Raw genomic sequence first — 46,491 nt, 5'->3', positions numbered from 1 at the left:
ATAGTGTTTCGGTGGTCATAGCGTTAGGGAAACGCCCGGTTACATTCCGAACCCGGAAGCTAAGCCTTTCAGCGCCGATGGTACTGCAGGGGGGACCCTGTGGGAGAGTAGGACACCGCCGAACAATCATTGCAAAAAGGGGCCTCTTCCCGGACCGGTGGTCGGGGAAGAGGCCCCTTTCGCGTTCCCGGAGCCGCCCGGAGTGCCGCCGACCGTGCCCCCTATGCGCTGGGCACGCTCCTGCCCCGGTAAGGTCAAGACACATCGTCGTTACGTTCGTTCACAGGGCCTGCGTCACCCGCATGGTCCAGACGGCGAGCGCCACTTACCGCTACTGACCGGTACCGGACTTACAACAGGAGGCACTGCGGGTGGAGGTCCAGGAGACACGGGTGCAGACTGACCGGGTCCTCACCATCCCCAACATCCTCAGCATGGCGCGTCTCGTCGGTGTGCCGGTCTTCCTGTGGCTGATTCTCTGGCCGACGTTCGGCGGACCGAACTGTGATGGTTGGGCCCTGCTGGTACTGGCACTGAGCGGAGTCAGCGACTACCTGGACGGCAAACTCGCCCGGCGGTGGAACCAGATCAGCAGTCTCGGCCGCATCCTCGACCCTGCGGCCGACCGGCTCTATGTTCTGTCCACCCTTGTCGGCCTCACCTGGCGGGAGATCCTGCCCTGGTGGCTGACCGGTGCCCTGGTCGCCCGCGAGCTGATGCTGGGTGTGGCGGTACTGGTGCTGCGCAGGCACGGATACGGGCCGCCGCAGGTGAACTTTCTGGGGAAAGCGGCAACTTTCAACCTCATGTACGCCTTTCCGCTACTGCTGCTGAGCGAGGGCAACGGGTGGTTGCACACGCTCGCTGCTATTTTCGGATGGGCGTTCGCCGGATGGGGTACAACGCTGTACTGGTGGGCAGGAATCCTCTACGTGGTTCAGGTCCGCCGACTCGTCAGGGCGGACGCCACGGCCGACTGAGCCCGCGCACCCGGCGCACACGAGGCCGGGTGCTCGAGCGCCGGGCCAGTGTTCGAGCGCCGGGTCAACGCTGGAAAGCGCTGGATCCACGTGGATCCGGACGGGTGAAGTCGGCGAGATTGCCGTCTCTTCGAGGAGGACGCTTCCGACATGAAGGCCGTCGTGATGGCCGGTGGCGAGGGTACCCGCCTTCGCCCGATGACCTCCAGCATGCCCAAGCCACTCCTGCCGGTGGTGAACCGGCCGATCATGGAGCATGTGCTGCGGCTGCTCAAGCGGCACGGTCTGAACGAGACCGTGGTTACGGTGCAATTCCTGGCGTCGCTGGTCAAGAACTACTTCGGTGACGGCGAGGAACTGGGCATGGACCTTACCTACGCCCATGAGGAGAAGCCGCTCGGCACCGCAGGGAGTGTCAAGAACGCGGAGGAAGCACTCAAGGACGACGCGTTCCTGGTCATCTCGGGGGACGCCCTGACCGATTTCGACCTGACCGAACTCATCAACTTTCACCGGGAAAAGGGCGCGCTCGTCACCGTGTGCCTCACCCGGGTGCCGAACCCACTGGAATTCGGCATCACGATTGTGGACGAGGAGGGCAAGGTCGAGCGCTTCCTGGAGAAGCCGACCTGGGGACAGGTCTTCTCCGACACCGTGAACACCGGCATCTACGTGATGGAGCCGGAGGTGTTCGACTACGTCGAGCCGGATGTTCCGGTCGACTGGTCGGGGGATGTCTTCCCGCAGTTGATGAAGGAAGGCAAACCCATTTACGGCTACATCGCCGAGGGCTACTGGGAGGACGTCGGCACCCACGAGAGCTACGTCAAGGCCCAGGCGGACGTCCTGGAAGGCCGGGTGGACGTCGAGATCGAAGGGTTCGAGATCTCCCCCGGAGTATGGGCGGCCGAAGGCGCCGACGTGCATCCCGACTCCGTACTGCGCGGCCCGCTCTACATCGGCGACTACGCGAAGGTGGAAGCGGGCGCGGAAATCCGCGAGCACACGGTGATCGGGTCGAACGTCGTGGTGAAGACCGGTGCCTTCCTGCACAAGGCGGTGGTGCACGACAACGTGTACATCGGCCCGCAGACGAATTTGCGCGGCTGTGTCATCGGCAAGAACACCGATGTGATGCGTGCTGCGCGCATCGATGATGGGGCGGTGATCGGTGACGAGTGCCTGATCGGCGAGGAGTCGATCATCGCGGGCAATGTCCGGGTGTACCCCTTCAAGACCATCGAGGCGGGCGCGTTCGTCAACACGTCGGTCATCTGGGAGTCCCGCGGCCAGGCGCACCTGTTCGGGGCACGCGGCGTCTCCGGGATCCTGAACGTGGAGATCACCCCGGAGTTGGCGGTACGGCTGGCGGGCGCCTACGCCACCACCCTGAAGAAGGGCTCCACGGTCACCACAGCCCGCGACCACTCCCGTGGCGCGCGGGCGCTGAAACGTGCCGTCATCTCCGCGTTGCAGGCCAGCGCCATCGACGTACGCGACCTGGAGAACGTGCCGATGCCGGTGGCCCGGCAGCAGACCGCGCGCGGTAGCGCGGGCGGGGTGATGATCCGTACCACCCCCGGGGTGCCGGACTCGGTCGACATCATGTTCTTCGACGAGCGGGGCGCGGACCTCTCCCAGGCCGGGCAGCGCAAGCTCGACCGGGTGTTCGCGCGCCAGGAGTACCGTCGGGCGTTCCCCGGCGAGATCGGCGATCTGACCTTCCCGTCCAGCGTCTTCGACTCGTACACCGGCGCGCTGCTGAGGGCGGTGGACACCACCGGCGTGCGCGAGGCCGGGCTGAAGGTCGTGGTGGACGCCGCGAACGGCAGCGCCGGGATCGTGCTGCCCAACCTGCTCGGCCGGCTCGGTGTCGACGCACTGACCATCAACCCGGGCCTGGACGAGGCCCGGCCGACCGAGACCGCGGACGAGCGCAGGTCGGGGCTGATCCGCCTGGGCGAGATCGTCGCCTCGGCCAGGGCCGCGTTCGGAGTGCGCTTCGACCCGGTCGGCGAGCGGATCTCCCTGGTGGACGAGCGCGGCAGGATCGTGGAGGACGACCGCGCTCTGCTGGTCATGCTGGACCTCGTCGCGGCGGAGCGGCGCAGCGGGCGGGTGGCGCTGCCGGTGACCACCACTCGGATCGCGGAGCAGGTCGCCGCCTACCACGGCACGCAGGTGGAGTGGACCACCACCTCGCCTGACGACCTGACCCGGGTCTGCCGGATGGAGTCCACGATCTTCGGCGGTGATGGGCGCGGGGGTCTGATCATCCCGGAGTTCAGCAGTGTCTTCGACGGCGCCGCCGCCTTCGTACGGCTGGTCGGCCTGGTCGCCCGCACCCAGCTCACCCTCAGCCAGATCGACGCGCGGATTCCGCGGGCGCATGTGCTCAAGCGGGACCTGGCCACGCCTTGGGCGGTCAAGGGAATGGTCATGCGGCGGGTCGTGGAGGAGGCGGGCGATCGCTTTGTCGACACGACCGACGGTGTGCGGGTGGTGGAGCCGGACGGCCGCTGGGTACTGGTGCTGCCCGACCCGGCGGAGGCGGTGACCCGGCTGTGGGCGGAGGGACCGGATGACGCCTCCGCCCAGGCGCTGCTGGACGAGTGGTCCGCCGTCGTGGAGAGCGCCGGTCACTGATTTCCGGACGTATGCGCGTCGCCGTTCCCTCGGGGCGGCGACGCGTGCCGTACGTGCGGGTCTCATCGCCGCGCGTGTGCGCCACGGGAGCTGACGCGGAGTTGAACGGCGCGTCGTACGGGGGCCGTTCGAGAAGTGTCGGTGCGACGTGCGACGATGTGCGGCATGCCGCAGCAGCCCCCCGTTCGGAGCACCTCGACGCCGCCACCGCGCCGTGACGCCTCCATGTCGCTGCTGACCAACATCATGGAGCACAGCCTGGACGACGGCTACGCGGAGGCCGCCGCCCGCCGTGGCGAGACCGGGCGCTCCCGGCTGCCGAGCACCACCCGCGCCCGGGCCGTTTTCGCCGGCGGGCTGGTGGTCGTCGCCCTGGTGATCACGCTCGGCGCCGCCCAGGCGCAGTACTCCGCGCCCACGCTGGCCAAGGAGCGCCAGGAGCTGATCGACCGCATCAGCGCCGAGACCCGTAGCACCGACCGGTTGCAGAAGGACGTGAACACCCTGCGCGGCCAGGTCGAGTCACAGCAGCGGAACGCGCTGCCCCGGCACGGCAGGGACGACGCGGACCTGATGAGTCTGCTCTCCGGTGCGACGGCGGTCAGCGGACCCGGTGTCCAACTGGTAGTGGACGACGCCAAGGAAGCCTCCGGAGGCACCGGTTCCGGGCCACGGGAGACCAGCGGTTTCTCCGACACCGGCCGGGTGCGCGACCGTGACCTCCAGCGCGTGGTCAACGGACTGTGGCAGTCCGGTGCCGAGGCGGTCTCCATCAACGGGCAGCGGCTGACCGCCTTGTCCGCGATCCGCGCCGCGGGTGAGGCGATACTGGTCGACAACAAGCCGCTGGTGCCCCCGTACACCGTGCTCGCGATCGGCGACGGACCGCGACTGAGCACATCCTTCCAGGGCAGTGCGGACGGCCAGTACCTGCGTGTGTTGCAGCAGAACTATGGCATCCGTACCAGCATTTCGGTGAAGGACGAGGTGCGGCTGCCCGCCGCCCCGAGCGTGGCGGTGCGCATCGCCGCGCCGGTCGCGGGTAGTGGCGGCTCGGGTACCGCGCAGACAGGGAAGGTCAAGAAGTGATCGCCGTATTGGGGCTCGTCGTCGGAGTCGTGGTCGGGCTGGTGCTGCGGCCCGTTGTGCCGTCGGCGGTGGAGCCCTATCTGCCGATCGCCGTGGTCGCGGCGCTGGACGCGGTGTTCGGCGGGGTGCGCGCGATGCTCGACGGGATCTTCGACGACAAGGTCTTCGTGGTGTCGTTCCTGTCGAACGTCGTGGTCGCCGCGCTGATCGTCTTCCTCGGCGACAAGCTCGGCGTCGGCGCCCAGTTGTCGACCGGCGTGGTCGTGGTGCTCGGCATCCGCATCTTCTCCAACGCGGCGGCCATCCGCCGCCATGTGTTCCGGGCGTGAGGCGGCGATGAGCGACAACGAGCGGTCGGAGGGGCAGCCGGAGCGCCAGCCGCTGCCCCCGGAGTCGGCGTCCGAGGGCAAGCCGACGCCCGGTCCGGAAGCGGAACCGGAACCTGAGGTCAGGTCAGAGCCGGACCCGGAGAGGGAGACCGGGACCGCCGGACGTCCCACTGGTATGCAACGGCTGGTCAACGGGCTGTGGCCGCCGCGCTTCACCCGGGCCCAACTCATCTTCGCCCTGCTGCTGTTCGCGCTGGGCCTGGGGTTCGCCATCCAGGTCCGCACCGCCAGTGACAACGGTGTGCTGCGCGGTGCCCGTCAGGAGGACCTGGTGCGGATCCTGTCCGAACTGGACGCCAGGACCCAGCGGCTGGAGGACGAGAAGCGCGGTCTGGACAACCAGCGCACCGAGTTGCAGAGCAGTTCGAACCAGGCCGCCGAGGCACAGAAGCAGACCCAGCAGAAGGCGCAGCAACTCGGCGTGCTGGCGGGCACGGTGGCCGCCCAGGGCCCCGGGATCACGCTGACGATCCGCCCGTCCGGTGGTGCCGTCTCGGCGGACGAACTGCTGGACACGTTGCAGGAACTGCGGGCCGCGGGGGCGGAGGCGGTGCAGATCAACGACGTACGGGCGGTGGCGGGCACGTACTTCACGGACGCCGGGGGCGGCGTGTCGGTCGACGGGCACCAGCTGTCGCCACCGTACGTGTTCAAGGTCATCGGCAACCCGCCTGACCTGCAACCGGCGTTGAACATCCCCGGCGGCGTGGTCCAGACCTTGCAGAAGGAGCAGGCTACGGTATCCGTTGTACCGTCGCAGAAGATCGTCGTGGACGCCTTGCGATCGGTGAAACAGCCTGACTACGCTCGGTCGTCAGGCCAGTGAGGCGGGGGGACATGGAGCGCAGCTGGGGAGGGGTTGACGGCGCGAGGGGGCGGCGTACCGAAGGGGCGGTACGTGGTGGAAACTGTGGAGTGGCCTGGTTCGTTGTCCGGATGACCGGAACGGCCGGTCGGTGTTGCGAGGGTTCGTCCTGCCCCACGGGCGGGTCTGTTTCTTTCAAGGGGAATCGCCCGTGAAGTTGTTTGAGAAGTTGTTCGGCAGGCGCGCACGTCAGGCGGGTGACCCGGCTACGGCGCGTCACCGGGCACCACGGCAGGCGCAGGGTGAGGGGACGGGCCAGGAGCGTCCGCTTTTCCGGGATGAGTCGGTTGCTCCGGGTGGCGACATTTCGGGTGGCCATGGGCCGGTATCTGTTGACCCTGCCGCGTCGGGCCGCATAGGTTTCCAGGAACCATCGACCTCAGGTACGGGTGGAGGGTTTTCCTCCGACCCGTATGCGTCGAACGTTCCCGCGGGCCAGCCGCGGCAGGAGGCTCAGCCCATGGCGTCCTTGCCGGTGTGTGTGAGGTGCGGACACCAGAACGCGGAAGCGAGCCGCTTCTGCTCCAACTGCGGTGCGCCGCTGCGCGGTGGTGCCGCCGCGGAGCGCTCCTCCGAGACCACCTCCACCATCTCGATCTCCGGCCTGGAGGCCTACGAGGCCGAGGTGACCGGTCAGACGGCGCTGCCGTGGCTGACCCCGGAGGCGCAGGCCGCGGTGGAGGCGCTGCCGCTCGGTTCGGCGCTGCTGGTGGTCAAGCGCGGCCCGAACTCCGGCAGCCGGTTCCTGCTGGACAGCGAGGTCACCACGGCCGGACGGCACCCGCAGAGCGACATCTTCCTGGACGATGTGACGGTGTCTCGGCGGCACGTCGAGTTCCGCAGGGGTGCCGACGGCGGGTTCAGCGTGGCCGACGTCGGCAGCCTCAACGGAACGTACGTGAACCGTGAGCCGATCGACTCCGTTGCACTCAACAACGGAGACGAAGTGCAGATCGGCAAGTACCGGCTGGTCTTCTACACGAGCCAGCGGAGCTACTGACCCGCACACCCGCAAGGGGAAGGTTCATGCTGCGTACACCGCCGGGCGGTGCCGGAAACGGCACCGCCGCCACGGACGGGCGGCTGATGAGCATCGGAGCGGTGCTCGCGCTGCTGCGTGACGAGTTTCCCGAGGTCACCATCTCGAAGATCCGCTTCCTGGAAGCGGAGGGCCTGGTGGAGCCGCAGCGCACTCCTTCCGGGTACCGGAAGTTCGGGGTACGCGATGTGGAACGGCTGGCTCAGGTGCTGCGGCTGCAGCGGGACCACTACCTGCCGCTGAAGGTGATCAGGGAGTACCTCGACGCGCTGGACGCGGGCGAGCAGGTCGCCCTGCCGGGCCCGGCCGAGCCGGTGGACCTGCTGGACGCGGGTACGGAGCAGCACAGCGGCGGTGGGTCCCGGATCGCCCGGGAGGAGCTGCTGGCCGCCTCCGGCGTCGGCGAGGAGGAGCTGAACGGCTGGGAGTCGTACGGCCTGATCGAGCCGGACGCGGACGGCGTGTACGACGCCGAGGCGGCAGCTATCGCCAAGCTCATCCGCGACCTCGGTGACTTCGGGTTGGAGCCGCGTCATCTGCGGGCGGTCAAGGCCGCCGCGGACCGCCAGGTCAGCCTGGTGGAGCAGGTGGTCGCGCCGTTGCGCCGGCACCGAAACCCGCAGACCAGGGCGCATGCCGAGGCGACGGCGCGGGAGCTGGCCGCCCTGTCGGTACGGCTGCACGCCGCACTCGTCCAGTCGGCGCTGCGGGTCCGGCAGATCTGAACGGGATCTGGCAGCCGCGGTTGACTCGGCGGTAACCATGTATGTCCTGGTCACTGGCGAAATGTTTCGGCCGGCGGGCGGGCCGGGTGTCCCGAGGGGCGGGACGCCCGACTACCCAAAGTCTTCGGTAACGGCCTAGGGTTGCTGTGTGAATGAGCTCGACGTCGTGGGTGTCCGGGTGGAAATGCCCTCCAACCAACCGATCGTGCTGCTGCGCGAAGTGGGCGGCGACCGGTACCTGCCCATCTGGATCGGACCGGGGGAGGCGACCGCGATCGCCTTCGCCCAGCAGGGCATGACGCCCGCGCGCCCGCTGACCCACGACCTCTTCAAGGACGTTCTCGACGCGGTGGGCCAGCAGCTCACCGAGGTACGGATCACGGACCTGAGGGAGGGCGTGTTCTACGCGGAGCTGGTGTTCGCCAGCGGGGTCGAGGTGAGCGCACGGCCGTCGGACGCCATAGCGCTCGCGCTGCGCACCGGAACGCCGATCTTCGGCAGTGACGGTGTCCTGGACGACGCGGGGATCGCCATCCCCGACGAGCAGGAGGACGAGGTCGAGAAGTTCCGGGAGTTCCTCGACCAGATCTCTCCGGAGGACTTCGGCACCAGCAACCAGTGACCCGGCCGAGGCCGTTCAGCGCATTCGGCTAGCCTTTCCCGCCGAGAGGGCACGCGAAACCACTCTTGGGGTGGAAACCACTCGGCGTGCCGAGTGTGGCGATCGTTGACGCACTCCGAGTGACTCCCTACCGTCGAGTGGGAAAGTCCTGGAGGGTGCAATGCCGTGTCCCCCGCGGATCCGTGGCGGGCAGGGTCGCGTACCTGTGTGCTCCGGGATGTGAAGGGACGGAGGTCGGCGTGAGAAGCACCGGCGACGGGGCGGCCGCGGGCGGTGCGTTTCCGGTCCACGGGGCCGTGTCCCGTACCCCGCACCGCACGGCGGACGAGGGTGTCACGGGGGCGGAGCGCGAGGCCGAGAGCGTCGGCTACCGAGGCCCGACGGCCTGTGCGGCGGCCGGGATCACCTACCGGCAGTTGGACTACTGGGCCCGCACCGGCCTGGTCGAGCCCAGTATCCGGCCCGCGTACGGGTCCGGAACCCAGCGACTTTACAGCTTCCGCGACGTCGTCGTCCTCAAAATCGTCAAGCGGCTGTTGGACACCGGCGTCGCTCTGCAGAACATCCGTACCGCGGTGCGCTATCTGAGCACCTGGGCCGAGGCGGACGCGGTCCGCACCACGCTGATGTGCGACGGGGCCACGGTCTACGAGTGCACCTCGCCGGACGAGGTGGTGAGCCTGCTTCAGGGCGGCCAGGGCGTCTTCGGCATCGCGGTGGGCGTGGTCTGGCGGGACGTGGAGAGCAGCCTCGCCCAGCTGCACGGCGAGCGGGTGGACACCGGAGAGACGCTGGTCGGGCACAACCCCGGGGACGAACTCGCCCGCCGCCGCAACCGCGCGGGCTGACCGCCGCAGCGGCCATCCGGCCTGCCGTACACATGTACGGCGGTTGTCGGTGTCATACGGCAGCATCAGTGGCTGTGAGGAACACACCGACGATCCTGCATCTCGACATGGATGCCTTCTTCGCCGCGGTGGAGCAGGCAGCCAAGCCGAGCCTGCGTGGAAAGCCGGTGGTGGTCGGCGGTCTTGGGCCGCGCGGTGTGGTCTCCACGGCCTCGTACGAGGCGCGGGTCTACGGTGTGCACTCCGCGATGGCGATGGCGCAGGCCAGGCGGCTGTGCCCGAACGCGGCCTATCTGACACCCAGATTCGGGCTGTACCGCCAGGTGAGTGACACGGTCATGGCCCTGCTGCACGAGCTGTCGCCGCTGGTGGAGCCGCTCAGCCTGGACGAGGCGTTCGTCGACCTGGCCGCCGGCGAGTGCGGCGAGCGGCTGCGCGCGCTGCCGGAGTCCGAGCTGCCGACCAGGGTGCGCCAGGTCGCCGAGCGGCTGCGCGCGGACATCACGGCGGCCACCCGGCTGACCGCCTCGGTCGGGCTGGCCAGCTCCAAGCTGCTGGCCAAGATCGGTTCCGACGCCGCCAAGCCCAACGGCCTGGTGGTCATCGAACCGGGCACGGAGCAGGACTTCCTCGGCCCGAAGACGGTTCGCACCCTGTGGGGCGTCGGCCCGGCCACCGCCGAGCACCTGCGGAGGGCGGGGATCACCACGGTCGCCGATGTCGCCGAGGCGGGCGAGGCCGAGCTGGTCCGGCTGCTCGGCAAGGCGCACGGCGCCTCGCTGTACGCCATGGCCACCGGGCAGGACGACCGGCCGGTGGTGGCCGACCGGGACGTGAAGTCGATATCGGTGGAGGACACCTTCGACGTGGACCTCACCGACCGGGCCCGGGTGCGGGCCGAGGTGGGCAGGCTGGCGGACCGCTGTGTCCAACGGCTGCGCTCCGCGGGCCGATCCGGCCGTACCGTCGTCCTCAAGGTGCGCCGCTACGACTTCACCACGCTCACCCGCTCCGAGACGCTGCGCGCGCCCACCGACGATCCGCTGGTGGTCAGGGAGACCGCCGGACGGCTGATCGAGGCGGTGGACACCACCGGAGGGGTCCGGCTGCTCGGCGTCGGAGTGGCGGGCCTCGCGGACTTCACCCAGGAGGACCTCTTCGCCCAGGTCCAGGAGGACGGCCGGGCCGAGCCGGAGTCCGCCGACACCGCCCCGGTGCGTCCGGAGCCGGTCCCCGGGCCGGTCGCGCGCCTCTGGAGACCGGGCCAGGACGTGACGCACGCCGAGCACGGCCCCGGATGGGTGCAGGGCAGCGGGGTGGGCCGGGTCACCGTCCGCTTCGAGGTGCCGGGCGGTGTGCCGGGCCGGGTGCGCACCTTCGCGGTGGACGATCCGCTGCTGGCGCCCGCCGAGCCGCTGCCGCTGGTGCCCGCGCCCGCGGCGGATCCGCCGTAGCCGGTCAGTCCGGGGCGTCCTCGCCCGCGATGCGGCCGAAGTCGGTGTCGGCGGGCGGCTTCGCCTCGGGCCCCGGAGGCGGCACCTCCAGGCCGTAGTGGTGGTAGAGCTGGAGTTCCTGCTCGGGGGAGAGATGCCGGCCGACGCCGAAGTCCGGGGCGTCCTTGACCAGGGCCTTGTCGAACGGCACCAGCAGCGAATCGCCCTCCAGTTCGCTGGGCTCCAACGGGACGAACGCGTCGCGCCCGAACAGCCCGGTGCGCACCGCGGCCCACTCCGGCTCGCCCGTCGCGTCGTCGAGATACACCTCGTCCACCGTGCCGATCTTCACGCCGTTTCGGTCGAACGCCTTGCGGCCGATCAGGCTCCGCGGATCGATATCGGTCTGCACGATCCCTCCATGTGGTCGAAGGGGCCCCTCCCATGCCCGCGAGGCGATGGGCGGGGATACCTCCCACGCCCTCAAGGCGGTGGGGGAAGTCCACCACCTTCACGAAAAGCCACATTCCGGGGCGTGTCGAATCGAGAGGGCGGTCAAGTCCGGTCGAAGGACCATTCGAGGACCATCGGTTTGCGACGACTGCGCTGGTAGGGTTGCAAGTGGCCGCTGACCCTGTGCGGGAGAGTCCTGACGACACCGGAAACCGTCGCCAGGCGCCGAAGGAGCAAACCCTCCCCGGAATCTCTCAGGCATCCGTACCGCGCGGACGAGGTCACTCTGGAAAGCAGGGCGGGCTGACTCGGTGCGTGATCGGGCCGGGGCGGTTCCCGTCCTCACCGACGGTGAAAGCCGCGCCGCCTCGGCGGTCGCGGTGAAGCTCTCAGGTCGATGACAGAGGGGGAGGCCGACAGGGCACCGCGCCGAGGTGCCCCTCGCTAGGTCGCACACCGACCAGGAGGCCTCCCAGAGATGACCGCCCACCGCATCCCCCTCGCCGAGCTGGAGCGCGACACGCCGTTCGAGCGGCGCCACGTCGGGCCGGACGCCGGCGCCCAGGCCAAGATGCTCGCCCAGGTCGGCTACGGCTCGCTGGACGAGCTGACCGCGGCAGCCGTGCCCGACACCATCAAGAGCCTTGAGGCGCTGCGCCTGCCGGACGCCCGTACCGAGGCCGAGGTACTGGCCGAGCTGCGCTCCCTCGCCAACCGCAACCAGGTGCTGGCCCCGATGATCGGCCTGGGCTACTACGGCACCTTCACCCCGCCGGTGATCCTGCGCAACGTGCTGGAGAACCCGGCCTGGTACACCGCGTACACCCCGTACCAGCCGGAGATCTCGCAGGGCCGCCTGGAGGCGCTGCTCAACTTCCAGACCCTCGTCGCCGATCTGACCGGACTGCCCACCTCCGGTGCCTCGCTGCTGGACGAGGGCACCGCCGCCGCCGAGGCGATGGCGCTGGCCCGGCGGGTCGGCAAGGTCAAGGACGGTGTCTTCCTGGTCGACGCCGACTGCTTCCCGCAGACCACCGCGGTGATCCAGACCCGCGCGGAGCCGACCGGGGTCGAGGTCGTCGTCGCCGACCTGTCCGCCGGGATCCCCGACGGGATCGCCGAGCGCGGGGTGTTCGGCGTGCTGCTCCAGTACCCGGGCGCCTCCGGCGCGGTACGCGATCTGCGGCCGGTCATCGAGCGGGCGCACGAGCTCGGCGCGATCGTCACCGTCGCCGCCGATCTGCTGGCGCTCACCCTGCTCACCTCGCCAGGCGAGCTGGGCGCCGACATCGCGGTGGGCACCAGCCAGCGGTTCGGGGTGCCCATGGGCTTCGGCGGACCGCACGCCGGATACATGGCGGTGCGCGAGCAGTACGCCCGCAGCCTGCCCGGCCGCCTGGTCGGCGTCTCGGTGGACGCGGACGGCAACAAGGCGTACCGGCTGGCGCTGCAGACCCGTGAGCAGCACATCCGCCGGGAGAAGGCGACCAGCAACATCTGCACCGCACAGGTGCTGCTCGCCGTGATGGCCGGGATGTACGCGGTCTACCACGGCCCCGAGGGCCTGGCGGCGATCGGCCGCCGGGTGCACCGCCAGGCCGCGGTGCTCGCCGAGGGGCTGCGCGCGGGCGGCGTCGAGGTGCTGCACGGCAGGTTCTTCGACACCGTCACCGCCCGGGTTCCCGGCCGCGCCGCCGATGTGGTGGCCGCCGCCCGCCGGGCCGGGATCAACCTGCGGCAGGTGGACGCCGACCTGGTCGGTGTCGCCTGCGACGAGACCACCGACCGGGCCCAACTGGCCGCCGTCTGGGACGCGTTCGGCGTGGCGGGGAACGACATCGACGCGCTGGACGGGGCCACCCCGGACGCGTTGCCTAACGGCCTGCTGCGCGAGGTCGACTACCTGACCCACCCGGTCTTCCACCAGCACCGCTCCGAGACCGCGATGCTGCGTTACCTGCGCCGCCTCGCCGACCGCGACTACGCGCTGGACCGCGGCATGATCCCGCTGGGCTCCTGCACGATGAAGCTCAACGCGACCACCGAGATGGAGCCGGTCACCTGGCCGGAGTTCGGCGCGCTGCACCCGTTCGCCCCCATCGAGCAGGCGGAAGGCTATGTCACGCTCATCCGCGAGCTGGAGGAGCGGCTGGCCGAGATCACCGGCTACGACAGGGTGAGTATCCAGCCCAACGCCGGTTCGCAGGGCGAACTTGCCGGTCTGCTCGCGGTGCGCGCGTACCACCGCGCCAACGGCGACACCCAGCGCACGGTCTGTCTGATTCCGTCTTCCGCCCACGGCACCAACGCGGCCAGTGCCGTGATGGCCGGGATGAGGGTCGTGGTGGTCAAGACCAGCACGGACGGCGATGTGGACCTGGACGATCTGCATGCCAAGATCGATCAGTACCGCTCGGAACTGGCCGTTCTGATGGTCACCTACCCCTCCACACATGGGGTGTTCGAGGACAACATCGCCGATGTCTGCGCCACCGTGCACGAGGCGGGCGGCCAGGTCTACGTCGACGGCGCCAACCTGAACGCGCTCGTCGGGCTCGCCCAGCCGGGCAAGTTCGGTGCCGACGTCTCGCACCTGAACCTGCACAAGACCTTCTGCATCCCGCACGGCGGTGGCGGCCCCGGCGTCGGCCCGGTGGCGGTGCGCGCGCACCTGGCCCCCTACCTGCCGAACCACCCGCTCCAGCCAACCGCCGGTCCGGCCACCGGAGTCGGCCCGATCTCGGCGGCGCCATGGGGTTCGGCGGGCATCCTGCCGATCTCCTGGGCGTACGTACGGCTGATGGGCGGTGCGGGGCTGCGCCGGGCCACCCAGGTCGCGGTGCTCAGCGCCAACTACGTGGCCAAACGGCTGGCCCCGTACTTCCCGGTGCTGTACACCGGGCCCGGCGGGCTGGTCGCCCACGAGTGCATCATCGACCTGCGGCCGATCACCAAGGCGACCGGGGTGACCGTGGACGACATCGCCAAGCGGCTGATCGACTACGGGTTCCACGCGCCGACCATGTCGTTCCCGGTGGCGGGGACGCTGATGATCGAGCCGACCGAGAGCGAGGACCTGGCGGAACTCGACCGGTTCTGCGCGGCGATGATCGCAATTCGCGGTGAGGTCGACCGAGTTGGCTCCGGGCAGTGGCCCGCGGATGACAACCCGCTGCGCAACGCGCCGCACACCGCGGCCACGCTCACCCGCGCCTGGAACCACCCGTACAGCCGCGAGGAGGCCGTCTTCCCGGCCGGGGTCTCGGCGGCCGACAAGTACTGGCCGCCGGTACGGCGGATCGACGGCGCGTACGGCGACCGCAACCTGGTCTGCTCGTGCCCGCCGCTGGACGAGTACGACGCCTGATCGAAGACCGTGGGACCGGGGCGGCGGCGATCCGCCGCCCCGGTTCGCGGCACGGTGTGATCAGGCCGCGGTGGCGATGTTCCCGGCGTCCAGCGGCCGGTGCGGAGCGATGATCTGTCCGTCCGGCAGCAGCTCACCGGTGTCCTCGAAGAGCAGGACGCCGTTGCACAGCAGGCTCCAACCCTGTTCCGGGTGGTGGGCCACAGGGTGTGCGGCCTCGCGGTCGGCGGAGTCTGCGGACGGGCACTGAGGCTGGTGCTGGCACATTGACGTGGTCTTTCGCTGCGATTGGTTTGCTGTGCGGCTGGATCGGTGGTCTACCGTGCTCATGGCCGCCCCCCGTTTCGATTCGGTCGGGTCCAGTCTTGCCCTACGGGCCTGGTTCCGCAGGGATTTCGGCTCAGCTCTCCTCAACAGTTGGGGACGCGTCACCCGCCCGGGCGGTTGCCGCTGGATCCACCACCGCCGGGACGGCCCGCGTCAGTGGATACGTTACGGCGCACGTTCCGGTTCAGCGCGCCACCGGAACGCGCCACCCGCAGCGACAGTGCGCCCCCGGCGCTCTGGCCGGGGGCGCACGGGTTCGCGCCGCGCGTTCCGCTACACCCCGCTGCCGAGCAGCGGCACCGGACTGAGCCGGTGGGTGAGCACCGGCACCAGGTCCGCCACGCGATACGGTCGGTGCGCCGCGATGCCCGGCGGTGCCGGGGCCAGCGGAATCAGCACGTCCGCCGGGGCGGGCTGGGCGTCGTCACCGTCCGCGAGGTCGCCGTGCAGCCACAGGCAGAGCATGTACAGGCCGGGGATGGACAGCAGCCGCGGCTGGTACGCGGACGGCAGCAACTCCGCCTGCCGTAGCGCGTGCTCGGTGGAGGCGAGGTAGGGCCCCTCGCAGAAGTGCGCGAACGCCCAGCCGTCCGGGGTGATCATGGTCTCGGCCGCAGCCACCACCCGGTCGCCGCCGCGGACGAGGAACCGCCACCCGGTCAGCCTGGCCCGTGGCATCCCGTCGCTCGCCGCTACCGGGTTCAGCAGATGGACCGCAAGCGGGTGCTCGGGCACCAGCGGACCGGCGGAGGCGCGCAGGGCGGGCGTGCTGGCGGCGCGGACAGCCACCGGGGAAGCAAGGGCCGCGAGAACGCTGCGCAGAGCGGGCGCGGGGGCCGGGGGGACATGCAGCGGCATTGTGGGTCGCCTCTCGCTGGAGACAGGGTGGTGCAGGACGCGGTGCGTACGGCTCTGTGTACGTTGTGAAGCTGCTGTACTACAGGGTGTTACGAGACGCTGTCGGCCGGGCACCCCACCCGTGGGGGCGCGGGATGTCCGGTTCCGGCGGTGGCATGCAGAGTTCTTCCCGGGGCCTGGGTGTGCGCGGGGGCGCACCCGGCGGGTCGTGGAGTCTCTGCCTGTGCGCGAAGTTTATACGAAACGTGTTCGCCCGGCGATTCGGCTACCGGGTTGCGGTAGTAGTGGCAAGGCTGTATCAAGCCGTTCGATCGCGCTATTCAGAACCATTCTCGAGCAGCATAGCGGCGATACGCTGGCACAACAACGGCTGCGCGGATGGCCGGTTCCCGCGCATGATTTTTCGGGTCGGTCGTGCCAGTTGGGCTGGACGGATTCGTATGCCAACGGAATGTGCCGGAACGGCCGAACCGAGCGCCCCGCGTCCACCGGGCGCACGCTGGGCGTTATGGATCCGCTGTGCGGGGCATCATCGGTGCACGGCCCATACGAGGAGGGACCCTGCGATGGGAGAAAAGGTCGTGGCCAGCGGGTTCGACCTGTCCGATCGACAGCGGTACCGGCGCAAGCTGCAGCAGTGTCTGGCGGGTCTGGAGCGACTCCTGGAGGAGAGGCGTTTCGACCGGCCCCGCAACCTGATGGGGCTGGAGATCGAATTGAATCTCGCGGATTCCGACGGACTGCCCCGCATGATGAACGAAGAGGTCCTGGAACGCATCGCCAGCCGGGATTTCCAGACGGAACTCGCGCAGTTCAACATCGAAGTGAACATCGCCCCGCACCGGCTCTCGGGGCGGGTCCTCGATCAACTTGCGGAAGAACTGCGGATAGGCCTTGGATATGCCGACCGCAAAGCCGCGGAAGTCGGCGCGAGTATCGTCATGATCGGAATTCTGCCGACCCTCAGCGCACAGGACCTGGTACAGGCGAACCTCTCCCGGGTCGACCGCTACCGGCTGCTCAACGATCGCATCCTGGCGGCCCGTGGCGAGGACCTCACCCTGGACATCGAGGGCGTCGAACACCTCACGTCCACCTCCGGCTCCATCGCCCCGGAGGCGGCGGCCACCTCGATGCAGATGCACCTCCAGGTGACGCCCGGCCGCTTCGCCGCCGTGTGGAACGCGGCGCAGGCGGCGGTCGGCCCGCAGATCGCCCTGGGCGCCAACTCGCCGTTCCTGTTCGGCCGCGAGCTGTGGCGGGAGACCCGCCCGGTGCTGTTCCAGCAGGCCACCGACACGCGCCCGCAGGAGCTGATCGCGCAGGGCGTGCGTCCGCTGACGTGGTTCGGCGAAAGGTGGATCACCAGCGCCTACGACCTGTTCGCGGAGAACGTGCGCTACTTCCCGTCCCTGCTGCCCATCTGCGATGACGAGGACCCGCTGCGGGTGCTGGACGAGGGCGGCATACCGCGGCTGAAGGAACTGCAACTGCACAACGGCACCATCTACCGCTGGAACCGGCCGGTCTACGCGGTCGTCGACGGCGTACCGCATCTGCGAGTGGAGAACCGGGTGATGCCCGCCGGTCCCACCGTGACCGACGTGGTGGCCAACGCCGCGTTCTACTACGGCCTGATCCGCGCTCTCGCGGAGTCCTCGCGTCCGGTGTGGACCAGGATGCCGTTCTCGGCCGCCGCCGAGAACTTCGAGACCGCCTGCCGCCAGGGCATCGAGGCGGAGCTGACCTGGCCGCGCCCCGGGCGCGGCGGTCTGACCCGCGTACCCGCCGTACGGCTGGTACAGGACGAACTGCTTCCGCTCGCCTCGGCGGGGCTCGACGCGTGGGGCGTGGCGCCCGCCGACCGGGACCGCTACCTGGGGGTGATCGAGGAGCGCTGCCGCTGCCGGGTCAACGGCGCCTCCTGGCAGGCCGCCGCCTACCACCGCGCACTGGAACGCGGCCTGGACCGGCACAAGGCGCTGGCCGCGATGACCCGCCGCTACAGCGAGCTGATGCGCTCCGGCGACCCGGTGCACAGCTGGCCAGCGGGGCTGCCGCTGAGCTGAGCGCCTATTGTGTGCGAACGGCGGAGTGCCGGCGGATCGCACAGACGGAGGCATGTGTGCACGGAGAGTTTTCCGAGGGCACCGGCGGCACCTCGACGGGGTCCGCCCGCGTTGGGAGTGCTGTGACACCCTCCACCCCGCGCGGAACCCACGGATCCGCCCTCGCCCCGCGCACCCTGCGCAGTGAGACCCTGCTGGTGCTGGCCCTCTCGCTGGGCGCCAGCGCGGTCAGCGCGCTCATCAGCTTCACCGGATCGATCACCAAGCCCGGTGCGCTGCGGAACCAGGCGGCCACCCTGGTCGGCACCCAGGCGCCCGGACGGCCCTGGCTGGACCTGGCGTGGCAGCTGTTCACGGTGGGGACCGCGCTTGTCCCGGTCGCGCTGGTCGCGCATCTGCTGGCCAGGGAGGGCGTCGGGATGCGGTCGATCGGCTTCGACCTGCGCCGGCCGCGCTTCGACCTGGCATGGGGCGCGCTCGTCGCGGCGGGCATCGGCGGTACCGGTCTCGCGCTCTACCTGGGCGCGCGGGCGGCCGGGGTCAACCTCACCGTGGTGCCGGAGTCGCTGCCCGATGTGTGGTGGCGGATTCCGGTACTCATCGCGGCGGCGGTGCAGAACGCGGTGGTCGAGGAGGTCATCGTCGTCGGCTATCTGCTGCGCAGGCTGGACCAGTTGGGCTGGCGGTCGGGCGCGGCGCTGGCGGTGAGCGCGGTGCTGCGCGGTTCGTACCACCTCTACCAGGGCATCGGCGGGTTCGTCGGCAACATGGTGATGGGCGTCATCTTCGTGCTGCTGTACCGCCGTTGGGGCCGGGTGGGACCGCTGGTGGCGGCGCACGCGCTGATCGACACCGTGGCCTTCGTCGGCTACGTGCTGCTGGCGGGCAAGGTGGGCTGGCTGCCGACGAAGTGAGCGTGCCGGGGGCGCGAGGCCCCCGGCACGCGCGTCAGGCCAGCAGGTCACCCTCGATGACGGTGACCGCGTGGCCGGTGAGCAGGGTGCGGTCGCCGTGCAGCGCGGTGCGCACCAGGCCGGTACGGGCGGAGGCCTGGAGTCCGGTCAGTTCGGTACGGCCGAGGCGTGCGGACCAGAACGGGGCGAGCGCGGTGTGGGCGCTGCCGGTGACCGGGTCCTCGGGGATGCCCACGGCCGGGCCGAAGAACCGGGAGACGAAGTCGTAGCCGCCGGTCCGGTCCCGCGCGGCGGCGGTGACGATCACACCGCGGTGCGGGAGTCGGCCGATCGCCGCCAGGTCGGGGGACAGCTCGCGCACCGCCGACTCGTCGGGCAGCTCGACCAGCAGGTCACCGACGTTCCGCCCGGTGTCGTAGGCCCCGAGCACCGGCGCGCCCAGCGCCTGCGGCAGTGCGCTGGGCGGCTCCACCGGGGCGAGCGGGGCGGTGGGGAAGTCCAGTGTGACCGCGCCGCCGTCGGCGGACGCGGCGCGTAGCACGCCGCTGCGGGTGGTGAAGCGGATCATGCCGGTCGCGGCGCCGGTGCTCAGCAGGGTGTGCGCGGTCGCGAGGGTGGCGTGGCCGCACATGTCGACCTCGGTCACCGGGGTGAACCAGCGCAGCGCCCAGTCCGCCGGTGCGCCGGGCGGCAGCGGATAGGCGAAGGCGGTCTCCGACAGGTTGACCTCGGCGGCCACCTGACGCATGCGGTCCTCGTCCGGGAACCCGTCTGCGTCGAGCAGTACGACACCGGCCGGGTTGCCGGCGAACGGGCGGGCGGTGAAGGCGTCAACGATGCGGATCTTCATGATCGCGACGGTATCCGGCCCGGGCGGCCGCCGGACACGGCCAATTCACGGAAGCTGGCACAAGAGCCTTGCCGACCGACAGTCACCGATATATCGTTGAAGCATCGCGACAGATCAACGAAGGATCTGCGAGCCTCGTGCGCGATCCGCGCACGTCGGCACACCCATCGACATGGAAGGAGCGCGACCATGCGTTCCCACGGACACGGATACGGACGAGAGTGCCGCGGACCGGGCGGCGAGCGCCTCGCCCAGGGCACGGAGGGCTTCGAGCAGCGGCGGGCGGCCTTCGGCCCGTTCGGGCCGCCGTTCGGCGGCGGGCCATGGGGGCATGGCCGAGGGCGCGGCGGTCCGCGCGGTCGGGCGCGGCGCGGTGATGTGCGGGCGTCGATCCTGGCGCTGCTCAGGGACCGGCCGATGCACGGCTACGAGATGATCCAGGAGATCGGCGAGCGCAGCGGCGGCGCGTGGAAGCCGAGCCCCGGCTCGGTCTACCCCACACTGCAACTCCTGGAGGACGAGGGCCTGATCGAGAGCGCGACCGAGGGCGGCAAGAAGCTGTTCACGCTCACCGACGCGGGCCGCGCCGAGGCCGAGGGCGGACCTGACGCGCCCTGGGAGGAGGCCGGACGGGGCGTCGACTGGGAGGCGATGAACGAGATCAGGCAGGCGGGCTTCGGTCTGGTCGAGGCATTCCGCCAGGTCTGGTCGACCGGTACCCCCGCCCAGCGGGAGAAGGCGATGGCGGTCGTCAACGACGCCCGCAAGAAGCTCTACCTGATCCTGGCCGACGAGCCCGCCGACCAGTAGTCGAGGTTCCACCGGGGTCCGGCACCACCGGTCCCCGCCGCGCGGGACAGCGGAACCGGCGGTCCTGGAGGGCTACTCCACCAGGACCGCCAGTTCGCGCAGGCTCTCGTTCAGGGCGCCGGTCGCCGAGTCCTTGAGCCTGCCCGCCATCAACGACACCGCGGCGCCGGTGAAGCTGCCGTCGACGCGGACCGTCGTCTCGTCGGCGTCAGGGACGAGCTCGTACCGCATGGCGAGGCTGACGCCCATCGGCCCGGTGCCCGTGGTGGACAGCACTCGTTCGGGTGTCAACTCGGCCACCGTCCAGGTGACTTCGGCGGGAAAGCCCATCAGCTTCATGTTCTCCACGTACACCGCGCCGACCGCCAGTGGATCCGGGCCGCCCTTGGGGAAGCCGCTGTGCGTGGCGTTCCACCGCCCGTACGCGGCGAAGTCGGTCAGCTGCCGCCAAACGCGTGCTACCGGAGCCGCGATGCGGGCCTCCGCGGTGACCTCGGCCATGGTGACCACCCTGCGTCCCTCGGGTGCCGCGTGGCATCGCGGCAGCGGTGCCGCGGAACGTAGCCGCTCGGGTGCGAATACTCAATACTGATTGCCCGTCAGAAACGCGTGGTCCGCGGTGTGACAGGATCAAGGTGGCGAACCGGAGTCAGGAGGGCCGAGGGTGGAGTACGAAGCGCTGCGCGAACGGTTGCGCCGCACACCGGCGTTGGCCGCACCGCTGCCCGCGTTCGACCCCCGGCAGGCGCCGCCGGAGCCCGGGCCGCTGTTCGCCGACTGGCTCACCGACGCCCTCGACGACGCCGTACCGGAACCGCATGTGATGACGCTCAGTACGGCCGACGCGGCCGGGCGCCCCTCGTCCCGCGTGCTGATGCTGCGCGGATTCGAACTCGACGCGGGCGCACTGGGCTTCGTCTTCGCCAGCGAGGCCGCCAGCCGCAAGGGCCGGGAGCTGACCGCCAACCCCCACGCGGCGCTGAACTGGTACTGGCCGCGGCACGGCCGCCAGATCCGGGCCACCGGACCGGTCACGGCACTGGATCGGCAGGCCGCGTGCGAGGACTTCCTCGGCCGCAGCGAACCCTCCCGGGCCGCCGGGTTCACCGGCCTGATGAGCGCCGAACTCCCGGACACCGACGCGTATTCGGCTTACCAGCGGGCCCGCGCCCACGCCCGCGAGATCGTCAGCGCGGACCCGCGGGCCGTACCGGACGGTCACACGGTCTATGTGCTGCGCGCCGACGAGGCCGAGTTCTTCCAGGGCGACAGCGGCCCCGACCGGTTCCACCGCAGGCTGCGGTACGTGCGCGAGGGTGAGCGGTGGACGAGGCGGATGCTGTGGCCGTGACCGCCGTCGCGGCCCGGCTCGCCGCACCCGTGCCCTGACGGCGGCGCCGGTGAATCTCATCCCTGAGGAGGAGGCGGCGGTCATTCGTACCCTTCTTGGGGTGGATGGGCAAATGCCTCCCGGCGTGGATGCTTCGGGCGCTATGTCCTGATGGGGTGAGAGTCGTGCACAGCGACACCCGTCCCGGAGAACCCACCAGCGCCAGAAGCGGACCGCAGTTGAGCGTGGAACTGCTGTCGGTGGTCTCCAGCGCGCGTCGGCGTGCCTCCCGGGACGGGGACCGCCAGGTGGACACCGCCCATCTGCTGCACTCCCTGCTGGAGTCCGACCCGAGGGCGCGCGAGGCGCTCGCCGCCGGCACCGCCGACGGCACCGCGCGGGTCGCCCGGGTGCTGGCGTACCTGGTGCAGCGCACCATCGGATACGGCATGCAGTGGCGCGGCACCGTCGAGGACTCCGGCGCCCTGCCGGTCCTGGCCAGGGACATCGCACCAGGCTGCAGCCCGTCCGCCGTCGTCGCGCTGGACGAGGCCGGGCACCACGCGACGGCGCGCGGCGCTGCCGCCGCCGACGGCGTGGACCTGTTGGCCGCCCTCGCCGCCGACCCCGAGTGCCGGGCCGTGGAGGTGCTGCGGGCCGCCGGGTTCGACCCTGCCCGGCTGGCCGCCACCCTGCCCCGGCACGGCACCGCGCTGGAGCACCTGGGTGAGGGGCCGACCCTGGCGGGCTGACATGATGACCCGATGGAAGGGATATCGGGGACGACGGCGCGCAGATCCGGCCTGCTGCCCGCGCTGACCTCGGCTCTCGCGTTCGGCGGTTCGGGCGTCGCGGCCAAGCCGCTGATCGAGGCCGGGCTGGCGCCGCTGCACGTGGTGTGGCTCCGGGCCGCCGGTGCCGCGGTGGTCATGCTCCCGGTGGCGCTGCGCCACCGGGACGTGCTGCGCCGCCGCCCCGGATTGCTTGCCGGTTACGGCCTGTTGGCCGTCGCCGGGGTACAGGCCTGCTACTTCGCCGCGCTCTCCCGGGTTCCGGTAGGGGTCGCACTGCTCGTGGAGTACCTGGCGCCCGCGCTGGTGCTGGGCTGGGTGCGGTTCGTCCAGCGGCGGTCGGTGAGCAGGTCGGCGGCGATCGGCGTGGTACTGGCCGTGCTGGGCCTGGGCGCGGTGGTCGAGGTGTGGCACGGGCTGAGCTTCGACCCGCTCGGACTGCTGCTCGCGCTCGGCGCCGCGTGCTGCCAGGTGGGCTACTTCATCCTCTCCGACCACGGCAGCGAAGGGGACGACCCGGTCGACCCGTTGGCGGTCATCGCCTACGGGTTGCTGATCGGCGCCGTGCTGCTCACCGTGGTCGCCAGGCCCTGGGAGATGCACTGGCGGGTGCTGGCCAGCCAGGCGGCGCTCGGCGACAAGTCGGTGCCCGCGATCCTGCTGCTGGCGTGGCTGGTGCTGGTCGCCACCGTGGTCGCCTACCTGACCGGAGTGCTGTCCATCCGCCGGCTGTCCCCGCAGGTCGCGGGCGTGGTGGCCTGCCTGGAGGCGGTGATCGCGACGGTACTGGCCTGGTTCCTGCTCGGCGAGAAGCTGGGTGGCTGGCAACTGGCCGGTGGCGCCGCGGTGTTGGCCGGTGCGTTCATCGCCCAGACGGCCACACCGAAGGCCGCGACCGATGCCGTCGCCGGATCGCTGGCGGATCCGGCCCAGGACAAGGGGTTGTCCGACACCACGAGCCACGCCTAGGGTGGCGATCATGCACCAGACAGTTCTCCCGCCTCCCGCCGCCTAGCGCGGGTGGCGAAGCCACGGAAGACCGGCTCGGGGTCACGGACCTGACCGAGCGGGTCGTCGCCGCCCGCACCCGGGATCACGCGACCACCTGACTCTTCCGTTGGAGAACGCACGTGTCACGCATGTCCGGCCGGACTGCCGGCCGTCCCCTGCCCGTCGGGCGGGGCCTGCTCTACGTCGCCTTCGCCGCCACCGCCTGGGGAACCGCGGGCGCGGCGGCCGCCCTGCTCTACCGGGTCGGCGACTTCGGCCCCATCACCCTGTCCTTCTGGCGCTACGTCGGCGGCCTGGTGCTGCTGCTCCCGGTGCGGGCCATCGGCCGCCGCGGTCGTCCGGCCGCCGGCCCGGTCGCCGAGCCGCGCCGCAGGGTTGTCCGCCGCATCCTGGTCACCGGTGTCGGGCTGACCGTCTTCCAGAGCGCGTACTTCGCCTCCGTCCAGTCCACCGGACTCGCCGTCGGCACGGTGGTCACGCTGGGCGCGAGTCCCGTACTGGTCGCGCTCGGCGCCCGGCTCACCATGGGCGAACGGCTCGGCAGGGCCGGGGCGTTGGCGGTGCTCGGCGCCTTCGCCGGGCTGGCCGTGCTGCTGCTCGCCGACGACGGCGGTGCGTCCGGCGCGGTGCGTCCGGCGGGCGTGGGCTGGGCGCTGCTGTCGGCCGCGGGCTACGCCTGCATCACGCTGCACACCCGTTGGACCGCCAGGCGGGGCGGCGGCACCGATCCACTGACGACCACGATGTGGGCGTTCGCCGTCGGCGCCGTCTGCCTGCTGCCGCTCGCGGCCATGGACGGCCTGTGGCCGCAGGTGCACGACGTCGGCCGCGCGCTGTCACTGCTCGGCTATCTCGCCTCGGTGCCCACGGCACTCGCCTACGCGCTGTACTTCGCGGGCGCGGCGGTGGTGCGGGCGGCCACCGCCTCGGTCTTCACCCTGATCGAACCGGTGGCCGCCGGAGCGCTCGCCGTCGTACTGCTCGGTGAACGCCTCACGGTGTCAACGGTGTCGGGCACCGTGATCCTGATCGGCGCGGTGACCGCCCTGGCCATAGCCGAAACCCGCGGCGCCCGCACCGAGTGGGCGGTACACCGGGCCGCCCGCGAGGAGGAGGCGGTCAGCTCCTAGCCTCCGGGGCCGCCGCGAGGCGGCGCAGCTGGTGTTCGCGGGCCGCCGCGTCATGGCCGGTGGCCCGCCGCGCCAGCAGACCGGTGACCCGCTGCTGCATGGCACGCGGCTTGTTGCCGCCGTACTTGAACTTGGCCCGGACATCGGCGACTTCGAGCCGCAGCCCGCGGATCCCGGGCAGCATCCGGCCGAACGGCGGCTGTCCCGGCGCGACCTCGGCGTAGTCGCCGTCCGGCTGGAAGTGCGCCAACTGCCGGTGCAGCAGCTCGGCCTTCAGTTGTGCGTCGTCCACGATGTGGGCGACGCACAGCAGCTGTACGGCCGCGTAGAAGCTGGTGGGGGTGCCGTGCTCGGGCGGCGCGCCGTCCGGGGCGTGCCAGGGGCCGGGGATGAACACGTAGTCGTCGACCACGCTCAGCGTGACGCGCGGGGCGGCTTCCAGCGCGGCCCAGATCGGATTGGGCCGGGCCAGATGCGTGACCACCTCGGCACGCTCGGGGTCGTAGGCGAAGTGCAGCGGCTGGACGAACGGCGGCTCGCCGTCAAGACCGTTGACCGCGAGCTGGCCGAAGTCGTGGGCGCCGAGCCAGTGCTGCCACTCGTCGTCGCCGAGGGCCGCGTCCCAGGGGTGGATCAGCATCGACTCTCCTGGCGGGCTCCGAGGTACGCGGGCACGGCGATCGACGGGTCCAGGTCATCGGCCGGGATCGGCGGCCCGTAGCCACGGGTGACCGGCAGGACACCGCTCCAGTGCGGCAGTTCCAGGTCCGCGTCGTCGTCGTTGGGACCGCCGGTGCGGATCTTGGCCGAGACCTCGGCCAGGTCCAGGCGGATGACGGCGGTGGCGGCCAGCTCCCTGGCGTTGGCGCGCCGCGAGTCGTCGGCGCGGCCCGGCACGATGTGGTCGACCAGCGCGTCCAGCGCCTCGGCGCGCTCGGCCGGGTCGGTCACCTGGTGGGCGGTGCCGTGCACCACCACCGATCGGTAGTTGATCGAGTGGTGGAACGCCGAGCGGGCCAGCACGATCCCGTCCACATGGGTGACCGTGAGGCAGACCGGCAGACCCTCGTCCTGCCGGGCGCCGCGCAGCGCGGGGGAGCCGGTGGAACCGTGTGCGTAGAGACGCTCACCGACCCGCGCGTAGAGGGTGGGCAGCACCACGGGCGCGCCGTCGCGCACGAAGCCCAGGTGGCAGATGTAGCCCTCGTCCAGTATCGAGTGCACGGTCTCCCGGTCCCAGGAACCGCGCTCCGGTGAGCGGGTGGGCACCGTGCGCTCGGTGCGCGGGTACGAGGTGGTGGCCGCCATCGCGTCCTCCTTTGCACTAGTGCATAATGGTGTTTGTGCTAGGAGAGTATCGGATCACTGGGCGGCGCGCTACGGAGATCGCCGCCGACGTCGAACGCGCCATCGGCGACGGGGAGTTGCAGCCCGGCCAGGCGCTGCCCCCGCTGCGGGAACTCGCCGGGCGGTTGGGGGTGAACCCGAACACGGTCGCCGCCGCGTACCGGCTGCTGCGCGACCGGGGGGTCATCGAGACGGCGGGCCGGCGCGGCAGCCGGGTACGGCACCGCCCGGCCAGCACACCACGCGAGGAACTCGGCGTGGTGGTGCCGCCCGGCGCCCGCGACCTGTCCAGCGGCAACCCCGACCCGGCGCTGCTGCCCCCGCTGGACGACGCTCTCGCCGCCGCGGCGAAGGCGAACGCCGAGCACCCCATGCTGTACGGAATGCCGGGCGTCAACCCGGAGTTGGCCGCGCTTGCCCGTGCCGGATTCGACACCGACGGTGTGCCGGACGGTCCGGTCACCGTCACCTCCGGCTCCCTCGACGCCATCGAGCGGGTACTGGGAGCCCATCTACGGCCCGGCGACGCGGTCGCGGTCGAGGACCCCGGCTGGGGCAGCCTGCTCGACCTGATCCCGGCGCTCGGACTGCGGACCGTACCGGTCGCCGTGGACGACGACGGACCGCTGCCTGGCGGTGTGGAGCGGGCGCTGCGCTCCGGCGCCCGCGCGCTGATCGTCACCGACCGGGCGCAGAACCCCACCGGCGCGGCCGTCACCGAGACCCGTGCCCACGCACTGCGGGAGGTCCTCGCCGCCCATCCCGACGTACTGCTCGTCGAGGACGACCACGGCCACGCCATCGTCGACCTGCCGCTGCATCCGCTGGGCGGCAGCACCCGGCACTGGGTCGTCGTACGGTCCGCCGCCAAGGCGTACGGCCCCGATCTGCGGATCGCCGTGCTCACCGGCGACCCGACCACCGTCGACCGGGTGCAGGGCAGGTACCGGCTCGCCGCGGGCTGGGTCAGCCAGTTGCTGCAGAGCGCCCTGCTGCACCTGTGGCGGACCGGCGCGGTAGACCCCGCGGCGGTCGCGGCCTCGTACGGACGGCGGCGGGACGCCCTGGTCGCCGCGCTGGCCGAACGAGGGGTGGCCAGCCATGGGCGCAGCGGAATGAACGTGTGGGTCCCGGTGCCCGACGAGACGGGGGCGATGCTGCGGCTCCAGCAGAGCGGCTGGGTGGCCGCTCCGGGCGCCCGGCACCGGGTGGCCTCCCGGCCGGGGGTACGGGTGACGGTCTCACCGCTGGCCTTGGGCGAGGTCGACGCCGTGGCCGAGGCGGTGGCGCTGGCGGCGCGGCCCGGCGGGGGACTGCGGTACGGGTGACGGTGTGCCGCTCAGCGTGACCGGGTCTGGGTCAGGGCCGCGCCCATCAGCACGATCACCGCGCCCACCGGCTCGTTCCACGTGAGGTGTTCGCCCAGCAGGAAGACACCGGCCGTCGTGGCGACCACCGGGACCAGATAGGTGACCATGGTCGCGATGGTCGGGCCGGCCTCCTGCACCAGCCCGTACTGCACCAGGAACGCCAGGCCGGTGCCCAGCGCGCCGAGCGCCACCACCGAGAGCACCGAGGCGATCGGGAACGAGCTGGGCGGCGAGGTGAACAGCGGTGTGACCACGGCCAGTTGGAGGGTGCCCAGGGCCAGCTGCCCGGCGGACAGCGACAGACTGGACTCGCCGGTGTTGGCGAGCGTACGGCGCACGTAGATCCAGCCGACCGCGTAGCTGGCCGAGGCGATCAGCGCGAGCGAGGTGCCCAGCGGGTCCTGCCCGGAGAAGCCCTGCCAGGCGCCGAGCACCGTCAGCACGCCGGCGAAGCCCAGCCCGACCCCGGCCAAGCGGCGCCGGGTCGGCCGGTCCTCGGCGAGCGCGACCACCGACAGCAGCATGCTGAACAGGGGGGTGGTGGCGTTGCAGATGCCCGCCAAGGTCGACGGAATGGTCAACTCCGCGTAGGCGAACAGGGAGAACGGCAGGGCGTTGAGCAGGAAGGCGGCCACCAGCAGATGGCCCCACACCCGCCCGGCGCGCGGCAGCCGCTGGCGCTTGACGGCCAGCACGGTGACCAGCACCGCCGTTCCGAAGACCATCCGGCCCAGGGTGACCTGGAGCGGGGCGAACGCCTCCGTGGCCACCTTGATGAACAGGAAGCTGAACCCCCAGATGAGCGCCAGCGCGAGGAACCGGATCCGCCAGTCCACCGCACGGCGGCGGGGTGCGGGGTCACTCACAGGGGAGGCGGCGGTGGGGGAGCCGGAAGCGGGCGAGGCGGAGGTGGCGGCGGAACTCGTGGTGGCGCTCATGGCAAGCAGGATGCCGGGAGGTCATCTCTTAGGACAAGTGAGTTTTCGTGAGAATGATGGCGTAGTGTTTCTTATATGTTGAGTCTGGAGCGCCTGCGTATCCTGCACGCCATCGACGCCTACGGGTCGGTCAGCGCCGCGGCCGACGTGCTGCATGTGACCACGTCCGCGATCTCCCAGCAGATGGGCAAGTTGGAGCGGGAGACCGGTCAGCAACTGCTCGCCAAGAACGGCCGCGGGGTGCGGCTGACCGATGCGGGACGGCTGCTGTCCGGTCACGCCGACCGCATCCTGTCCATGGTCGAGCTGGCCCACTCCGACCTTGAGGCGCACCGCGGGGCGCCGGTCGGGACGCTGGCCATCGGGGCCTTCCCGACCGCGGCGCGCGGACTGTTCCCTCGGGTGCTGGCCGCGCTGCGGGACGAGCATCCGCAACTGCGCCCCTATCTGGAGGAGATGGAGCCCCAGGAGGCGGTGCCGCGGCTGATGCGCGGTGACATCGACCTGGCGGTGGTGCTCGACTGGTACAACAAGCCCCTTCCGCTGCCGGACGGACTGGCCAAGGCCGAACTGCTCGACGACGTCGCCGATGTGGCGGTGCCCAGTGGGCATCCGCTGGCCGGGCGGGAGTGGTGCGACCTGGAGGACTTCGCCGGTGACGACTGGATCGGCTGGCCGCCCGGTGAGTTCTGTCACGAGTGGTTGGTGTTCACCCTGCGGGGCAAGGGGCTTGAGCCGCGCATCGCGCACGCGGCTGAGGAGCACCACACCCAACTGGCGCTGGTGGCCGCCGGTTTGGGGGTCGCGATCACCCCGCGTCTGGGACGTGGCCCGGTCCCGGAGGGCGTCAGCATCGTGCCGGTCCGGCACACCATGCGCCGCCACGTCTACGCGGCCTGGCGCGCCGACGCGGACCGCCGCCCTTCCATCAGGGCGGCGGTGGAGGCCCTCCGCCGAGCGGGCGCCGAGCGGTAGCCCTTCGGGGGGAAGGTGTCGGGGTGTGACCGGTCCCACGCGGGGGTTGGGGTGCCCCAGAACCACCCCGCCGTGACGGCGAGCAGATCGGACGGCGGGCTCGGCGGCCGTATGGCCGTCCCGCGCGACGGCCGGATCGTGCGGACGGCGGCGCCCAACAACCCGCACCCTCCAGCCGGAGAAATCAGTCCGAAGGGCTCACTGCTTGCGAAAGTCCCATGAAACGATGCGTTCCGGTGTAAGCCGGAGCCACCCGTGGCGGCCGTCGTGCGGCATGCGTGCAAGGCCGAAGTGCTTCGCGGCGAACAGCCCTTCCGGAGTGGCGAGTTCCGCGCACGGCGCCCCCGTGCGCGGTGCCTCGCCGACGAACTCGACGGTGCCGCAGAGTTCGACACCCCGCAGTTCCCCGTACTCCTCGCCGTCGTCCACGATCACCGCGATCCGCGGGTCGGCCAGCAGGTGGGCCCAACGGCGGCTGCGCACCAGGGAGTACAGCCACAGCGCGGCGCCGTCCCACGCGAACCAGAGCGCGCTGACATGCGGCGTGCCGTCCGCCGAGACGGTGGCCACCCGGCAGGTGCGCTGCCCGGCGAGGTAACTGTCCAGTTCCCGCGGCGACATCATGATCCTGCGGCCGCGCCGCTGTGCGGTGCTCATCGACGCCTTCCCCTCACCACGAAATCTGACGTAGCGTCAGGATAACGGTAGGTCGGGCCGGGAGGAACGCCATGGCGGAACGGGAACCACTGGCCGCGCTGGTCGAACCCGCGCACACCGCGCTGCTCACCGTCGAATGCCAGCGCGGCGTCGTGGGCCCCGGCAGCGCACTGCCGGAGCTGGCCGTCGCCGTACGCGCCGACGGCACGCTTGGCCGGGTCGCAGCCCTGGCGGACGCCGCCCGCGCCGCAGGAGTGGCCGTGCTGCACGCCGTCGCGGAGCGTCGCCCGGACGGCCTCGGCGCCAGCCGCAACGCACCGCTGTTCCGGGCGGCCGAACGCCGCCCGGTGCGGCAACTGGCCGGAACGCCCGCCACCGAACTCGCCGACGAGATCGCCGTCGCCGCCTGCGACCTCGTCGTCCGCAGGCTGCACGGCCTGTCGCCGCTGGCCGGAACCGAGGTCGACGCGCTGCTGCGCAACCTCGGCGTCCGAACCGTCGTCATCACCGGGGTATCGCTCAACGTCGCGGTGCCCAACGCCGTGTTCGACGCCGTCAATCGCGGCTACACGGCCGTCGTGCCCGCCGACGCCGTCGCCGGGGTGCCCGCCGACTACGCGGCCGCTATGCTCCGGCACACCCTGGCGCTGGTCGCGACGGTCACCACGACCGAGGCCCTGCTGGCCAGTTGGCGCGGGTCAGGCCAGCTTCACTGAACCGCCCTCGACGGTGATCTTGGTGGGCGCCAGCGGCTGGGTGGCCGGGCCCTCGGCCACGCTGCCGTCCGCGATGTGGAACTTGCTGCCGTGGCACGGGCAGTCGATGGTGCCGTTCTTCACCTGGTTGACCGTGCAGCCCTGGTGGGTGCAGACCGCGGTGAACGCCTTGTACGTTCCGGCGGTCGGCTGGGTCACCACCACCTGCTTGTCCGGGAACACCTTTCCACCGCCCTGCGGTATCTCCGAGGTCTTCGCCAGCGTGGTGCCGCCGCCGTTGCCACCCGCCGGTGCGGACGAGGAACCCGCTGCCGACGAGGAGCCGGACGCCTGGCTGCTGCTGTCCTGGGAGGGCGTGGAGGAGGCCGAGTTGTTGGACCCGCCGCACGCCGCCAGTGCGGCGCCGAGGCCGACGGCCCCGGCCGCCGCGACCACGGTGCGGCGGGAGGTGGATACCGGGGAGCCGGAAGTCTGGTGGTCCATGCGTCACGTCCTTCGATGAGGTTGTCGCCAAGTGCGTCGGGCGGCGCGCCGTTCCGACGCCCCTTCCCATACGGCTCGCGGGCCACTCGCGTTCAACGGCCCGCGCCATCCGTGCGGCCGAGCGCGTCGCGCAGGAAGTCCCGCTGGAACAACAGCAGCCGCTCGACGGCCCGGGCGCCCAGCACCGCGTGCGATACACCGGACAGCGGAAGTACGGTGTGCGGCCGCCCGGCGGCCAGCAGCGCGGCGGACATCCGCAGGGTGTGGGCGGCGGTCACGTTGTCGTCGGCGAGTCCGTGCACCAGCAGCAGCGGGCGGCGCAGCCGCGGCGCGTCGGCGATCAGCGAGCAGCGGTCGTAGTTCTCCGGCTGCTCGTCCGGGTGGCCGAGGAACCGCTCCTGCCAGTGGGTGTCGTACAGCCGCTGGTCGAACGGCGCGGCGCCGGCCACCGCCGCGTGGAAGACGTCCGGCCGCCGCAGCACAGCCGCCGCGGCGAGATAACCGCCGTACGACCAGCCGCGGATGGCGGTGCGCGTCAGGTCGAGGTCCCGGCAGTGCTCGGCGGCCCCGAGCACCGCGGTGACCTGGTCCTCAAGAGCCGCACTGAGCTTGTCACCGTGGAACGCCTTCTCCCAGCGCGGCCCGCGCCCGGGCGTGCCGCGCCCGTCCGCGACGACCACCGCGAATCCGGCCTCGGCGAACCACTGCGCCTCGCACAGCCACCAGTCGCGGGTGGCCACGGCGAGCTGCATGCCGTGCCCGGCGTACGGGCACAGCAGCACCGGAAGCCGGGTGCCCGGCGCGTACCAGGACGGCAGCAGCAGCGCGGTGCGGATGCCCCGTTCCCCGGTGCGCAGCCAGCTGATCCGGGGCGTGACCACCGGCCGTTCGGCGAACGAGGCGACAGTGCCGACCGGTTGGCCGTCGCGCAGCACGGTGAACGCGCGGCCGTCCGCCGTACGGCTGTCCAGCACGACGGTCCGGCCGCCCAACGCGGCGGTGTGCACTCCGGGTTCGGTGCTCAGCCGCGTCAGGCCCTCCTCGGGATCACGGGACCAGACGTGCACCTCGGTGGGCTCCTCGCTCGCGGTGAACAGCACCCGTTCACCACTGACGCCCAGCACCTCGCGCAGTTGCCGTCCGGGGGGCGTGACCGCGCCGTCACCGATCGACAGCCGCCGGGTGTCGTCCCGCTCGTCCGCACGCACCAGGCGGCCGGACGCGGTGCGCGCCGGGGTACCGGGCACCAACTGCACCCAGGCGGGGTCGCGTTGCTCGTGTGCCAGCGCGGTCGCACCGGTTTCCGGATCCACTTCGAGCACCCGTACCGTGCGCTGGTCCCGGCTCTGCACGGTGACCAGCGGGCCGTGCGCGTCCCACACGGCGGCGGCGACGTACTCGAACGCCGCCCGGTCCCAGGCCACTTCGGTGCGGCCGCCGGCCAGGTCCACGATGTGCAGGGTCACTTCGGCGTTGGCGGTGCCAGCCACCGGATACGCCATGGAACGCGGGGCACGGTCGGGGTGGGCCGGATCGGATATCCACCATCGCTGCACGGCGGATTCATCGACCCTGGCGACCAGCAGCCGGGAGCCGTCCGGCGCCCACCAGTAACCACGTGACCGCCCCATGGACTCGGCCGCCGCGTGCTCGGCTAGGCCATAGCCGATGTGCGGTCCCTCGGACCGAGCCAGCATCCGGTTCGTACCGCCGTCCAGCTCCACGACGTACATCGCACCGCCGCACACATAGGCGATGCGCGCGCCGGTCGGATCCGGCCGCGGATCGACCAGCGGTCCGACCGTGCGCACCGGACGCGGTGTGCCGTGAGCGGTGTCCACCGTCCACAGCCGTCCGCCCAGTGCGAAGGCGACGGTGCGCACGGCCGCGTCCGTGGCGTAGCCGACGATGCCCACGGCGCGCTCCCTGGCCCGCTCGCGACGGGTCAGCTCCTCGGGTGGCAGCTCCGCGTCACCCGCGTCCAGCTCCGCGGGATCGGCCAGCAGGTGTTCCGTGCCGTCCTGGTACATCCACAGGCAGCAGACCGGGTCATCTCCCGCCCGGCTGCGCAGGAACAACACCCGCTCGCCGTCGGGTGACACGGTGAACGCGCGGGGCGCGCCATAGGTGAAGCGTCCGGTACGGGCCAACTGGCTGGGAAACTCCGCGGAGTCGAAGGCGACCATGAGCGGACCATGGCAGAACGGCCGTCGCCGGGCACCTCATATATCCGTCGAAGGCATGCCCTTGTGCCCAGTAACCTGGGCCAATGCTTCCTGAAGTGACCGCGATCCGCTATGTCACGCCCTTGCGTGAGGGCGGATCGGTGCCCGGAATCGTCGAGGCCGACGATCTGGGTACATATGTGGCGAAGTTCATCGGTGCGGCGCAGGGCCGCAAGGCGCTGGTCGCCGAGGTCGTCTGCGGTGAACTCGCCCGGCGGCTGGAACTGCGGGTGCCCGAGCTGGTACGGCTGAACTTCGACCCGGTCATCGCGCTGGGTGAACCCGACACCGAGGTACAGGACCTGCTCAAGGCCAGCGGCGGGCTGAACCTCGGCATGGACTTCCTGCCCGGCTCCGTCGGCTTCGACCCCATCGCCTTCGAGGTGGACGCGAGCCAGGCCGCACGCGTCATCTGGTTCGACGCGCTGGTGAACAACGTCGACCGCTCCTGGCGCAACCCCAACATGCTGATCTGGCACCGCGAACTGTGGCTGATCGACCACGGCGCCGCCCTGATCTGGCACCACAACTGGAAGGGCGCGCAGGCCTCCGCCGCCAAGCCGTACGACGCCACCGACCACGCGCTCGCCCGCTTCGTCACCGCCGCCGAACTGGCCGCGGCCGCCGCGGAACTCGCACCGCGGATCACCGAGACGCTGCTGCGCGAGGTCACCGCCCTGATCCCGCAGGAGTGGCTGCTGGACGAACCGGGGTTCGGCACGGCCGACGCGGTGCGCCGCGCCTACGCCGACGTGCTGGGCGACCGGGCCGCCACCATCCACGACCGGATCCGGCTGTCCGCGCCGCCGAAGAAGGCCGAAGCGCCACCGGAGTGGCTGCGCACCTGGGTCGAGGGCAAGGCCGCCGGATCGCGGCAGGAGGACGGCCGATGACCGCCCGTGACGTCTTCGAGTACGCGCTGGTCCGCGTCGTCCCGCGGGTCGAACGCGGTGAGCAGATCAACGCCGGTGTCCTGGTGTACTGCAGGGCCCGGTCCTTCGTCGCCGCCCGCATCCACCTGGACGAGGCACGGCTGCGCTGTCTCGACCCGGACGCCGACGTGGCCGCCGTGCGCTCCGCGCTGCGCGCCGTCGAGTGCGTCTGCGCGGGCGGGGAGCTGGCCGGGCAGGCGGCGGGCGACGACCCCGGCCGCCGGTTCCGCTGGCTGACCGCGCCGCGCAGCACCGTCGTCCAGCCCGGCCCCATCCACACCGGTCTGACCGCGGACCCGGCCGCCGACGCGGACCGGCTGCTCGACCTGCTGGTGCGCTGAGCCGACGGCCCGGTCGGCCCGTGCCCTGAGCCACATCTGACGCCGGGCCGTTGACAGTGGGTCACCACCCTCCTACGGTTTCGTGCACGGGACGTACTAAGCGGTCGCTCACATGTGGCGCCGCACCTTAGGGCGAGGAGAGCAGATGTCCACCAGCGAGCAGCCCCTGTCCGCCGAGCAACGCGTCGCGATCGTCACCGGGGCCGCCCGCGGCATCGGCGCCGCCACCGCCGTGCGGCTGGCCGCCGAGGGCCGCGCGGTCGCGGTGCTGGACCTGGACGAGGCGGCGTGCAAGGACACCGTCGAGAAGATCACCGCGGCGGGCGGAAGGGCCATCGCCGTGGGCGCCGACGTCTCCGACGAAGCACAGGTGGAGGCCGCCGTCACCAAGGTCGCCGAGGAACTCGGCGCGCCCACGATCCTGGTGAACAACGCCGGTGTGCTGCGCGACAACCTCCTGTTCAAGATGAGCGCGTCGGACTGGGACACCGTGATGAACGTGCACCTGCGCGGCGCCTTCCTGATGACGCGCGCCGTGCAGAAGCACATGGTGGACGCCAAGTTCGGCCGGGTCGTCAACCTCTCGTCCAGCTCCGCCCAGGGCAACCGCGGCCAGGTCAACTACTCGACGGCCAAGGCCGGGCTCCAGGGCTTCACCAAGACCCTGGCCATCGAACTCGGCAAGTTCGGCGTGACCGCCAACGCCGTGGCGCCCGGCTTCATCGCCACCGACATGACCGCCGCCACCGCCGCCCGCGTCGGCATGGACTTCGAGGACTTCCAGAAGGCCGCCGCCAGCCAGATCCCGGTCCAGCGGGTCGGCCAGCCCGAGGACATCGCCAACGCCATCGCGTTCTTCACCAGCGACCAGGCCGGATTCGTCTCCGGCCAGGTGCTCTACGTCGCCGGCGGCCCGCTCGACTGACAACGGCGCACACACAGCAGACGCGAGGGAAAGGCACCCAGCACCATGACCACTCAGCCAGACAGCGGCCGGGTCGCGATCGTCACCGGCGCCAGCCGCGGTATCGGCTACGGCGTCGCCGAGGCACTCGTCGCCCGCGGCGACCGGGTGTGCGTCACCGGACGGAACGAGGACGCCCTCAAGGAGGCCGTCGACCGACTCGGCGCCGACCGGGCGATCGGCGTCGCGGGCAAGGCACACGACGAGGACCACCAAGCGGAAGCCGTGGCCCGCACCATGGAGGCCTTCGGCCGGGTCGACTTCCTGGTCAACAACGCCGGAACCAACCCGGTGTTCGGGCCCATCGCCGAACTCGACCTCGCGGTGGCCCGCAAGGTCTACGAGACCAACGTCATCTCCGCGCTCGGCTTCGCCCAGCAGACCTGGAAGGCCTGGCAGAAGGAGCACGGCGGCGCCATCGTCAACATCGCCTCGGTCGCCGGACTCGCCCCGTCGCCGTTCATCGGGGCCTACGGCATGAGCAAGGCGGCGCTGATCAACCTCACGCTGCAACTCGCCTCCGAACTGGCACCGGGCGTACGGGTCAACGCCATCGCCCCGGCCGTCGTCAAGACCAAGTTCGCCGCGACCCTCTACGAGGGTCGCGAGGAGGAGGCGGCGGCCGGATACCCGCTCAAGCGGCTCGGCGTACCGGAGGACATCGCGGGCGCCGCCGCGTTCCTCCTCTCCGACCAGGCCGGCTGGGTCACCGGCCAGACGCTGGTGGTGGACGGCGGCCTGTTCCTCCAGGCCGGAGTGGCCTGAGCGGCCGCCACCTGGGCGGGTGAGGGGGCGGTGCGCCGGGTACCGCCCCCTCACCGTTGGGGGCGCGGCGGCGCCGTTGTCAGTGGGTGCCGGTACGTTCTGTGGTGAGTAACGGAACACGCACCGGAGGTCCTTGACGTGCCCAGCATGCTGCCCGAGTCCTGGCAGGCCGTCCTCGGCGAGGAGTTGGACAAGCCCTACTTCCAGGAGCTCACCGAGTACGTCGAGAAGGAGCGCGCCCAGCACAACGTGTTCCCACCCCGCGACGAGGTGTTCGCCGCCCTGGAGGCGACGCCGTACGAGCAGGTCAAGGTGTTGATCCTGGGGCAGGACCCGTACCACGGGGCGGGCCAGGCGCACGGGATGTGCTTCTCGGTGCGGCCCGGGGTGAAGACCCCGCCGTCGCTGCGGAACATCTTCAAGGAGATGCAGGCCGAACTGGGGCATCCGGTACCGGACAACGGATACTTGATGCCCTGGGCACGCCAGGGCGTACTGCTGCTCAACGCGGTGCTGACGGTACGCGAGGGCGAGGCCAACGCGCACAAGGGCAAGGGCTGGGAGAAGTTCACCGACGCCGTGATCAAGGCCGTCGCCGAGCGTCCCGACCCGGCGGTGTTCGTACTGTGGGGCAACTACGCCAAGAAGAAGCTGCCGTTGATCGACACCGAGCGGCACGTGGTGGTGCAGGGCGCGCATCCGTCGCCGCTGTCGGCCAAGAAGTTCTTCGGCAGCCGCCCGTTCACCCAGATCGACGAGGCCGTGGCGGCCCAGGGCCACCCGCCGATCGACTGGCGGCTCCCCGACCTCGGCGTACCCGCCAAGTAGCCGCACCGCCCAGGGGCTGGTGCCCGGCGCGGTGCGAGGCGTCAGCCCAGGCCGTAGTCGAGGGCGTAGGTGGTGCTGGGCTCGCCGTGCCGGGCGATGAAGCTGCCGCCCCCGGTGATCCCGGCCAGCTCGCCGCTGCCGGAACCGGGGACCACCGTCAGGGCGCAGTGCACGGCGCCGCCCGCAAACCGCCCCCGGTGCTCGATCACGAAGGAGCCCCGGCGGCCCTCCACCGAACCGGTCAGATGCTCGTAGCCGCAGAAGACGCCCTCGGTCGGACCGGTGTAGGCGAGCGCGTACTCGACCACCCCGGACGCCTCCAGGGCGCCGGTGAAGGTGTTGGCCACCGAGGCCCGGGCGAGCCGGGTACCGCCTTCGGCCTCCGCCGAGGTGTCCTGCGCCCATCCGGAGAAGGTGAAGGTGCCGGTCACATGCCGCTTCATGGCTGCGCTCCTCGCTGTCGGCGCGACGGAATTGCGCGCTCCGGTCCGACCGCGCAATTCCACGGTGCCCCGTTCACCGCCTCAGCGGTCTCGCCTTTCACGGTGATTGTCAGACCCTCCCGCTAGCGTCGTAACCACGACACACGGCAACCGCGCGACCACGGGAGGCGACGATGCCGGACGAGATGACCACCCGCATCGGGCAAGTGATCATGCTGCTGCACGGTGGCGACCGCGAGGAGGCGCGCAGTCGCTTCGCCACGCTGTGGCAGGAGATCGCCGAGGACGGATCACCGCTGCACCGCTGCACCCTCGCCCACTACATGGCGGACACCCAGGACGATCCGGAGGACGAACTGGCCTGGGACCTGCGGGCGTTGGGCGCCGCCAACGAGATCGACCGGGACGATGTCGCATGGCACGGCCATGTGCTCTCGATCCGCGGCTTCTACCCGTCGCTGTATCTCAATCTGGCCTCGGACTACCACAAGCTGGGCAGGAACGACATAGCGCGTGACTACCTCGGCAGAGCGTGGCAGACCTCCGACGCGCTCTCCGACGACGCCTACGGGGACGGGATCCGCGCCGCGCTCGACCGGTTGGAGCTGCGGTTGGCCGGGGCCGCCGGACCGGACCATCCGCGCTAGCCCGGGGTCATCTGCCGTAGGTCTGGCGGCAGATGCGGTCCGCTGGGCTGTCCGTCGCCCAGCGGCCGTAGGTCTCGCCGAGCCCGCAGACACCGCCGCTCCCGGCGGGTTGCCTCACCGGCGGCGCCGCCGGTGCCGGCTCGTCGTGATGCGTCGGCGGCGGGGGAGGCGGCGCCGGTCGCGGGTGCAGCCGCGGCGCGGCACGCGGCGGCACGGGGGGTGGGGGGAGCGCGGGGGCCGGGGGAGACCCCAAGTCTCCCGCGGGCGCCCCCGGTTGCCCCCCGCCCGGTGGCTCGGCCATGGCGGCGCCACCAGCCCCGTCACCGGCCCGGCCGTGGGGCGCCGGGGTCGGTGTGGCGGAGGCGGGGTGGGCGGGAGGGGAGGGGGAAGCCCCCGGCGTCGGCTCGGTGGTGGTCAGCTCCTCGCGGGCGGGCTGTGGTGCGATCCGCATCATCGCCGGTAGCCGCGGCGCCGCCGGACGGCCCGGCGGGTCGGGCCGTTCGGAGACGTTGACGCAGCCGGTGAGCAGGGCGGCCGCCGCCGCGATGACGACCATTGCGGGAAATCGGCGCACCTGCCCAACTCTGGCCCGTGGCACGGCGGTTGGCCATTCCCCGCAGGGGTGATCGGCGCCCCGCGCCGCGTACACGTCCGCGCGGGCATCGTGGGCCGCGCGGCGGTGGTGGCCGCCCTACTCCCCGGTGACGCCGTCGATGCGCTCGCGGATCAGATCGGCGTGCCCGTTGTGCCGGGCGTACTCCTCGATCATGTGCACATAGATCCAGCGCAGCGAGTACGTGCCGCCGCCCCGGCGGGTCCCGGTGTCGTCCAGCGAGTGCGCCGCCGCCAGTCGCCTGGCGCGGTCGATCTGCTCCCGCCAGGTGGCGAAGGCCTCCTCGGTGTCCGCGCTGTCGAGGTCGTGGAACTCGCCGTCCCGGTCCTCGTCGGAGTAGTAGAGCGGCTTGGCGTCCTCCGCGCCCAGCACGTTGCGGAACCAGCCGCACTCCACCTCGGCCAGGTGCCGCACCAGGCCGAGCAGCGTCAGTTCCGACGGCGGAACGGTGGCGGTGCGCAACTGCTCGTCGGACAGTCCCTCGCACTTCATCGCCAGGGTCGCCCTGTGGTAGTCCAGCATCGCCTCCAAGGTGGTGCGCTCGTCCGCGGTGGTGGGCGTATCGGTTCGCTCTATCGCTGTCATGGTCGTCATCATGGCGCGGCCGACGGCCAGACTTCCTGGTATTTTCCGCGGCGCGCCGCGGTCGGCTCCGCCCGCCGCCCCTGCCCCGTACCGCCGCCGGGCAGGGCACATATGCTGCTCAGAAGGGAAGATCCGTACCGCCGGACACGGGAGACGACCAGTGGCACCAACAGGCAGGCCGCTCAAGGTCGGCGTCATCGGCCTCGGTGACATAGCGCAGAAGGCCTATCTGCCGGTGCTCACCGCACTGCCCGGCGTCGACCCCCACCTGCACACCCGTAGCCGTGCCACGCTCGACCGGATCGGCGACAGCCACCGCATCCGGGCGGACCACCGGTACACCGATCTGCGCGCGCTCATCGACCAGGGCCTCGACGCCGCCTTCGTACACGCCCCCACCGCGGTGCACGCCGAGATCGCCGGGGCGCTGGTCGACGCCGGGGTCCCGGTCTACGTCGACAAGCCGCTGGCCGACGACTACGCGGGCGCCGAAGCGCTGGTGCGCCGTGCGGAGCAGCGCGGGGTGAGCCTGATGACCGGCTTCAACCGCCGCTACGCGCCCGGTTACGCGCAGTGCCTCGACCATCCGCGCGACCTGATCGTCCTTCAGAAGAACCGGGTCGGACTCGCCGCTCCGGCACGGGAGTTCGTCTTCGACGACTTCATCCACGTCGTCGACACCCTGCGCTTCCTCGCCCCCGGCACGATCGAGCAGATCGACATCCGCACCCGGTCCGAAGGCGGTCTGCTGCACCATGTGGTGCTGCAGCTGTCCGGCGACGGTTTCACCGCGCTCGGCATCATGAACCGGATGAGCGGCTCCAGCGAGGAGGTCCTGGAGGTGATGGGCCAGGACAGCAAGCGCCAGGTGATCAATCTCGCGGAGATCATCGACCACAAGGGGCAGCCGAGCCTGCGCAGGCGCGGTGACTGGGTGCCGGTGGCCCGTCAGCGCGGCATCGAGCAGATCACCCTCGCCTTCCTGGACTCGGTGCGCACCGGCAGGGTGCTCAGCGCCCAAGGCGACCTGCTGACCCACGAGTTGTGCGAGCGGATCGTCACCGCCGCCCTGCAGCAGTCCTCCTGACCGCCCGGTACCCCTCGTAGCAGCCGCTCAGCACCAGCAGACCGATCGACAGCTCGATCACCCAGTCGCCCAACCGGTCGTACGGGCTGCGGCCGTTGGACAGCGGAACCGTGTAGACGTGGGCGGCGCTGCTCGACGTGCTGAGCCGGGGGCCGACCTCGCCGCCGCGGGCGTCGTAGACCGCGCTGATGCCGGTGAGCGTGGCGTGCACCATGGGCCGCCAGGTCTCCGCCGCGCGCAGCGCCGCCAGCGAGGCGTGCTGGGCCGGTGCCCAACTGTGCTGGAAGGTCGAGGTGGAGGACTGCGCCACCAGCAACTGGGCGCCCATGTCGGCCAGATGGCGACTCATGTCGGGGAAGGCCGTCTCGAAGCAGATCAGCGGGCCGATGCGGAGCGCACCGACGTCCATCACCACCTGGTGGGTGCCGCGGTGCCGGTTGACGCTGGCCGCCTTGCCGACCTTGGTGGCCCAGCCGAGCACGGAGCGCAGCGGGATGTACTCGCCGAACGGCACCAGCCGCATCTTGTCGTAGCTCTGCCCGGTCGGGCCGCCGGGACCCACCAGTACGGACGTCTTGTAGATGCCGCGGCCGTCGGCGCGCTGCGCGTCCACGTTGACCAGCAGGTCGGCTCCGACCCGCTGGGACAGCGCGGCCAGTCGTGCGCTCAGCGCCGGGTGCGCGGTCAGGTCGAAGCCGACGCTGCTCTCCCCCCACACCACGAGATCGGGATGCGTTCCGGCCAGTTGGGCGGTAAGTTGCGCGCTGCGGTCGAACCGGTCCATGGGGTTCTCGATCACCCCCGGTTGCACCACCGCGACCCGTACGGCACCGGTGCGCGGTGCCGCGGGCACCCAGAACCACACCGCCGTACCGGCGAGCGCCACGGCCAGCAGCGCCGCCACCGCCGCGTGGCGCGCCGGGGGCACCGCGACCAGCACCGCGACCGCGGTGTTCACCACCACCAGCAGGAAGCTCAGCAGCCACACCCCGCCCACGGAGGCGAGCCGTAGCGCGGCCGGTACCTGCCACTGGCTGGCTCCCAGCAGCCCCCATGGACCGCCGAGGTACTGCCAGGAGCGGACGATCTCGGCCAGCAGCCACGCCGACGGCAGCAGCACCAGCGCCGCCAGTACGCTCCCGAGCCCGGGTGTCCCGCCGAGCAGCCGCTGCGTAAGCCAGCCCCAGGGCAGCCACATCAGTCCGAGCAGCGCGGCGATCACCACGATGAACGCGCTGAGGCTGGGCAGCAGCCAGTGGTGCACGGCGATCATGAACCCGGTTCCGCCCAGCCAGCCGTCCAGCGCTCCGCGGCGCCGGGTGGGCGCCGAGCGAGCCAGCAGCGTGAGCGGTACCAGGGCGACATAGGCCAGCCACCACAGGGCGGGCGCCGGGAAGGCGAAGGCGGGCAGTGCTCCGGCGGCGACGGCGGCGGCCCCGCGCCACCAGGGCGAGGCGAGCGAGGGCCGGTGGCGGGCGTCCCGGGGCGGCATGTCCTGGCGCCGCGTCGCGCCGGGGCTGCGGCGGCGGGGCTTGGTGAGCTTCGGGACGGTGGTCACCTTCGTAGACTCCCCAGGTCAGCTGGGCGGCAACCGGACGGCGGCGGTACGGATCGGGGAGTGCCGGGCCGGGTCGACGGCTGCCGGGGTCGGGGTCAGCCCTCGCCCAGTCGGGCTTCCTCCAGGTCGAGGCGGCGCTGGACGCGCCGCCGGGTGGTGTCGCTGATCCGGTTGATGTCGTACAGCCGCCGCAACTCGGCGGTCTCGACCGCTATGACGTCGATACGCAACTGACGATACGCGTCCGCCGTCGTGCGGTCCCGCTCCTCCTCGCCGAGCCGCTCGCGGGCGTGCTCCACCCGCCAGGACATCTCCTCGGCGGACGCGTACAGCAGCGGCGGCAGCACCACCAGGCCGATGACGTCGGGCGTCACCCTGATCTGCGGCACCCCCGGCAGCATCGCCACACCGAGTCCGGCCACCACCAACAGGGAGGGCGCGGGGGATACTCCAACGTCTGGCGCCGGTCGCCACCACGGTGGCCAGGACCACCAGGAACAGGACCGTCCCAACACCGTGCACGCCTTCGCTCCTGACCGAGATCTCGGAACTTCCCGTCCCGGCCGACCAGACTTCCCGGCGCTCCGTCCCTCACCCTATCGGCCGTATCGCGTCAAGGCGCCGTCAAGGAGTCACGTCATCGTGTAAGGACCCCGCTAACGGCAACGGTGATGGGCGTACCCGGGCAGCACTCTACGAACGACGGGCAGCACGCCACGAGTGCCAGCGGAACCGGCCCTCCCGCGCGGCACGACGACTGACGGCACAAGGGCGGCACGACGCCTGACAACACAAGGAGGGGCTCCCGGTGGTGCACAGCGCCGTCCCACCCGGCAAGCTGAAGGTCTTCCTCGGTGCGGCGCCCGGAGTGGGCAAGACGTACCGGATGCTGGACGAGGGACGGCGCCGCGCCGGACGCGGCAAGGACGTGGTGGTGGCGCTCGCCGAATGCCACCGCCGTCCGCACACCGAGAAGATGCTGGACGGCCTGGAAGTCATTCCCCGGGCCCAACGCGCCTACCGGGGCGCCGACTTCACCGAGCTGGACCTGCCCGCCGTGCTGGAGCGCCGCCCCGAGGTCGCCCTGATCGACGAGATCGCGCACACCAACGTGCCCGGCGGGCGCAACGCCAAACGCTGGCAGGACATCGAGGAACTGCTGGCCGCCGGGATCGACGTGGTCACCACGATCAACATCCAGCATCTGGAGTCGCTCAACGACGTCGTGCAGAAGATCACCGGCGTGCCGCAGCGGGAGACCGTGCCCGACGAGATCGTCCGCCGCGCCGAACAGATCGAACTGGTGGACATGCCCGCCGAGGCGCTGCGCCGCCGCATGGCGCACGGCAACATCTATCCGCCCGAGAAGATCGACGCCGCGCTCTCGCACTACTTCCGGATCGGCAATCTGACCGCGCTGCGCGAGCTGGCGCTGCTGTGGGTCGCCGGACGGGTCGACGAGGCGCTGCAGAAGTACCGCTACGAGCACCGCATCGGCAAGGTGTGGGAGACGCGGGAGCGAGTGGTCGTCGCGCTCACAGGCGGCTCTGAAGGAGAAACGCTTATTCGCAGGGCAGCCCGGATCGCCACGCGCTCCTCCGGTGGTGATCTCCTGGCCGTTCACGTGGTGCGCAGCAACGGCCTCACCGACTCCTCACCGGCCGCGCTGGCCCGGCAGCGGCAGTTGGTGGAGAGCCTGGGCGGCACCTTCCACTCGGTCGTCGGCGACCATGTGCCCACCGCGCTGCTGGAGTTCGCCCGCGCGGAGAACGCCACCCAGCTCGTCGTCGGTACCAGTCGCCGCAGTCGGCTGCGCCGCCTGCTGGCCGAACAGGGTGTGGGCGAGACCACGGTGGAACTGTCCGGCGACATCGATGTCCACATGGTGACCCATGAACGGGCCGGCGGCGGACGGGTGTTGCCGCTGCCCGGGAACTCGCTGCCGGTCTCCCGGCGGGTGGCCGGACCGGTCGCCGGGATCGTCCTGCCGGTGCTGCTGACCGTGCTGCTGCGCACCGCCTCGCACCCGCTGCACCTCAACCTCACCAGTCAGACGCTGCTGTTCCTGACCACCGTGGTCGCGGTGGCGTGCATCGGCGGGGTGGTCTCCGCGGTGCTCGCCTCGATCAGCGCCTCGCTGCTGCTGAACTACTACTTCATCCCGCCCATCGGCGAGTTCACCATCGCCGAGCCCAACAACATCCTGGGGCTGGCCGCGTTCACCGTGGTCGCGGTGATCGTCGCCGCCATCGTGGACCGCTCGCTGCGGCTGTCCCGGCGCGCGGCCAACGCCACCGCCGAGGCGGAGACGCTCTCCTCGCTCGCCGGGCACATCCTCCGCGGCGACCAGGCCGTCTCCGCGCTGCTCAACCTGACCCGGGAGACCTTCGGCATGGCGTCAGCCGTCCTGGTGCGGCGCTCCGGCGACGAGCCCACGTGCCCGAGCGGCGAGGCCGACCTGAGCATCCCGATCGGTCCGGACAGCCTGCTGCTGCTCAAGGGACGCGCCCTGGCCGCTTCCGAGCGCCGTGTGCTGACCGCCTTCGCCGCCCATCTGGCGGCGGCGCTGGAGCGCGCCCGGCTGGCAGAGGCCGCCGCCGAGGTCGAGCCGGTCAAGGCCGCCGACCGGATGCGCACCGCACTGCTGGCCGCGGTAAGCCACGATCTGCGTACCCCACTGGCCAGCGGCTGGGCCGCGGTCAGCGGGCTGCGCAGCCGGGACGTGGACTTCAGCGACGAGGACCGCGAGGAACTGCTGGCCACCGCCGAGGAGTCGCTGGCCAAGCTCAACCGGCTGGTGGACAACCTGCTCGACATGAGCAGGCTCCAGGCCGGGGCGCTCACCCTGCGGCTGCGGCCGACCGCGCCCGCGGAGGTGCTGCCGCTGGCCCTGGACACCCTGCCGGAAAGTTCGGTTCCGGTGCTCGCCCCGGGACTTGAGGAGGCGGCCGACGTGCTCGCCGATCCGCCGCTGCTGGAACGGGTGCTGGCCAATCTGGTGGCCAACGCGGTACGCCACTCGCCGTCCGGCAAGCCGGTGTCGGTCAGCGCCAGCGCGCTGGGGCCCTGGGTGGAGATACGGGTGGTGGACCGCGGCCCCGGCCTCCAACCGGCCGAGCGGGAGCGGGCGTTCGAGCCGTTCCAGCGCATGGGCGACACCGACAACAGCGCCGGTCTCGGCCTGGGCCTGGCGCTTTCCCGGGGCCTGACCGAGGCGATGGGCGGCACGCTCACCCCGGAGGAGACCCCTGGCGGCGGGCTGACCATGGTGGTCTCGCTGCCCGCCGCGCACCCGGTGCGGGACGAGGTGATGGCATGAGGCGCGTCCTGATCGTCGACGACGAGCCGCAGATGCTGCGCGCCCTCGGCATCAACCTCAAGGCCCGGCACTACGCGGTGGCCACCGCGCCGGACGGCACCACCGCGCTGCGCCTGGCCTCGCGCTGCCCACCGGACGCGGTTGTCCTCGACCTGGGCCTGCCCGACGTGGACGGTGTCGAGGTGATCGAGGGCCTGCGGGCCTGGAGTTCCGCGCCGATCATCGTGCTGTCCGGACGCAGCGGACCGGCGGTCACCGTCGAGGCGTTGGACGCGGGCGCCGACGACTACCTGACGAAACCGTTCTCCATGGATGAGCTGCTGGCCAGGCTGCGCGCCGTGCTGCGCCGCCCGGCCACCGCGCCATTACGGCGGCAGACGGTGGAGGTGGCCGACTTCACCGTCGACCTCGACTCCTACACCGCCGTGCCGAGCTCGGGGGAGGGCGAGCCGCTGCACTTCACGCCGACCGAGTGGCGGTTGTTGGTGCCGCTGCTGCGCAATCCGGGCAGACTGTTGACCGGTGCCCAGCTGCTGCGCGACGTCTGGGGTCCCGGGCGTGAGGACCGCACGAACTACCTGCGGATCTACATGTCGGCGCTGCGCCGCAAACTGGAGCCGGATCCGTCCCGCCCCCGGCATCTGATCACCGAGCCGGGGATGGGCTACCGCTTCGACCCTTGAGAGCCAACCGTTGGAGGCAGGCGTGGTGGTGGCGGTGTTCGCCGGAATCACGGGCGTCTGCGGGGTGCTTGCCGCGCTGGCCGGAGCGGTTGGACTGCGCGAGGTCCGCCGGGTTCGCCGGTTCGGCGAGGTGGCCAGGGCGCTGGTCAAGCGCGCGCCTGGGGATGTCTCCGGTGAACCCTGGCCACCGCGACCGTCGTTGCAGTTCGCCACCTCCGACGGGCGGGTGGTGGAGATCGTCAGTCCCGTGCCGCCCAGTCGGCGGTTGCGTCTGCTTGACGGGGAGACCGTGCTGGTTTCCTACGATCCCGCTGATCCGCGTAGCGTCGTTGTGCACCGGCGGGAGCGGGTGGGGCTGGAGTACGGGTTCATCGCCGCGGGCAGCGTTCTTGTGTTGGTATGCGGGGTGCTGCTCGTCGTTGCCGGCTGAGACGGTGCTTCTCCCCGCCCACCACCGGTACGCCTTCCC

General features: G+C 71.3%; 46 protein-coding genes, 1 rRNA gene, 1 pseudogene and 1 riboswitch. Of the genes and pseudogenes, 32 read left to right on the top strand and 16 right to left on the bottom strand.

The window, feature by feature from the left end; genetic code table 11:
- The first annotated feature begins 7 nt into the window (after window positions 1–7).
- The 11 genes from rrf to P3G67_RS21300 all read left to right on the top strand — a co-directional run bounded on the left by rrf (window position 8) and on the right by P3G67_RS21300 (window position 10,657).
- Window positions 8–124, top strand: a 5S ribosomal RNA gene (rrf, locus tag P3G67_RS21350).
- A 247-nt stretch (window positions 125–371) separates the two neighbouring features.
- Complete coding sequence (locus P3G67_RS21345; protein WP_269857129.1) at window positions 372–980, top strand: CDP-alcohol phosphatidyltransferase family protein; 609 nt, start codon at window positions 372–374, stop codon at window positions 978–980.
- Between the two features lie 150 nt (window positions 981–1,130).
- On the top strand, window positions 1,131–3,626 hold the full coding sequence (locus tag P3G67_RS21340; protein WP_276094881.1) for a mannose-1-phosphate guanyltransferase: 2,496 nt from the start codon (window positions 1,131–1,133) through the stop codon (window positions 3,624–3,626).
- 156 nt (window positions 3,627–3,782) lie between these two features.
- Entirely contained in the window at window positions 3,783–4,715 is a 933-nt protein-coding gene (locus P3G67_RS21335; protein ID WP_276094890.1) for a DUF881 domain-containing protein, read from the top strand.
- Entirely contained in the window at window positions 4,712–5,044 is a 333-nt protein-coding gene (locus P3G67_RS21330) for a small basic family protein (RefSeq protein ID WP_255932469.1), read from the top strand. Before P3G67_RS21335 ends, P3G67_RS21330 begins: the two co-directional genes overlap by 4 nt.
- 7 nt (window positions 5,045–5,051) lie before the next feature.
- Window positions 5,052–5,930, top strand: coding sequence for a DUF881 domain-containing protein (locus tag P3G67_RS21325; RefSeq protein ID WP_276094880.1), 879 nt, complete (start codon window positions 5,052–5,054; stop codon window positions 5,928–5,930).
- A gap of 82 nt (window positions 5,931–6,012) precedes the next feature.
- Entirely contained in the window at window positions 6,013–6,969 is a 957-nt protein-coding gene (locus tag P3G67_RS21320; protein ID WP_391858313.1) for an FHA domain-containing protein, read from the top strand.
- Between the two features lie 26 nt (window positions 6,970–6,995).
- Entirely contained in the window at window positions 6,996–7,733 is a 738-nt protein-coding gene (gene ftsR, locus P3G67_RS21315; RefSeq protein WP_276094879.1) for a transcriptional regulator FtsR, read from the top strand.
- A 148-nt stretch (window positions 7,734–7,881) separates the two neighbouring features.
- A complete protein-coding gene (locus P3G67_RS21310; protein WP_255924243.1) occupies window positions 7,882–8,355 on the top strand; it encodes a bifunctional nuclease family protein in 474 nt (157 codons plus the stop codon).
- A gap of 296 nt (window positions 8,356–8,651) precedes the next feature.
- Window positions 8,652–9,203, top strand: coding sequence for a MerR family transcriptional regulator (locus P3G67_RS21305; RefSeq protein ID WP_391858312.1), 552 nt, complete (start codon window positions 8,652–8,654; stop codon window positions 9,201–9,203).
- 74 nt (window positions 9,204–9,277) lie between these two features.
- Window positions 9,278–10,657: a DNA polymerase IV gene (locus P3G67_RS21300; protein ID WP_276094877.1), complete on the top strand. Its 1,380-nt coding sequence runs from the start codon at window positions 9,278–9,280 to the stop codon at window positions 10,655–10,657.
- A gap of 4 nt (window positions 10,658–10,661) precedes the next feature.
- On the opposite strand, the gene P3G67_RS21295 is transcribed toward P3G67_RS21300, so the two are convergent.
- The gene (locus tag P3G67_RS21295; RefSeq protein ID WP_276094876.1) at window positions 10,662–11,048 is read right to left on the bottom strand and encodes a PRC-barrel domain-containing protein; all 387 of its coding nucleotides are present in this window, start codon (window positions 11,046–11,048) and stop codon (window positions 10,662–10,664) included.
- Window positions 11,049–11,265: 217 nt separating this feature from the next.
- Window positions 11,266–11,369: riboswitch (glycine riboswitch) on the top strand.
- A 198-nt stretch (window positions 11,370–11,567) separates the two neighbouring features.
- On the opposite strand from P3G67_RS21295, the gene gcvP reads away from it, so the two are divergent.
- Window positions 11,568–14,456 (top strand): aminomethyl-transferring glycine dehydrogenase, encoded by a 2,889-nt coding sequence (gene gcvP, locus P3G67_RS21290; protein WP_276094875.1) that lies wholly within the window; start codon window positions 11,568–11,570, stop codon window positions 14,454–14,456.
- A gap of 60 nt (window positions 14,457–14,516) precedes the next feature.
- On the opposite strand, the gene P3G67_RS21285 is transcribed toward gcvP, so the two are convergent.
- Window positions 14,517–14,723, bottom strand: a complete 207-nt coding sequence (locus P3G67_RS21285; protein ID WP_269857138.1) for a DUF5999 family protein — start codon at window positions 14,721–14,723, stop codon at window positions 14,517–14,519.
- 333 nt (window positions 14,724–15,056) lie between these two features.
- On the bottom strand, window positions 15,057–15,641 hold the full coding sequence (locus P3G67_RS21280) for a hypothetical protein (RefSeq protein ID WP_269857139.1): 585 nt from the start codon (window positions 15,639–15,641) through the stop codon (window positions 15,057–15,059).
- Between the two features lie 566 nt (window positions 15,642–16,207).
- Here P3G67_RS21280 and P3G67_RS21275 point away from each other — a divergent pair.
- The gene (locus tag P3G67_RS21275; RefSeq protein ID WP_276094874.1) at window positions 16,208–17,710 is read left to right on the top strand and encodes a glutamate--cysteine ligase; all 1,503 of its coding nucleotides are present in this window, start codon (window positions 16,208–16,210) and stop codon (window positions 17,708–17,710) included.
- 122 nt (window positions 17,711–17,832) lie between these two features.
- Window positions 17,833–18,624: a CPBP family intramembrane glutamic endopeptidase gene (locus tag P3G67_RS21270; protein WP_276094873.1), complete on the top strand. Its 792-nt coding sequence runs from the start codon at window positions 17,833–17,835 to the stop codon at window positions 18,622–18,624.
- A gap of 34 nt (window positions 18,625–18,658) precedes the next feature.
- On the opposite strand, the gene P3G67_RS21265 is transcribed toward P3G67_RS21270, so the two are convergent.
- A complete protein-coding gene (locus P3G67_RS21265) occupies window positions 18,659–19,474 on the bottom strand; it encodes a PhzF family phenazine biosynthesis protein (protein WP_276094872.1) in 816 nt (271 codons plus the stop codon).
- Window positions 19,475–19,663: 189 nt separating this feature from the next.
- Between P3G67_RS21265 and P3G67_RS21260 the strand changes: the two genes are divergently transcribed.
- Window positions 19,664–20,284, top strand: a complete 621-nt coding sequence (locus P3G67_RS21260; RefSeq protein ID WP_276094871.1) for a PadR family transcriptional regulator — start codon at window positions 19,664–19,666, stop codon at window positions 20,282–20,284.
- Window positions 20,285–20,356: 72 nt separating this feature from the next.
- Here the strand turns inward: P3G67_RS21260 and P3G67_RS21255 are convergent, their stop codons facing one another.
- Window positions 20,357–20,785 carry a type II toxin-antitoxin system Rv0910 family toxin gene (locus P3G67_RS21255; protein WP_276094870.1) on the bottom strand — a complete coding sequence of 143 codons (429 nt, stop codon included), beginning with the start codon at window positions 20,783–20,785 and terminating at the stop codon, window positions 20,357–20,359.
- A gap of 163 nt (window positions 20,786–20,948) precedes the next feature.
- Here P3G67_RS21255 and P3G67_RS21250 point away from each other — a divergent pair, with 163 nt between their 5' ends.
- The 4 genes from P3G67_RS21250 (at window position 20,949) to P3G67_RS21235 (ending at window position 24,546) form a co-directional block, all read left to right on the top strand.
- Window positions 20,949–21,635 (top strand): pyridoxine/pyridoxamine 5'-phosphate oxidase, encoded by a 687-nt coding sequence (locus P3G67_RS21250; RefSeq protein ID WP_276094869.1) that lies wholly within the window; start codon window positions 20,949–20,951, stop codon window positions 21,633–21,635.
- Between the two features lie 164 nt (window positions 21,636–21,799).
- The gene (locus tag P3G67_RS21245; RefSeq protein WP_276094868.1) at window positions 21,800–22,366 is read left to right on the top strand and encodes a Clp protease N-terminal domain-containing protein; all 567 of its coding nucleotides are present in this window, start codon (window positions 21,800–21,802) and stop codon (window positions 22,364–22,366) included.
- Between the two features lie 12 nt (window positions 22,367–22,378).
- Window positions 22,379–23,374, top strand: a complete 996-nt coding sequence (locus P3G67_RS21240) for an EamA family transporter (RefSeq protein WP_276094867.1) — start codon at window positions 22,379–22,381, stop codon at window positions 23,372–23,374.
- A 170-nt stretch (window positions 23,375–23,544) separates the two neighbouring features.
- Window positions 23,545–24,546, top strand: a complete 1,002-nt coding sequence (locus tag P3G67_RS21235; RefSeq protein WP_276094889.1) for a DMT family transporter — start codon at window positions 23,545–23,547, stop codon at window positions 24,544–24,546.
- Here P3G67_RS21235 and P3G67_RS21230 read toward each other — a convergent pair.
- Entirely contained in the window at window positions 24,536–25,186 is a 651-nt protein-coding gene (locus tag P3G67_RS21230) for an FMN-binding negative transcriptional regulator (protein ID WP_276094866.1), read from the bottom strand. The two genes, P3G67_RS21235 and P3G67_RS21230, sit on opposite strands and share 11 nt — an antisense overlap.
- A complete protein-coding gene (locus P3G67_RS21225; RefSeq protein ID WP_276094865.1) occupies window positions 25,180–25,854 on the bottom strand; it encodes a pyridoxamine 5'-phosphate oxidase family protein in 675 nt (224 codons plus the stop codon). Before P3G67_RS21225 ends, P3G67_RS21230 begins: the two co-directional genes overlap by 7 nt.
- A 35-nt stretch (window positions 25,855–25,889) precedes the next feature.
- Here P3G67_RS21225 and P3G67_RS21220 point away from each other — a divergent pair, with 35 nt between their 5' ends.
- The gene (locus tag P3G67_RS21220; RefSeq protein WP_276094864.1) at window positions 25,890–27,221 is read left to right on the top strand and encodes an aminotransferase class I/II-fold pyridoxal phosphate-dependent enzyme; all 1,332 of its coding nucleotides are present in this window, start codon (window positions 25,890–25,892) and stop codon (window positions 27,219–27,221) included.
- An 11-nt stretch (window positions 27,222–27,232) separates the two neighbouring features.
- Here the strand turns inward: P3G67_RS21220 and P3G67_RS21215 are convergent, their stop codons facing one another.
- On the bottom strand, window positions 27,233–28,201 hold the full coding sequence (locus tag P3G67_RS21215; protein ID WP_276094863.1) for a DMT family transporter: 969 nt from the start codon (window positions 28,199–28,201) through the stop codon (window positions 27,233–27,235).
- A 75-nt stretch (window positions 28,202–28,276) separates the two neighbouring features.
- Here P3G67_RS21215 and P3G67_RS21210 point away from each other — a divergent pair, with 75 nt between their 5' ends.
- The gene (locus tag P3G67_RS21210; RefSeq protein WP_276094862.1) at window positions 28,277–29,176 is read left to right on the top strand and encodes a LysR family transcriptional regulator; all 900 of its coding nucleotides are present in this window, start codon (window positions 28,277–28,279) and stop codon (window positions 29,174–29,176) included.
- Window positions 29,177–29,374: 198 nt separating this feature from the next.
- On the opposite strand, the gene P3G67_RS21205 is transcribed toward P3G67_RS21210, so the two are convergent.
- Entirely contained in the window at window positions 29,375–29,833 is a 459-nt protein-coding gene (locus P3G67_RS21205) for a pyridoxamine 5'-phosphate oxidase family protein (protein ID WP_276094861.1), read from the bottom strand.
- A 71-nt stretch (window positions 29,834–29,904) separates the two neighbouring features.
- On the opposite strand from P3G67_RS21205, the gene P3G67_RS21200 reads away from it, so the two are divergent.
- Window positions 29,905–30,549, top strand: coding sequence for a cysteine hydrolase (locus tag P3G67_RS21200; protein WP_276094860.1), 645 nt, complete (start codon window positions 29,905–29,907; stop codon window positions 30,547–30,549).
- On the opposite strand, the gene P3G67_RS21195 is transcribed toward P3G67_RS21200, so the two are convergent.
- Window positions 30,532–31,032 (bottom strand): Rieske (2Fe-2S) protein, encoded by a 501-nt coding sequence (locus tag P3G67_RS21195; RefSeq protein ID WP_276094859.1) that lies wholly within the window; start codon window positions 31,030–31,032, stop codon window positions 30,532–30,534. The two genes, P3G67_RS21200 and P3G67_RS21195, sit on opposite strands and share 18 nt — an antisense overlap.
- Before the next feature lie 92 nt (window positions 31,033–31,124).
- Window positions 31,125–33,218 (bottom strand): prolyl oligopeptidase family serine peptidase, encoded by a 2,094-nt coding sequence (locus P3G67_RS21190; protein WP_276094858.1) that lies wholly within the window; start codon window positions 33,216–33,218, stop codon window positions 31,125–31,127.
- A gap of 83 nt (window positions 33,219–33,301) precedes the next feature.
- Between P3G67_RS21190 and P3G67_RS21185 the strand changes: the two genes are divergently transcribed.
- The 5 genes from P3G67_RS21185 to P3G67_RS21165 all read left to right on the top strand — a co-directional run bounded on the left by P3G67_RS21185 (window position 33,302) and on the right by P3G67_RS21165 (window position 37,087).
- Entirely contained in the window at window positions 33,302–34,150 is an 849-nt protein-coding gene (locus P3G67_RS21185; RefSeq protein ID WP_276094857.1) for a HipA family kinase, read from the top strand.
- Window positions 34,147–34,530 carry a DUF3037 domain-containing protein gene (locus P3G67_RS21180; protein ID WP_276094856.1) on the top strand — a complete coding sequence of 128 codons (384 nt, stop codon included), beginning with the start codon at window positions 34,147–34,149 and terminating at the stop codon, window positions 34,528–34,530. The genes P3G67_RS21185 and P3G67_RS21180 overlap by 4 nt, the downstream gene beginning before the upstream one ends.
- Before the next feature lie 145 nt (window positions 34,531–34,675).
- A complete protein-coding gene (fabG, locus tag P3G67_RS21175; RefSeq protein WP_269857159.1) occupies window positions 34,676–35,455 on the top strand; it encodes a 3-oxoacyl-ACP reductase FabG in 780 nt (259 codons plus the stop codon).
- A 45-nt stretch (window positions 35,456–35,500) separates the two neighbouring features.
- The gene (locus P3G67_RS21170; protein WP_276094855.1) at window positions 35,501–36,259 is read left to right on the top strand and encodes an SDR family oxidoreductase; all 759 of its coding nucleotides are present in this window, start codon (window positions 35,501–35,503) and stop codon (window positions 36,257–36,259) included.
- A gap of 147 nt (window positions 36,260–36,406) precedes the next feature.
- Entirely contained in the window at window positions 36,407–37,087 is a 681-nt protein-coding gene (locus P3G67_RS21165) for a uracil-DNA glycosylase (protein WP_269857349.1), read from the top strand.
- Window positions 37,088–37,128: 41 nt separating this feature from the next.
- On the opposite strand, the gene P3G67_RS21160 is transcribed toward P3G67_RS21165, so the two are convergent.
- Entirely contained in the window at window positions 37,129–37,530 is a 402-nt protein-coding gene (locus P3G67_RS21160) for a DUF3224 domain-containing protein (RefSeq protein ID WP_276094854.1), read from the bottom strand.
- 173 nt (window positions 37,531–37,703) lie between these two features.
- Between P3G67_RS21160 and P3G67_RS21155 the strand changes: the two genes are divergently transcribed.
- Entirely contained in the window at window positions 37,704–38,177 is a 474-nt protein-coding gene (locus P3G67_RS21155; RefSeq protein WP_269857162.1) for a hypothetical protein, read from the top strand.
- 7 nt (window positions 38,178–38,184) lie between these two features.
- Here P3G67_RS21155 and P3G67_RS21150 read toward each other — a convergent pair whose 3' ends face one another.
- Together P3G67_RS21150 and P3G67_RS21145 are read right to left on the bottom strand one after the other, a co-directional pair.
- Window positions 38,185–38,751, bottom strand: a complete 567-nt coding sequence (locus P3G67_RS21150; RefSeq protein ID WP_276094853.1) for a hypothetical protein — start codon at window positions 38,749–38,751, stop codon at window positions 38,185–38,187.
- Between the two features lie 117 nt (window positions 38,752–38,868).
- Window positions 38,869–39,375: a DinB family protein gene (locus tag P3G67_RS21145; RefSeq protein WP_269857164.1), complete on the bottom strand. Its 507-nt coding sequence runs from the start codon at window positions 39,373–39,375 to the stop codon at window positions 38,869–38,871.
- A 160-nt stretch (window positions 39,376–39,535) separates the two neighbouring features.
- On the opposite strand from P3G67_RS21145, the gene P3G67_RS21140 reads away from it, so the two are divergent.
- Window positions 39,536–40,462, top strand: coding sequence for a Gfo/Idh/MocA family protein (locus P3G67_RS21140; RefSeq protein ID WP_276094852.1), 927 nt, complete (start codon window positions 39,536–39,538; stop codon window positions 40,460–40,462).
- Here the strand turns inward: P3G67_RS21140 and lnt are convergent.
- Together lnt and P3G67_RS36095 are read right to left on the bottom strand one after the other, a co-directional pair.
- Window positions 40,434–41,954 carry an apolipoprotein N-acyltransferase gene (gene lnt / locus P3G67_RS21135; RefSeq protein WP_276094887.1) on the bottom strand — a complete coding sequence of 507 codons (1,521 nt, stop codon included), beginning with the start codon at window positions 41,952–41,954 and terminating at the stop codon, window positions 40,434–40,436. The two genes, P3G67_RS21140 and lnt, sit on opposite strands and share 29 nt — an antisense overlap.
- 365 nt (window positions 41,955–42,319) lie before the next feature.
- Window positions 42,320–42,542 (bottom strand): annotated as a pseudogene (locus tag P3G67_RS36095) (Na+/H+ antiporter); the annotation flags it as partial.
- 286 nt (window positions 42,543–42,828) lie between these two features.
- On the opposite strand from P3G67_RS36095, the gene P3G67_RS21125 reads away from it, so the two are divergent.
- Genes P3G67_RS21125 through P3G67_RS21115 form a run of 3 tightly spaced genes read left to right on the top strand, consistent with a single transcriptional unit; the run spans window position 42,829 to window position 46,452 of the window.
- Entirely contained in the window at window positions 42,829–45,339 is a 2,511-nt protein-coding gene (locus P3G67_RS21125; RefSeq protein WP_276094851.1) for a sensor histidine kinase, read from the top strand.
- Complete coding sequence (locus P3G67_RS21120; RefSeq protein WP_276094850.1) at window positions 45,336–46,022, top strand: response regulator; 687 nt, start codon at window positions 45,336–45,338, stop codon at window positions 46,020–46,022. The genes P3G67_RS21125 and P3G67_RS21120 overlap by 4 nt, the downstream gene beginning before the upstream one ends.
- Window positions 46,023–46,044: 22 nt before the next feature.
- Window positions 46,045–46,452 (top strand): DUF3592 domain-containing protein, encoded by a 408-nt coding sequence (locus tag P3G67_RS21115; RefSeq protein WP_276094849.1) that lies wholly within the window; start codon window positions 46,045–46,047, stop codon window positions 46,450–46,452.
- The last annotated feature ends 39 nt before the right edge of the window (window positions 46,453–46,491 follow it).

The sequence above is a fragment of the Streptomyces silvisoli genome (assembly GCF_029269905.1).
Classification (GTDB): Bacteria; Actinomycetota; Actinomycetes; order Streptomycetales; family Streptomycetaceae; genus Streptantibioticus_A; species Streptantibioticus_A silvisoli_A.
The sequence above is the reverse complement of the archived record's forward strand: the minus strand, read 5'-3'. Positions and strand labels throughout refer to the sequence as shown.

Bases quoted from the DNA above. Each gene is read 5' to 3' on its own strand.
- P3G67_RS21340 (WP_276094881.1), top strand. From the start codon at position 1,131: ATGAAGGCCGTCGTGATGGCCGGTGGCGAGGGTACCCGCCTTCGCCCG.
- P3G67_RS21335 (WP_276094890.1), top strand. From the start codon at position 3,783: ATGTGCGGCATGCCGCAGCAGCCCCCCGTTCGGAGCACCTCGACGCCG.
- P3G67_RS21325 (WP_276094880.1), top strand. From the start codon at position 5,052: ATGAGCGACAACGAGCGGTCGGAGGGGCAGCCGGAGCGCCAGCCGCTG.
- ftsR (WP_276094879.1), top strand. From the start codon at position 6,996: ATGCTGCGTACACCGCCGGGCGGTGCCGGAAACGGCACCGCCGCCACG.
- gcvP (WP_276094875.1), top strand. From the start codon at position 11,568: ATGACCGCCCACCGCATCCCCCTCGCCGAGCTGGAGCGCGACACGCCG.
- P3G67_RS21285 (WP_269857138.1), bottom strand. From the start codon at position 14,723: ATGTGCCAGCACCAGCCTCAGTGCCCGTCCGCAGACTCCGCCGACCGC.
- P3G67_RS21280 (WP_269857139.1), bottom strand. From the start codon at position 15,641: ATGCCGCTGCATGTCCCCCCGGCCCCCGCGCCCGCTCTGCGCAGCGTT.
- P3G67_RS21275 (WP_276094874.1), top strand. From the start codon at position 16,208: ATGGGAGAAAAGGTCGTGGCCAGCGGGTTCGACCTGTCCGATCGACAG.
- P3G67_RS21265 (WP_276094872.1), bottom strand. From the start codon at position 19,474: ATGAAGATCCGCATCGTTGACGCCTTCACCGCCCGCCCGTTCGCCGGC.
- P3G67_RS21260 (WP_276094871.1), top strand. From the start codon at position 19,664: ATGCGTTCCCACGGACACGGATACGGACGAGAGTGCCGCGGACCGGGC.
- P3G67_RS21255 (WP_276094870.1), bottom strand. From the start codon at position 20,785: ATGGCCGAGGTCACCGCGGAGGCCCGCATCGCGGCTCCGGTAGCACGC.
- P3G67_RS21240 (WP_276094867.1), top strand. From the start codon at position 22,379: ATGGAAGGGATATCGGGGACGACGGCGCGCAGATCCGGCCTGCTGCCC.
- P3G67_RS21235 (WP_276094889.1), top strand. From the start codon at position 23,545: ATGTCCGGCCGGACTGCCGGCCGTCCCCTGCCCGTCGGGCGGGGCCTG.
- P3G67_RS21230 (WP_276094866.1), bottom strand. From the start codon at position 25,186: ATGCTGATCCACCCCTGGGACGCGGCCCTCGGCGACGACGAGTGGCAG.
- P3G67_RS21225 (WP_276094865.1), bottom strand. From the start codon at position 25,854: ATGGCGGCCACCACCTCGTACCCGCGCACCGAGCGCACGGTGCCCACC.
- P3G67_RS21215 (WP_276094863.1), bottom strand. From the start codon at position 28,201: ATGAGCGCCACCACGAGTTCCGCCGCCACCTCCGCCTCGCCCGCTTCC.
- P3G67_RS21210 (WP_276094862.1), top strand. From the start codon at position 28,277: ATGTTGAGTCTGGAGCGCCTGCGTATCCTGCACGCCATCGACGCCTAC.
- P3G67_RS21205 (WP_276094861.1), bottom strand. From the start codon at position 29,833: ATGAGCACCGCACAGCGGCGCGGCCGCAGGATCATGATGTCGCCGCGG.
- P3G67_RS21200 (WP_276094860.1), top strand. From the start codon at position 29,905: ATGGCGGAACGGGAACCACTGGCCGCGCTGGTCGAACCCGCGCACACC.
- P3G67_RS21195 (WP_276094859.1), bottom strand. From the start codon at position 31,032: ATGGACCACCAGACTTCCGGCTCCCCGGTATCCACCTCCCGCCGCACC.
- P3G67_RS21190 (WP_276094858.1), bottom strand. From the start codon at position 33,218: ATGGTCGCCTTCGACTCCGCGGAGTTTCCCAGCCAGTTGGCCCGTACC.
- P3G67_RS21185 (WP_276094857.1), top strand. From the start codon at position 33,302: ATGCTTCCTGAAGTGACCGCGATCCGCTATGTCACGCCCTTGCGTGAG.
- P3G67_RS21180 (WP_276094856.1), top strand. From the start codon at position 34,147: ATGACCGCCCGTGACGTCTTCGAGTACGCGCTGGTCCGCGTCGTCCCG.
- fabG (WP_269857159.1), top strand. From the start codon at position 34,676: ATGTCCACCAGCGAGCAGCCCCTGTCCGCCGAGCAACGCGTCGCGATC.
- P3G67_RS21170 (WP_276094855.1), top strand. From the start codon at position 35,501: ATGACCACTCAGCCAGACAGCGGCCGGGTCGCGATCGTCACCGGCGCC.
- P3G67_RS21165 (WP_269857349.1), top strand. From the start codon at position 36,407: ATGCTGCCCGAGTCCTGGCAGGCCGTCCTCGGCGAGGAGTTGGACAAG.
- P3G67_RS21160 (WP_276094854.1), bottom strand. From the start codon at position 37,530: ATGAAGCGGCATGTGACCGGCACCTTCACCTTCTCCGGATGGGCGCAG.
- P3G67_RS21155 (WP_269857162.1), top strand. From the start codon at position 37,704: ATGCCGGACGAGATGACCACCCGCATCGGGCAAGTGATCATGCTGCTG.
- P3G67_RS21145 (WP_269857164.1), bottom strand. From the start codon at position 39,375: ATGACAGCGATAGAGCGAACCGATACGCCCACCACCGCGGACGAGCGC.
- lnt (WP_276094887.1), bottom strand. From the start codon at position 41,954: ATGCCGCCCCGGGACGCCCGCCACCGGCCCTCGCTCGCCTCGCCCTGG.
- P3G67_RS21120 (WP_276094850.1), top strand. From the start codon at position 45,336: ATGAGGCGCGTCCTGATCGTCGACGACGAGCCGCAGATGCTGCGCGCC.